At 66.7% G+C, this 57,671-nt stretch carries 49 protein-coding genes, 1 pseudogene and 2 riboswitches (1 of these 52 running past the window's edge); of the genes and pseudogenes, 37 read left to right on the top strand and 13 right to left on the bottom strand.

The features are described from left to right. The 3 genes from gcvP to gcvT form a co-directional block, all read right to left on the bottom strand. Window positions 1–1,816: the 5' portion of an aminomethyl-transferring glycine dehydrogenase gene (gcvP, locus tag AB3347_RS18735; protein WP_369093226.1), read on the bottom strand. The gene continues 1,076 nt to the left of window position 1, outside the view; only the first 1,816 of its 2,892 coding nucleotides appear in the window; its start codon is at window positions 1,814–1,816; the stop codon falls past the left edge of the window. A 129-nt stretch (window positions 1,817–1,945) separates the two neighbouring features. Then, window positions 1,946–2,326, bottom strand: a complete 381-nt coding sequence (gcvH, locus tag AB3347_RS18730) for a glycine cleavage system protein GcvH (protein ID WP_369093225.1) — start codon at window positions 2,324–2,326, stop codon at window positions 1,946–1,948. Between the two features lie 58 nt (window positions 2,327–2,384). Then, window positions 2,385–3,515, bottom strand: coding sequence for a glycine cleavage system aminomethyltransferase GcvT (gene gcvT, locus AB3347_RS18725; RefSeq protein ID WP_369093224.1), 1,131 nt, complete (start codon window positions 3,513–3,515; stop codon window positions 2,385–2,387). Window positions 3,516–3,562: 47 nt separating this feature from the next. Next, window positions 3,563–3,662: riboswitch (glycine riboswitch) on the bottom strand. 18 nt (window positions 3,663–3,680) lie between these two features. After that, a riboswitch (glycine riboswitch) is annotated at window positions 3,681–3,766 on the bottom strand. 166 nt (window positions 3,767–3,932) lie between these two features. On the opposite strand from gcvT, the gene AB3347_RS18720 reads away from it, so the two are divergent. Next, window positions 3,933–4,523, top strand: coding sequence for an ATP-dependent Clp protease proteolytic subunit (locus tag AB3347_RS18720; RefSeq protein ID WP_369093223.1), 591 nt, complete (start codon window positions 3,933–3,935; stop codon window positions 4,521–4,523). Window positions 4,524–4,602: 79 nt separating this feature from the next. Here AB3347_RS18720 and AB3347_RS18715 read toward each other — a convergent pair whose 3' ends face one another. Next, window positions 4,603–4,839 (bottom strand): hypothetical protein, encoded by a 237-nt coding sequence (locus AB3347_RS18715; protein ID WP_369093222.1) that lies wholly within the window; start codon window positions 4,837–4,839, stop codon window positions 4,603–4,605. 277 nt (window positions 4,840–5,116) lie between these two features. On the opposite strand from AB3347_RS18715, the gene AB3347_RS18710 reads away from it, so the two are divergent. The 7 genes from AB3347_RS18710 (at window position 5,117) to AB3347_RS18680 (ending at window position 16,554) form a co-directional block, all read left to right on the top strand. Then, the gene (locus AB3347_RS18710; RefSeq protein ID WP_369093221.1) at window positions 5,117–7,444 is read left to right on the top strand and encodes a DUF1631 family protein; all 2,328 of its coding nucleotides are present in this window, start codon (window positions 5,117–5,119) and stop codon (window positions 7,442–7,444) included. Between the two features lie 120 nt (window positions 7,445–7,564). Then, on the top strand, window positions 7,565–11,089 hold the full coding sequence (gene smc, locus AB3347_RS18705) for a chromosome segregation protein SMC (protein ID WP_369093220.1): 3,525 nt from the start codon (window positions 7,565–7,567) through the stop codon (window positions 11,087–11,089). Then, entirely contained in the window at window positions 11,086–12,273 is a 1,188-nt protein-coding gene (locus AB3347_RS18700; protein ID WP_369093219.1) for a cell division protein ZipA C-terminal FtsZ-binding domain-containing protein, read from the top strand. The genes smc and AB3347_RS18700 overlap by 4 nt, the downstream gene beginning before the upstream one ends. Window positions 12,274–12,282: 9 nt before the next feature. Then, window positions 12,283–14,637 (top strand): NAD-dependent DNA ligase LigA, encoded by a 2,355-nt coding sequence (gene ligA / locus AB3347_RS18695; protein WP_369093218.1) that lies wholly within the window; start codon window positions 12,283–12,285, stop codon window positions 14,635–14,637. Further along, entirely contained in the window at window positions 14,634–15,533 is a 900-nt protein-coding gene (galU, locus tag AB3347_RS18690; protein WP_369093217.1) for a UTP--glucose-1-phosphate uridylyltransferase GalU, read from the top strand. The genes ligA and galU overlap by 4 nt, the downstream gene beginning before the upstream one ends. Before the next feature lie 2 nt (window positions 15,534–15,535). Beyond that, complete coding sequence (gene def / locus AB3347_RS18685) at window positions 15,536–16,072, top strand: peptide deformylase (RefSeq protein WP_369093216.1); 537 nt, start codon at window positions 15,536–15,538, stop codon at window positions 16,070–16,072. Then, a complete protein-coding gene (locus AB3347_RS18680) occupies window positions 16,069–16,554 on the top strand; it encodes a hypothetical protein (RefSeq protein WP_369093342.1) in 486 nt (161 codons plus the stop codon). The genes def and AB3347_RS18680 overlap by 4 nt, the downstream gene beginning before the upstream one ends. A 32-nt stretch (window positions 16,555–16,586) precedes the next feature. Here AB3347_RS18680 and AB3347_RS18675 read toward each other — a convergent pair whose 3' ends face one another. Beyond that, entirely contained in the window at window positions 16,587–18,344 is a 1,758-nt protein-coding gene (locus tag AB3347_RS18675) for a DUF885 family protein (protein ID WP_369093215.1), read from the bottom strand. 225 nt (window positions 18,345–18,569) lie between these two features. Here AB3347_RS18675 and AB3347_RS18670 point away from each other — a divergent pair, with 225 nt between their 5' ends. The 3 genes from AB3347_RS18670 to AB3347_RS18660 are packed head-to-tail and all read left to right on the top strand — an operon-like array spanning window position 18,570 to window position 21,837. After that, entirely contained in the window at window positions 18,570–18,986 is a 417-nt protein-coding gene (locus tag AB3347_RS18670; protein ID WP_369093214.1) for a hypothetical protein, read from the top strand. Beyond that, a complete protein-coding gene (locus AB3347_RS18665) occupies window positions 18,987–20,456 on the top strand; it encodes an RAD55 family ATPase (protein WP_369093213.1) in 1,470 nt (489 codons plus the stop codon). Between the two features lie 55 nt (window positions 20,457–20,511). After that, window positions 20,512–21,837 (top strand): ATP-binding protein, encoded by a 1,326-nt coding sequence (locus tag AB3347_RS18660; RefSeq protein WP_369093212.1) that lies wholly within the window; start codon window positions 20,512–20,514, stop codon window positions 21,835–21,837. Between the two features lie 12 nt (window positions 21,838–21,849). Here AB3347_RS18660 and AB3347_RS18655 read toward each other — a convergent pair whose 3' ends face one another. Further along, window positions 21,850–23,061 (bottom strand): pyridoxal phosphate-dependent aminotransferase, encoded by a 1,212-nt coding sequence (locus AB3347_RS18655; protein ID WP_369093211.1) that lies wholly within the window; start codon window positions 23,059–23,061, stop codon window positions 21,850–21,852. A 71-nt stretch (window positions 23,062–23,132) separates the two neighbouring features. Continuing rightward, window positions 23,133–24,647, bottom strand: coding sequence for a peptide MFS transporter (locus AB3347_RS18650; protein ID WP_369093210.1), 1,515 nt, complete (start codon window positions 24,645–24,647; stop codon window positions 23,133–23,135). A gap of 175 nt (window positions 24,648–24,822) precedes the next feature. Between AB3347_RS18650 and AB3347_RS18645 the strand changes: the two genes are divergently transcribed. Together AB3347_RS18645 and AB3347_RS18640 are read left to right on the top strand one after the other, a co-directional pair. Further along, on the top strand, window positions 24,823–25,803 hold the full coding sequence (locus AB3347_RS18645; protein ID WP_369093209.1) for an amidohydrolase family protein: 981 nt from the start codon (window positions 24,823–24,825) through the stop codon (window positions 25,801–25,803). Window positions 25,804–25,912: 109 nt separating this feature from the next. Next, a complete protein-coding gene (locus AB3347_RS18640) occupies window positions 25,913–28,327 on the top strand; it encodes a TIM-barrel domain-containing protein (protein WP_369093208.1) in 2,415 nt (804 codons plus the stop codon). 129 nt (window positions 28,328–28,456) lie between these two features. Here the strand turns inward: AB3347_RS18640 and AB3347_RS18635 are convergent, their stop codons facing one another. Then, a complete protein-coding gene (locus tag AB3347_RS18635) occupies window positions 28,457–29,092 on the bottom strand; it encodes a LysE family translocator (RefSeq protein ID WP_369093207.1) in 636 nt (211 codons plus the stop codon). A gap of 71 nt (window positions 29,093–29,163) precedes the next feature. After that, window positions 29,164–29,961: an exodeoxyribonuclease III gene (xth, locus tag AB3347_RS18630; protein ID WP_369093206.1), complete on the bottom strand. Its 798-nt coding sequence runs from the start codon at window positions 29,959–29,961 to the stop codon at window positions 29,164–29,166. 207 nt (window positions 29,962–30,168) lie between these two features. Here xth and AB3347_RS18625 point away from each other — a divergent pair, with 207 nt between their 5' ends. From AB3347_RS18625 to AB3347_RS18610, 4 genes are read left to right on the top strand one after another with little or no spacing between them, the layout of a single operon-like run. Continuing rightward, the gene (locus tag AB3347_RS18625) at window positions 30,169–31,002 is read left to right on the top strand and encodes an ABC transporter substrate-binding protein (protein WP_369093205.1); all 834 of its coding nucleotides are present in this window, start codon (window positions 30,169–30,171) and stop codon (window positions 31,000–31,002) included. A 20-nt stretch (window positions 31,003–31,022) separates the two neighbouring features. Beyond that, a complete protein-coding gene (locus AB3347_RS18620; RefSeq protein ID WP_369093204.1) occupies window positions 31,023–31,718 on the top strand; it encodes an amino acid ABC transporter permease in 696 nt (231 codons plus the stop codon). A gap of 19 nt (window positions 31,719–31,737) precedes the next feature. Beyond that, window positions 31,738–32,430 (top strand): amino acid ABC transporter permease, encoded by a 693-nt coding sequence (locus AB3347_RS18615; protein ID WP_369093341.1) that lies wholly within the window; start codon window positions 31,738–31,740, stop codon window positions 32,428–32,430. A 17-nt stretch (window positions 32,431–32,447) separates the two neighbouring features. Further along, window positions 32,448–33,188 (top strand): amino acid ABC transporter ATP-binding protein, encoded by a 741-nt coding sequence (locus AB3347_RS18610; RefSeq protein WP_369093203.1) that lies wholly within the window; start codon window positions 32,448–32,450, stop codon window positions 33,186–33,188. A gap of 3 nt (window positions 33,189–33,191) precedes the next feature. Here AB3347_RS18610 and AB3347_RS18605 read toward each other — a convergent pair whose 3' ends face one another. Continuing rightward, entirely contained in the window at window positions 33,192–33,725 is a 534-nt protein-coding gene (locus AB3347_RS18605) for a DUF488 family protein (RefSeq protein ID WP_369093202.1), read from the bottom strand. 126 nt (window positions 33,726–33,851) lie between these two features. Between AB3347_RS18605 and AB3347_RS18600 the strand changes: the two are divergent. Together AB3347_RS18600 and AB3347_RS18595 are read left to right on the top strand one after the other, a co-directional pair. Then, a pseudogene (locus AB3347_RS18600) lies at window positions 33,852–33,974 on the top strand (GFA family protein); the annotation flags it as partial. Between the two features lie 47 nt (window positions 33,975–34,021). Further along, the gene (locus AB3347_RS18595) at window positions 34,022–34,636 is read left to right on the top strand and encodes a pyridoxamine 5'-phosphate oxidase family protein (protein ID WP_369093201.1); all 615 of its coding nucleotides are present in this window, start codon (window positions 34,022–34,024) and stop codon (window positions 34,634–34,636) included. Window positions 34,637–34,649: 13 nt separating this feature from the next. Here AB3347_RS18595 and AB3347_RS18590 read toward each other — a convergent pair whose 3' ends face one another. From AB3347_RS18590 to map, 3 genes are read right to left on the bottom strand one after another with little or no spacing between them, the layout of a single operon-like run. Continuing rightward, window positions 34,650–35,396 carry a pseudouridine synthase gene (locus AB3347_RS18590; RefSeq protein WP_369093200.1) on the bottom strand — a complete coding sequence of 249 codons (747 nt, stop codon included), beginning with the start codon at window positions 35,394–35,396 and terminating at the stop codon, window positions 34,650–34,652. A 38-nt stretch (window positions 35,397–35,434) separates the two neighbouring features. Then, window positions 35,435–38,017: a [protein-PII] uridylyltransferase gene (locus tag AB3347_RS18585; protein ID WP_369093199.1), complete on the bottom strand. Its 2,583-nt coding sequence runs from the start codon at window positions 38,015–38,017 to the stop codon at window positions 35,435–35,437. A 21-nt stretch (window positions 38,018–38,038) separates the two neighbouring features. Further along, window positions 38,039–38,875, bottom strand: coding sequence for a type I methionyl aminopeptidase (map, locus tag AB3347_RS18580; RefSeq protein ID WP_369093198.1), 837 nt, complete (start codon window positions 38,873–38,875; stop codon window positions 38,039–38,041). Window positions 38,876–39,132: 257 nt separating this feature from the next. On the opposite strand from map, the gene rpsB reads away from it, so the two are divergent. From rpsB to AB3347_RS18490, 18 genes are all read left to right on the top strand, one after another. Continuing rightward, window positions 39,133–39,882, top strand: a complete 750-nt coding sequence (gene rpsB, locus AB3347_RS18575) for a 30S ribosomal protein S2 (RefSeq protein WP_369093197.1) — start codon at window positions 39,133–39,135, stop codon at window positions 39,880–39,882. A 153-nt stretch (window positions 39,883–40,035) separates the two neighbouring features. Continuing rightward, window positions 40,036–40,941 (top strand): translation elongation factor Ts, encoded by a 906-nt coding sequence (tsf, locus tag AB3347_RS18570; protein ID WP_369093196.1) that lies wholly within the window; start codon window positions 40,036–40,038, stop codon window positions 40,939–40,941. Between the two features lie 182 nt (window positions 40,942–41,123). Beyond that, window positions 41,124–41,840, top strand: a complete 717-nt coding sequence (pyrH, locus tag AB3347_RS18565; RefSeq protein ID WP_369093195.1) for a UMP kinase — start codon at window positions 41,124–41,126, stop codon at window positions 41,838–41,840. A gap of 70 nt (window positions 41,841–41,910) precedes the next feature. Beyond that, on the top strand, window positions 41,911–42,471 hold the full coding sequence (gene frr / locus AB3347_RS18560) for a ribosome recycling factor (protein ID WP_369093194.1): 561 nt from the start codon (window positions 41,911–41,913) through the stop codon (window positions 42,469–42,471). A gap of 198 nt (window positions 42,472–42,669) precedes the next feature. Continuing rightward, window positions 42,670–43,434: a polyprenyl diphosphate synthase gene (gene uppS / locus AB3347_RS18555; RefSeq protein ID WP_369093193.1), complete on the top strand. Its 765-nt coding sequence runs from the start codon at window positions 42,670–42,672 to the stop codon at window positions 43,432–43,434. 62 nt (window positions 43,435–43,496) lie between these two features. Beyond that, window positions 43,497–44,327: a phosphatidate cytidylyltransferase gene (locus tag AB3347_RS18550; RefSeq protein ID WP_369093192.1), complete on the top strand. Its 831-nt coding sequence runs from the start codon at window positions 43,497–43,499 to the stop codon at window positions 44,325–44,327. A 22-nt stretch (window positions 44,328–44,349) separates the two neighbouring features. Then, window positions 44,350–45,534: a 1-deoxy-D-xylulose-5-phosphate reductoisomerase gene (gene ispC / locus AB3347_RS18545; protein WP_369093191.1), complete on the top strand. Its 1,185-nt coding sequence runs from the start codon at window positions 44,350–44,352 to the stop codon at window positions 45,532–45,534. A 1-nt stretch (window position 45,535) separates the two neighbouring features. Continuing rightward, entirely contained in the window at window positions 45,536–46,876 is a 1,341-nt protein-coding gene (rseP, locus tag AB3347_RS18540; protein WP_369093190.1) for an RIP metalloprotease RseP, read from the top strand. A gap of 191 nt (window positions 46,877–47,067) precedes the next feature. Next, window positions 47,068–49,404, top strand: a complete 2,337-nt coding sequence (bamA, locus tag AB3347_RS18535; RefSeq protein WP_369093189.1) for an outer membrane protein assembly factor BamA — start codon at window positions 47,068–47,070, stop codon at window positions 49,402–49,404. Window positions 49,405–49,456: 52 nt separating this feature from the next. Then, window positions 49,457–49,984, top strand: a complete 528-nt coding sequence (locus AB3347_RS18530; protein ID WP_369093188.1) for an OmpH family outer membrane protein — start codon at window positions 49,457–49,459, stop codon at window positions 49,982–49,984. Between the two features lie 74 nt (window positions 49,985–50,058). Next, a complete protein-coding gene (gene lpxD, locus AB3347_RS18525; RefSeq protein WP_369093187.1) occupies window positions 50,059–51,108 on the top strand; it encodes a UDP-3-O-(3-hydroxymyristoyl)glucosamine N-acyltransferase in 1,050 nt (349 codons plus the stop codon). Continuing rightward, the gene (gene fabZ, locus AB3347_RS18520) at window positions 51,105–51,602 is read left to right on the top strand and encodes a 3-hydroxyacyl-ACP dehydratase FabZ (RefSeq protein ID WP_369093186.1); all 498 of its coding nucleotides are present in this window, start codon (window positions 51,105–51,107) and stop codon (window positions 51,600–51,602) included. The genes lpxD and fabZ overlap by 4 nt, the downstream gene beginning before the upstream one ends. A gap of 1 nt (window position 51,603) precedes the next feature. Then, on the top strand, window positions 51,604–52,392 hold the full coding sequence (gene lpxA, locus AB3347_RS18515; protein ID WP_369093185.1) for an acyl-ACP--UDP-N-acetylglucosamine O-acyltransferase: 789 nt from the start codon (window positions 51,604–51,606) through the stop codon (window positions 52,390–52,392). A 43-nt stretch (window positions 52,393–52,435) separates the two neighbouring features. After that, on the top strand, window positions 52,436–53,581 hold the full coding sequence (gene lpxB, locus AB3347_RS18510) for a lipid-A-disaccharide synthase (protein WP_369093340.1): 1,146 nt from the start codon (window positions 52,436–52,438) through the stop codon (window positions 53,579–53,581). Further along, a complete protein-coding gene (gene rnhB, locus AB3347_RS18505) occupies window positions 53,578–54,222 on the top strand; it encodes a ribonuclease HII (protein ID WP_369093184.1) in 645 nt (214 codons plus the stop codon). The genes lpxB and rnhB overlap by 4 nt, the downstream gene beginning before the upstream one ends. A gap of 10 nt (window positions 54,223–54,232) precedes the next feature. Further along, entirely contained in the window at window positions 54,233–55,018 is a 786-nt protein-coding gene (locus AB3347_RS18500; RefSeq protein WP_369093183.1) for a TrmH family RNA methyltransferase, read from the top strand. 62 nt (window positions 55,019–55,080) lie between these two features. Then, on the top strand, window positions 55,081–56,289 hold the full coding sequence (locus AB3347_RS18495) for an EAL domain-containing protein (RefSeq protein WP_369093182.1): 1,209 nt from the start codon (window positions 55,081–55,083) through the stop codon (window positions 56,287–56,289). Window positions 56,290–57,067: 778 nt separating this feature from the next. Beyond that, on the top strand, window positions 57,068–57,514 hold the full coding sequence (locus AB3347_RS18490; protein ID WP_369093181.1) for a hypothetical protein: 447 nt from the start codon (window positions 57,068–57,070) through the stop codon (window positions 57,512–57,514). Window positions 57,515–57,671 lie beyond the last annotated feature (157 nt).

The raw sequence follows: 57,671 nt of genomic DNA, 5'->3' as shown, positions 1-57,671 counted from the left end.
AGGACGGGATCAGGCAGATGTTGCGGTGGCCTTCGCCGCGCGCCTGGTGGTACTTCTGGATCACCAGGAGGCCCGCGTATTCGCCCTGCGAACCGGCGTTCGGCTGCAGCGAGATCGCGGCGTAGCCGGTGGCGGCGCACAGCATGGCTTCCAGCTGGCCGATCATTTCGCGGTAGCCGACGGTCTGGTCATCAGGTGCGAACGGGTGGATGTTCGAGAATTCCGGCCAGGTGACCGGGATCATTTCCGAGGTCGCGTTCAGCTTCATGGTGCACGAACCGAGCGGGATCATGGTGCGGTCCAGCGCCAGGTCCTTGTCCGCCAGCGAGCGCAGGTAGCGCAGCATCTCGTGCTCGGCGTGGTAGCGGTGGAAGGTCGGGTGGGTCAGGTAGTCGGTGGTACGGGCCAGTGCGGCCGGGAAGGCGTCCTGGGCGTCGCTGTCCAGCGCATCGATGTCCACCGATTTTCCACCACCGAAGATGGCGAACAGGGCGGCCAGGTCGTCGCGCGTAGTGGTTTCGTCCAGCGAGATGCCGACGTGTCCGTCGTCGATGCGGCGCAGGTTGATGCCGGCCGCTTCGGCGGCGGCGTGCAGTGCCGCTGCATCGCCCTTGACGGTCAGGGTGTCGAAATAGGTGGCGTTCAGCACCTCGGCGCCGAGCTGCTTCAGGCCGGCGGCCAGGATTGCGGTCTGGCGATGCACGCGGGTGGCGATTTGCTTCAGGCCCTGCGGGCCGTGGTAGACCGCGTACATGCCGGCCATCACGGCCAGCAGCACCTGGGCGGTACAGATGTTCGAGGTCGCCTTCTCGCGGCGGATGTGCTGCTCGCGGGTTTGCAGCGCCAGGCGATAGGCCTGGTTGCCCTGGGCGTCGACCGTCACGCCGACCAGGCGGCCGGCCATGCTGCGCTTGTATTCGTCGCGGGTGGCCAGGTAGCCGGCGTGCGGGCCGCCGAAACCGAGCGGCACGCCGAAGCGCTGGCTGTTGCCGACCACGACGTCGGCGCCCCAGGTGCCCGGTGCTTCCAGCACGGTCAGGGCCAGCAGGTCGGCGGCCACGACCACCATCGCGCCGGCAGCGTGCAGGTGTTCGACGGCGGCGCGGTAGTCGCGCACTTCGCCGTTCACGCCCGGGTACTGCAGCAGCACGCCGAAGCAGCTCATTTCGTTACCCTTTGCCAGTTTCTCGATCTCCCCGGCGGCGATCACGCGCACTTCGACGCCGATCGGCTCGGCGCGCGTGCGCACCACTTCCAGGGTCTGCGGCAGCACGTCGTCGGCCACGTAGAAGACTTTCGAGCTTGATTTGCCGACGCGCTGCAGCAGGGTCATGGCTTCGGCGGCGGCGGTGCCTTCGTCCAGCATCGACGAGTTGGCGATGCCCATGCCGGTGAGGTCGGTGATCATCTGCTGGAAGTTCAGGATCGCTTCCAGGCGGCCCTGCGAGATCTCGGGCTGGTACGGGGTGTAGGCGGTGTACCAGGCCGGGTTCTCGAAGATGTTGCGCAGGATGACTTTCGGGGTGTGGGTGCCGTAGTAGCCCTGGCCGATCATCGACTTCATGACCTTGTTCTTCGAGGCCAGCGCACGCAGGGTTGCAAGCGCTTCTTCTTCGCTGCGCGGTTCGACGAACTGGCCCAGGTCCATCGTGTCCTGGCGGCGGATGTTCGCAGGCACGACCGCGTCGATCAGGGCGGCGCGCGAGGCGTAGCCCAGGGTCGACAGCATGGCTGCCTGTTCGGATTCGGACGGGCCGATGTGGCGCGGGATGAACGAATCGCGCGCTTCGAGTTGGGTGAGGCTGGTGCGGGTCATGGTCAAAGTCTGAAGAGATCGGGCGCAAGGCGCGTTGCTACGCTGGGGCCCCGGGGGTAAAGGAGATCGGTAGATCGGGATGAAACCGTCAAACAACAGGTGCGCCCGAAAGCGCACCCGTATTCAAGCTTAGTTGCCGGTGGACTTGCCGTAGGCGTCGGCGTCCATCAGCTTGTCGACCGCGCCGGCGTCGCTCGGAGCCAGCTTGAACAGCCAGGCGCCGTAGGCATCCTGGTTGATCGAGTCCGGGGCATCGGCGACCGACTGGTTCACGGCGGTGACGGTGCCCGACACCGGTGCGTAGATGTCGCTGGCGGCCTTGACCGACTCGACCACCGCGGCGTCGTCGCCGGCGGTGAATGCCTTGCCGACCTGCGGCAGCTCGACGAACACGATGTCGCCCAGCGCGTCCTGTGCGTACTCGGTGATGCCGACGGTCAGGCTGCCGTCAGCTTCGCGGCGCACCCACTCGTGGGACTCGGTGTATTTCAGGTCGGTTGGGATGTTCATATAAGGCTCCAATAGAGGGTGAGGCGGTAGTATAAAGCTTGTAATTGATTTTTCTTGCTCAGACAGCGAGAACCTTGCCGTTGCGGACGAACGGCAGCTTCACCACGCTGGCCGCCAGTTTCTTGTCGCGGATCTCGACGTGCACGGTGTCGCCCACGGCGACGTCCAGCGGCACGCGCGCCAGGGCGATCGCCTGCTGCATGCTCGGGCTGAAGGTGCCGCTGGTGATTTCGCCGGCGTTGCCGGAAGCGGCGACCACCTTCTGGTGGGCGCGCAGGATGCCGCCTTTTTCGCGCAGGATCAGGCCCACGAAGTTGGCCTGCTGGCCCTTGGCCTGCAGGGCAGCCTTGCCGATGAAGTCGCGCTCGGACGCCAGGTCGATGGTCCAGCCCAGGCCGGCGTCCAGCGGATTGATGTTGTCGTCCATGTCCTGGCCGTACAGGTTCATGCCGGCTTCCAGGCGCAGGGTGTCGCGCGCGCCCAGGCCGGCCGGCTTGATGCCGGCGGCGGCGAAGGCGTTCCACAGGGCTTCCACCTGCGAAGCCGGGACGCCGACCTCGAAGCCGTCTTCGCCGGTGTAGCCGGTGCGGGCCACCATGACTTCGCCGAACGGGGTATCCGGGACGATCACGACGTTGAAGGGCTTGAGCGCTTCGGAAGCGGCCTGGACGCCGGGCAGCACCTGCCAGACCTTGGCACGGGCATTCGGGCCCTGCACGGCGATCAGGGCGATCGGATCGCGGTTTTCCTCGCTCGGGTCGCGGCGCTGGGTGATGCTCACGCCGGCGCCGGTGGCCTCGTTCTGCTTGCTCATCCAGGCCACGTCCTTCTCGGCGGTGCCGGCGTTGACGACCAGGCGGAACCAGTCTTCGCTGAAATAGTAGACGATCAGGTCGTCGATCACGCCGCCTTCCGGATTGAGCATGCAGGAATACAGGGCCTTGCCCGGCACCTGCAGCTTGTCGACGTTGTTGGCCAGCAGGCCGCGCAGGAAGGCGCGCACGTTCGCGCCCTCCAGGTCCACCACGCACATGTGCGAGACGTCGAACATGCCGGCGTCGGTACGGACGGCGTTGTGCTCTTCGATCTGGGAACCGTAGTTGACCGGCATGTCCCAGCCGCCGAAGTCGACCATCTTGGCTCCGAGGGAGCGGTGTGCGGAATTGAGCGGGGTCGCTTTGAGCGTCATGGAATCCTCGGGCAGTGAATAGGGGTGCGTGCACCCTCGCGGGTGCCTGTATCCCCTCTGTCCTTGGTACCTGAGAGATAGCGGCATGCGCCGCCTGCCCCTTCGGTGGGCCCCGTGTGTGCGGGGCCGCTCTCCAGAGTGTGAGCCGCCGCGCCGTGCGCTGCCGCTCCCTGACCAGTCCGTTTGCCTGAGAGTTTGTGGGTAGTGCCCCTTCGGCGGCAGGTGTTTCTGCGCTCTCCCGGTCAAGACTGCGGAGGATATGCCAGCATTGGATTGGTGTCAACCAAATGGACGCTGTCGATGGAGAGAATGGCGCTTGCCAAAAAGAATTGCCGCGCACTATTGGCGGGCCGCCCGGCGGGGCCTTCGGACGTGTTTTGCTACACTTGTGCCACACACTTTGCAGTGGGAAAAACTATGAGCGAAGACAAAGCACAGCAGCAGGGACAGGAAACCCGGGAAACCCGGCAAACCAAGGAAGCCTGGTTCACGCTATCGGGCGACGTCAACAGCGACATGGTGCACCGCATGTTCGACGCGGTGTCGATGATGACCGAGGACGGCATCGAGACGGCCCACGTGCTGGTGCAGTCGAACGGCGGCTACGTCAGCGATGGCCTGTGCCTGTACAACTTCCTGGCGAATTCGCCGATCAAGTTCGTCATGTATAACGGCGGGGCGGTGGCCTCGATCGCGGTGATCCTCTACCTGTCCGGCAGCGAGCGCTACTGCAGTGAGACAGCGCGCTTCATGGTGCACAAGTCGCATGCGACGGCTTCGCCGGGCTCGCGCCCGGATGCGCTCAACATCATTGTCGAAGGCTTGCGCGCCGACGATGCGCGCACCGAGTCGATCCTGCGCAAGTGCATCGAACTGACGCCGGAGCAGTGGGCGATCCACCAGTATTCCGACCTGCACCTGAACTCGCGCGACGCCAAGACCGCCGGCCTGGTCAACGACATCCGCGATTTCCGCCCACCCAAGGGCGGCATGCTGCGCAATATCTGAGACACGAAAAAAAGCCCACCGCATGCGGTGGGCCGGCGACAAGCGCGATGCAAGAGGGCAGGCGGGGCCTGCCATCCGATCAGCGTTTCTTGTCGTTCTTGTGGCTTTGACGGCCGGCTTCGGCGTGCTGTTCCGGCGTGCCGCCGCGGGTGCCGCCGCTGGTGCCGCCGCTACCGCTGCCGCTGCCGCTGCCGGAACGCGAGCCCGAGCCCGCCCCCGACTGCTTGTTGCCGTCGTTCTTGTGGCTCTGGCGGCCAGCTTCCGCGTGCTGTTGCGGGGTGCCGCCGCGGGTCGATTTACCTTGATTCGAGGCCATGATCATTTCCTTTCATATGGAAAAATGCCCTGCTTGCCGAGCTGTGGAACCTTACCGCAGCATTTCCGGTCGAGCCATCATGCTGTCCGTATTGATGAATCGGTATCGGAACACGTCGTGATCCAGTGTAGGACAGCTACCGACGTTCTCAAGGAATTCTTTCTGACTGCGTGAGACGCGAAAGCGACTTTGAGGGCAGGATCAAGCTCGTATGCATTTTTTCTATTGCCTCGCGGAAATAATGTGGCACAATAGAAGCATCGACTCCGTCCCACACATGGCCGTGAACACTGCCCAGACACCCGCCGTCCGCAAGGCCGCCCGCGCGCAGCAGGCGACGCTGGACGAGCTCGTCTCCACGGCGGCGGCGGCTGCCACCGAGGGCCTGGTCGACATGGTCGGGCGCATGAGCGCCGTGCTGCTGGACATGACGGCCGCCGGTCCGGATCCGCAGCAGGCCGCGCGCCGTATCCGCTCCGGCAACCTGCTCCGGGACAATGCCTACGCCTTCGTGCACCTGGCCTCGACCGGCATCGAGCTGGCGCTGCGCAAGGAAGTCGCGCTGCTCGCGCCCGGGCTGCAGCCGGCCGCGCCGGCGCCGCTGACCCTGAGCCTGGTGCCGCTCGAGGAGATGGACAGCCAGCTTGCCTTTGCCGCAGTCAGCCGGCCCTTCGATATCCTGCACGCCGAACGCTTGGCCAGCCTGGGCGTGCGCCTGGGCCTGCTGCTCGGGCGCGAACTGGTGCGCGCCGGCCACAATCCATTCCGTCCCGAGGTCTTCCTGCGCGCGTTGCAGGAGGCCTGGTGCGAGTTCGAACCCGACCAGGCGTCGCATGCGCTGGTCGTGCCCTTGCTGCGTCCGGGCGTGATGTTCGAACTCGGACCCGTGCTCGACGCCCTGAACGACAAGCTCAAGCCGGCCCGGGCGCAGCAGCAGGACGAGCGCTTCGCCAAGACCGACGACAGTGCCGCCGCCAGGGCGGCACGGGCACGGCGCGACGCAGCCGTCGCCCAGCAGTTGCGCCAGCTGTTCGGCGCGGCCGAAGCGGCGGCAGGCGCCGACCTCGCGCAGCTGGGTATCCCCTTGATCCCCGACCTGCCGCAGGGCAGCGGCGGTTGGCGCCCGAGCGCGGCCCCCGGCTTCGCGCCCGGCTTCGCGGCCGACCAGGACGCGCTGCCCGCGGCAGCCCGGTCCGAAGCAGTATCGGGCGTGACGCGCCATGCCGGCGCCATGGCCGGAGCGCGGGGCGCGGGTCCCGCCGGCCTGGCCGCGGCGCGGCCGGCGCCTCCGGCGCCCCTGATCGACATGCTCGACAGGCTGGGCGGCCTGGCCGCCGCGGGGGGGGCCGGCCTTGACCTGCAGGCCGGGGGCGCGGCCGGCGCGCACGGCGTGTTCTACCTGCCGCGCCTGAAGCAGAGCCTGCCCCAGGGCAGCCTGTCGCGCGGCGACGAGACCACCCTCGACCTGCTGTCGCGTATCTTCGAGACCGTGCTGCTGGACGAATCGATCCCGCCGGAGACGCGCGAGCTGATCGCCTTCCTGCAGGTGCCGGTGCTGAAGGCCGCGCTCCAGGACCGCAGTTTCTTCTTCGAAGAGGCGCACCCGGCCCGGCGCATGCTCGACCTACTGTCGAACGCCGGCTGGGAGCAGGCCGCCAGCCCGGACGATCCGGTCTTCCGTGCCATGCGGCGCGGGGTCGACCGGCTGCGTGCGGAAGCGCAGCCGGAGAGCTTTGCCGCCGCGGTGGCCGAGCTCGAAGCGGGCATCGCCGCACGCGAACAGGCCGCGCAGGCCGCCATCGCCGGCCCGATCGCCCAGGCCACGCGCCAGGAGAAGCAGGCCGCGGCCAGCCGTTCCGCCAGGAAGGCGGTCGCGCTGCGCCTGGGCGGCGAGCAGGTCGTGGCGCTGGTCGCCACCTTCCTGGAGCAGCGCTGGACCCCGGTGCTCACGCTGGCCTACACCATCGAGGACAGCAAGCCGGGTGCGGTGGACAACGCCACCCGCGCCATGGACGACCTGGTCTGGAGCGTCAAGCCCAAGGTCACCCAGGAAGAGCGCAAGGCGCTCATCAAGCGCCTGCCGGCGCTGCTCACCACCCTCAACAAGTGGCTTGACGCCGTCAAGTGGCAGGACGCCGAGCGCCTTCAGTTCTTCGCCGAGCTGGCCGAATGCCACGCCACCATCGTGCGGGCGCCGATCGAGCTGTCGCCGGAACGCCAGCTGGAGCTGGCAGTGGAGGCCGCACAGCAGGACGCGCTGCGCCGCATCGCCCAGGAACAGGTCGCCGTCCCGGAGGAGGCGCCGGCGGATCCGGCGGCGGCGGCGCTGGCCGCCCTGGAGCGCGGCATGCGGGTCGAGTTCAGCGGTGCGGCCGGGGTGCGCAAGCTGCGCCTGGCCTGGGTCAGCCCCTTGCGTACGCTGTTCATCTTCTCCGGCGCCAACCGCCAGGAAGCTTTTTCGCTGCCGGCCGAGCGCCTGGCCGAGGCCTTCCGCACCGGCAGCATCAGGGTGCTTGCGCCCGAGGGCGTGGTCGGCCGGGTGCTGACCGAAGCGGTCGGTGCGGCCGCCATGAACGACCCCATGCACGCCGCCGGGGTCGCCTGAGGCCCGAAACGGCGCCGGCATGGCGGATTGTCGGGCCTGCAAGCCCGCTACTTGGCCGAAATGCAATCAACAGATGGTATGATTGGGCCTTTGACGACTCTTTAGCCCAGCCGACTCAACGTGCGCCTTTCATCCATCAAATTGTCGGGATTTAAGTCTTTCGTCGATCCCACCAATTTCCAGGTGCCCGGCCAGCTCGTTGGGGTGGTCGGCCCCAACGGTTGCGGCAAGTCGAACATCATCGACGCCGTGCGTTGGGTGCTGGGCGAATCCAAGGCCTCCGAGCTGCGCGGCGAGTCGATGCAGGACGTGATCTTCAACGGCTCCACCCACCGCAAGCCGTCCGGGCGCGCCTCGGTCGAACTGGTGTTCGACAACAGCATGGGCAAGGCGGCAGGGCAGTGGGGGCAATACGCCGAGATCGCGGTCAAGCGCACCCTCACGCGCGACGGCACTTCCACCTACTACATCAACGGCCAGCCGGTGCGCCGGCGCGACATCCAGGACATCTTCCTCGGTACCGGCCTGGGGCCGCGCGCCTACGCCATCATCGGACAAGGCATGATTTCGCGCATCATCGAATCGCGTCCGGAAGAGCTGCGCGTGTTCCTCGAGGAAGCTGCCGGCGTCTCCAAGTACAAGGAGCGCCGCCGCGAGACCGAGAACCGGCTGTCCGACACGCGCGAAAACCTGCTGCGGGTCGAGGACATCCTGCGCGAACTGAACGCCAACCTGGAAAAGCTCGAAGGCCAGGCCGCCGTGGCCAGGCGCTTCCACCAGCTGCAGGCCGACCAGGAAGAGAAGCAGAAGCTGCTCTGGCTGCTGCGCAAGAACGAAGCCAGGGCCGAGCAGCTGCGCTACTTCCGCGAAGTGGAAGAAGCGCAGACCGCGCTCGAGGCCCAGACCGCCAAGCTGCGCAACGTCGAGCTCGAACTCGAGAACATGCGCCAGGCGCACTTTTCCATCGGCGATCGCCTGCATACGGCGCAGGGCGCCCTGTACCAGACCAATTCCGAGATCGGCAGCCTGGAAGCGCAGATCAAGTTCGTGGTCGAGTCGCGCACCCGCCTGCAGAACCAGCTCGGCACGCTCGGCGCCCAGCGGGACCAGTGGCTGGCGCAGCGCCAGGAAGTCGAAGAACAGCTGCTTGAGGCCGAGTTCACGCTGGAAGAACTCGGCGCGCGCGCCGAGGGCGCCCAGATCGCGGTTGAAGCCCATGGGGAGCGCGTGCCCGAGTTGGAAGCCGCGTGGCGCCAGGCCCAGGAGCGCGCCAACGAATCGCGCGCCCGCATCATGCAGGTGCAGCAGCGCATCGAACTGGCCAGCGCCCACCAGCGCAACGCCGCCAACATCCTCACCAGTCTGGCCGCGCGCCGCGAGCGCCTGCAACAGGAGCGCAACGGCCTGAACCTGCCCGACAGCGCCACCCTCGACAACCTGCGCCTGCAACTCGAAGAAAAGCAGCTGGCGCTGGAAGAGCAGGGCATGCTGCTCGACGAAGCGACGGCGCGCCAGGACGCGGTCGAGCAGGAACGCAAGGATGCCCACGCCCAGGTGCAGCAGGAGTCCGGCGCCAACGCCCAGCTGGAAGCGCGCCTGGCCGCGCTGCGCCAGGTGCAGGACCGGGTCCAGACCCAGGGCAAGGTCCAGCCCTGGCTGGAAAAGCACGAGCTGGGCGGCCTGCCGCGCCTGTGGCAGAAGCTCGACATCGAAGCGGGCTGGGAGGCCGCGCTGGAAGCCGTGCTGCGCGAACGTGCCGGCGCGCTCGAGGTGTCGAACCTCGACTGGGCCAAGGCCTTCTTCGGCGATGCGCCGCCGGCCCGCCTGGCCCTGTATGCGCCGACGCCGGGTGCGCCCGCGGCCAGCGACCCGGCGGGCTTGACACCCTTCGCCAGCCTGCTGCGCCTGAACGACCCGGGCCTGCGCGGGGTGCTGAACGACTGGCTGCACCACGTCTACGTGGCCCAGGATGCCGCCGAGGCTTTCGCCAACCGCGCGCGCCTGCCGCAGGGCGGCAGCTTCGTCACCCGCCAGGGCCACCTGGTGTCGCAGTCGAGCGTGCGTTTCCACGCGCCGGACGCCGAGCAGGACGGCATGCTGGCGCGCCAGCACGACATCGAGAACATCGGTAAGCAGCTGCGCGCGCAGGCCCTGCTGCTGGACGAGGCCAGGAGCCGCGCCACCCGCGCCGACGCGGCGGTGAGCGACCTGACGCGGCGCCTGCAGGATGCGCGCCAGCGCTCGGGCACGCTGCAGCGCGAAGTGCATGCGCTGCAGATCGAGGTGCTCAAGCAGAGCGAGATCGAGGCGCGCTTCAACCAGCGCAGCGGCCAGATCGCCGCCGATCTGTCCGAGATCGCGGCCCAGGAAGCCGAGCAGCGCCAGGCTGCCGCCGAAGCGGAACAGGAATTCGAGCAGCTCGACATGGAATTGGCCGAGCTGCAGGGCAGCCACGAGGATGGCCAGACCGCCTTCATCGAGAAAGAGCAGGCCTTGAACGACGCGCGCCAGAAGCTGCGCGACCTCGAGCGCGGCGCCCAGGAGGCGCAATTCGCCGAACGCGCCCAGCGCGCCAGAATCGAGGAGCTGCGCCGCAGCATCGCCACCGCCACCCAACAGGCCGAGCAGGTCGCGGCCAGCCTGGGCGCCGGCAGGCTCGAACTCGAGGCGCTGGAGGCCGGCACCGCCCACGAGGGCCTGCAGGAGCTGCTCGAGCGCCGCAGCACGCAGGAGCGCGCGCTGGCCGACGCGCGTCACGAGCTCGACCAGATCACCCAGCAGCTGCGCCAGCTCGAAGAGATGCGCATGGGGAACGAGCGCAGCCTGCAGCCGCAGCGCGACCGCATCACCGAGATGCAGCTGAAGGAACAGGCCGCGCGCCTGAACCAGGAACAGTTCGCCGAAGCGCTGGCCAGTACCGGCGCGGTCGAATCCGAGCTGGAGCAAAAGCTGACGCCGGACATGAAGCCGCAATACCTGCAGGGCGAGGTCACGCGCCTGACCAATGCCATCGGCGCCCTCGGCGCGGTCAACCTGGCGGCGGTGGACGAGCTGGCCCAGGCCACCGAGCGCAAGCGCTACCTCGACGCGCAGAACAACGACCTGCAGGAGGCCATCGCAACGCTGGAAGATGCGATCCACCGGATCGACCGCGAGACCCGCGACCTGCTGCAGGACACCTTCGATCGCGTCAACACCCACTTCTCGGAACTGTTCCCGATCCTGTTCGGCGGCGGCCAGGCCAGGCTGGTGATGACCGGCGACGAGATCCTGGATTCCGGCGTGCAGGTGATGGCCCAGCCGCCGGGCAAGAAGAACGCCACCATCCACCTGCTGTCCGGCGGCGAGAAGGCGCTCACCGCCACGGCCCTGGTGTTCTCGATGTTCCGCCTGAACCCGGCGCCGTTCTGCCTGCTCGACGAGGTCGACGCGCCGCTGGACGACGCCAATACCGAGCGCTTCTGCCGCATGGTCAAGCGCATGTCGGACCATACCCAATTCCTCTTCATCTCGCACAACAAGATCGCGATGGAGATGGCCAACCAACTGATCGGTGTGACGATGCAGGAGCAGGGCGTATCGCGCATCGTGGCGGTGGACATGGAGTCCGCCGCGAACTTCGCAACTGAGGCACAAGCAGCATGACTGATTTCCAAATGAGCCTGATCGCAGCCGCCGGCGTATTCGTCGCCGGGGTCTTCTCGTACAACAAGTGGCAGGAGTACAAGGCCCGCAAGAGCGTCGAGCGCGCATTCGCATCGGACCATGACGACGTCCTGATGCGCAGCGACGAAAGCGCCGTCGAGCGCCAGGAGCCGGTGCTGGACATCGGTGCGGAATCCTCGCTTGCGCCGCTCGATGTGGAGCCGGGCGAATCGAAGCTGGACGCTGCCGCGCCGGCCCCGGACCTGGCGCCGGCCGCCCCGGCCCAGCCCGCGCCGCCAGGCGCGCCGCGCACCCCGACCACGGTGGCCGCGCTCGCGCCGGCCGCGCCGCTGCCGGGCGCGACGCCGGACACGCCGCCTTCCGAGCTGGCCGAAAGCCTGGTCGACCCGCTGATCGACTGCATCATTCCGCTGAACTTCGAAGGCGCCCTGCGCGGCGACAAGATCCTGCCCGCGCTGCAGAAGCTGCGCCGGGTCGGCAACAAGCCGATCCACTACGTGGGCTTCGCCGTCAGCGGCGACTGGGAACCGATCGTGCACGGCGGCGTGTACACCAAGCTGCAGGCCGGCGTGCAGATGGCCACCCGCACCACGGCCCTGAACGAGATCGAATATTCCGAACTGGTGACGCGCCTGCGCGCGGTGGCCGACGAGATCGGCGCCGAGCCGGAAGTGCCGGACATGATCGAGGTGATGAGCGAAGCGCGCACCCTGCACCGCTTCGTGGCGGGCCACGACGCCCAGCTGGGCGTGAACCTGGCCGCCAACGGCGCCCCGTGGGCGATCTCGACCCTGATCGGGGCGCTGGAAAACCAGGGATTCGACGTGCGCCCGGACGGCCGCTTCGCCATGCCCGATGGGGCAGGCGGCGTGCTGTTCACGCTGTCCACCAACGTCACCCTGGGCGCCGACACCACCAACCGCCTGACCCTGCTGCTGGACGTGCCTTGCGTGGCGCCGAGCCGCGACGGCTTCGGCGCCATGGTCAAGTGCGCGAAAGAGCTGACCGCGCGCCTGGACGCCACCATCGTCGACGACTTCGAGCAGCCGCTGCTCGATCCGGCGCTGGAAGAGATCAAGGGCCAGGTCGCCGAGTTCTACCAGGAGATGGAAGCCTCCGATATCCCGGCCGGTTCCACCCGCGCGCTGCGCCTGTTCGTCTGAGGCCTCGGCATGACGGTCCCACAGGATGCCCTGGCGCGCATGGCGTGGCTGGTCGAGGAACTCAACCGCCATATCTATAACTACCACGTGCTCGACGCCCCGACCATTCCGGACGCCGAGTACGACCGCCTGTTCAGGGAACTGCAGGAGCTGGAAAGCGCCCACCCGCAGGCCGTGAAGAACGACTCGCCGACCTCGCGCGTCGGCGCCGCGCCGATCCCCGAATTCAAGCAGGTGACGCACTCGGTGCCGATGCTGTCGCTGAACAACGGCTTCGCCGACGAAGACGTCGAGAACTTCGACCGCCGCGTGCGCGACGGGCTGGAAGCGAAGCAGGTGGCGTATTCGGCCGAACTGAAGTTCGACGGCCTGGCGATCAGCCTGCGCTACGAGAACGGCGTGTTCGTGCAGGCCGCCACCCGCGGCGACGGCTACACCGGCGAGGACGTGACCGCCAATATCCGCACCGTGCGGGTGATCCCGCTGCGCCTGCACGGCAGCGAGGTGCCGAGCGTGCTGGAAGTGCGTGGCGAAGTCCTGATGTTCAAGGACGACTTCGCGCGCCTGAACCAGCGCCAGCGCGAGGCCGGGCACAAGGAATTCGCGAATCCGCGCAACGCGGCCGCGGGCAGCCTGCGCCAGCTGGACGCGCGCATCACGGCCCAGCGCAAGCTGCGCTTCTTCGCCTACGGCATCGGCCGCCTGGAGGGCGCCGCACTGCCGGAGTCGCATTCGGCGGTGCTCGACTGGTTCGACCGCCTCGGCCTGCCGGTCTCGAAGGAGCGGGCAGTGGTGAGCGGCTGCGAAGGCCTGCTCGGCTACTACCGCGATATCGGGCAAAAGCGCGGCGCGCTTCCTTACGAGATCGACGGCGTGGTGTACAAGGTCGACCGCGTCGCCGACCAGGCCCAGCTGGGCTTCGTGTCGCGCGCGCCGCGCTTCGCGCTGGCCCACAAGTTCCCGGCCGAGGAAGCCCTGACGGTGGTATCGGCAATCGACGTGCAGGTCGGCCGTACCGGCGCCATCACGCCGGTGGCGCGCCTGGTACCGGTGTCGGTCGGCGGCGTCACGGTCACCAACGCGACCCTGCACAACGAGGACGAGGTGCTGCGCAAGGACGTGCGCGTCGGCGACACCGTGATCGTGCGCCGCGCGGGCGACGTGATCCCCGAGGTGCTGGCGGTGGTGCTGGAGCGCCGCCCCGATCCGGAACCGATGCGCTACAAGCTGCCGGACGCGTGCCCGGTGTGCGGCTCGCACGTGGTGCGCGAGGAAGGCGAGGCGATCGCGCGCTGCTCCGGCGGCCTGACCTGCGCGGCCCAGCGCAAGGAGGCGATCCGGCACTTTGCGGGCCGGCGCATGATGGACATCGAAGGCTTGGGCGACCGCTACATCGACAGCCTGGTCGAGTGCAACCTGATCCACGGCGTGGCCGACCTGTACAAGCTCACGCTCGACGACCTGCTCACCATGAAGCGCATGGCCGACGAGCGTGACGGCACCACCCCCGAAACCGTCAAGCAGGGCAAGGTCGCCACCAAGTGGGCCGAGAATCTGCTCCAGGCCATCGCGGACAGCAAGAACCCGCCGCTCGAGCGCCTGCTGTTCGCGCTCGGCATCCGCCACGTGGGCGAGTCGACCGCCAAGACCCTGGCCGACTGGCTCGGCCGCTTCGAACTGGTCCGTCATGCGCCGGAAGCGCTGCTGCGCGTGCTGCCGGACATCGGCGGCACCGTGGCCGAGGCCATCGCCGAATTCTTTGCCGAAGAGAAGAACCAGCGCGAGATCGATGCATTGCTGGCGGCCGGCGTCACGCCGCGGGGCGAACATGCGCCGAGGGCGCAGCTGCGCGAGAAGCTGGAAGAAACGAAGCTGCTGGCGGCGCTCGGCATTCCGAAGCTGACCGAGCCGCGCGCGCGCCAGTTGCTCGCCGCCGGCCAGACCCTGGCGTCGCTGGCGCACCTGAACGTGTTCGGCGTGTTCGGCCTGCCAGGCACCGTCGCCGCCGCACTGGAAGAGTGGATGGCCAGCGCGGCCAACCGCGAGCGCCTGGCCGCGCTGGCCTCCTTGCGCGCCGAACTGCTGGCCCAGCTGCCGGAAGAAGCGCCGGCCGCCGAAGGGATTTTCAGCGGCAAGACCTTCGTGCTGACCGGGACGCTGCCGACCATGAGCCGCGATGCCGCGGGCGCCCTGATCGAAGCCGCGGGCGGCAAGGTGTCCGGTTCGGTATCGAAGAAAACCTCGTACGTGGTCGCCGGGCTCGAGGCGGGCAGCAAGCTTGCCAAGGCCGAGGAACTCGGCGTCACCGTCCTCGACGAAGCCGGGCTGCTCGACCTGCTCGGGCAATCAAAGGAAACCGCATGACCCTGATCCGCAAAGCCGTATTCCCCGTCGCCGGCCTCGGCAGCCGCTTCCTGCCGGCCACCAAGGCCCAGCCGAAAGAGATGCTGCCGATCGTCGACAAGCCGCTGATCCAGTATGCCGTCGAGGAGGCGGTGGCGGCCGGCATCACCGAGATGGTCTTCATCACCGGCCGCAACAAGCGCGCCATCGAGGACCATTTCGACAAGGCCTACGAGCTCGAGGCCGAGCTGGAAGCGCATGGCAAGCAGGCCCTGCTCGACCTGGTGCGCAACGTCATCCCGAAGAACGTCAACTGCATCTACATCCGCCAGTCGGCGCCGCTGGGCCTGGGCCACGCGGTGCTGTGCGCCCGTCCCGTGATCGGCGACGAGCCCTTCGCGGTGCTGCTGGCGGACGACTTCATGGACACCGATGCCGGTACCAGGCCGGTGCTGGCGCAGATGACCGACCTGTATGCCTACGAGCGCTCGAGCATTCTGGCGGTGCAGGACGTCGCGCGCGAGAACACGCGCCAGTACGGCATCGTCAGCGCGTCGAGCTACCGCCCGAACCTGGAACTGGTCTCCGGAATCGTCGAGAAGCCGGCGCCGGAAGTGGCGCCGTCCACGCTGGCGGTGGTCGGCCGCTACGTGCTGTCGGGCTCGATCTTCGGCTACCTCGAGAACCTCGGCACCGGCGCCGGCGGCGAGATCCAGCTCACCGACGGCATCGCCGCCCTGATGCGCGACGAACGGGTGCTGGCCTACCGCTACAAGGGCCAGCGCTACGACTGCGGCTCCAAGCTCGGCTACCTGCAGGCCACCGCGGCGATCGGCCTGAAGCACCCCGAGACCGCGGAAGGCTTCCGCGCCAGCCTGGCCGCGCTGCTGGAAGCGGAACAGATGCGAGGGAATTGATCATGGCCGTCCGCGAGATCCTGCGCATGGGCGATCCGCGCCTGCTGCGCGTGGCCGAGAAGGTCGAAGACTTCGACACGCCCGCGCTGCACGCCCTGATTGCCGACATGTTCGAGACCATGCATGCCGCCCAGGGCGCCGGGCTGGCGGCGCCGCAGATCGGCGTCAACCTGCAGCTGGTGATCTTCGGCTTCGCCAGCAACCAGCGTTACCCGGACGCGCCGCCGGTGCCGCAGACGGTCCTGATCAATCCGGTGCTGACGCCCTTGTCGCAAGAGATGGAAGAGGGCTTCGAGGGCTGCCTGTCGGTGCCCGGCCTGCGCGGCAGCGTGCCGCGCTACACCCGGCTGCATTACGAGGGCGTCGACCAGTACGGCAAGCCGATTGTGCGCGACGCCGAGGGCTTCCATGCGCGCGTGGTCCAGCACGAGGTGGACCACCTGCACGGCATCCTGTACCCGATGCGGATCCGCGACTTTTCCCGCTTCGGCTTCACCGAAGTGATGTTCCCCGATCTCGATCCGAAGGCCGACGACTGATGCGTTCGATTCTTCTCGCGCTGCTGCTGGCGGCGCCGCTGGCGCAGGCGCAAACCGATGGCCTGTTCACGAAAATCGATGCGGCGCCGAAAAGCGAGTTCTGGCTCGACACCGGCTTCGCCACCGCCCACTTCGACAGCGACAAGGACCTGAACGGCGCCAACAAGGGCCTGGGCGCCGAGTACCGCTTCAACGGGACCACCGCGGCCACGGCCGGGCGCTTCTACAACAGCGACCGGCGCTGGTCGAACTACGCCGGGGTGATCTGGCAGCCGTATGCGCTCGGTCCCGTGCGCCTGGGACTGGCGCTGGCGGCGTTCGACGGCTATCCGAACATGCGCGACGGCGGCTGGTTCCCGGCGGCGATCCCGACCCTGACCTATGAATACCGGCGGGTGGGGCTGAATGTGGGGATCATCCCGACCTACAAGGATCGCCTGTATGGCGGGATTTCGTTCCAGCTCAAGTTCAAGCTGTTGTAGGGTGGGCGGATTTCCCGCCCACCCTACGAGCATTACGACTCTTTCGGGTACGGACTCTTCCCCCCATCCGCAATGAACGCATCGATGCGCTGCTGCAGCACCGGCAGCGGCACCGACCCCAGCTGCAGCACGGTATCGTGGAAGTTGCGGATATCGAACTTCGGCCCCAGGGCCTTCTCCGCCCGCGCCCGCGCTTCCTGGATCGCCATCTGGCCCAGGTAGTAGGACAGCGCCTGTCCCGGCCACGAGATGTAGCGGTCCACTTCGGTTTCCACCTCGTGCCTGGCCAGCGCGGTGTTCTCCATCAGGTAGGCTTGTGCCTGTTCGCGCGTCCAGCCCTTGGCGTGGATGCCGGTGTCGACCACCAGGCGCGAGGCGCGCCAGGCCTGGTAGCTCAGCATCCCGAAGTGCTCGTAGGGCGTCTCGTAGATGCCCATCTCCACGCCCAGGCGTTCGGCATACAGCGCCCAGCCTTCGCCGAAGGCCGAGATGTACGCGCGCCGGAAGGGCGGGACGTTTTTCTGTTCCTGGGCCACCGGCATCTGGAAGGCGTGGCCGGGCGCCGATTCGTGCAGGGTCAGCGCCGGCAGGCTGTACAGCGCACGCGCCGGCAGGTTGTAGGTGTTGACCCAATACGAGCCGGGGCCGCCGCGGCCGGCGGTGTAGAAGGGCGCCTGGTCGTCGGGCACCGGGATGATCGCGAAGCGGCGGCGCGGCAGGTAGCCGAAGTACTGGTCGGCCTTGGCGTCGAACTTCTTGGCGGTCCAGGCCGCATGCATCAGGAGTTCCTTGGGCGTCTTCGCGTAGAACTGCGGGTCGGTGCGCAGGAAAGCCAGGAAGGCCGGCAAGTCCCCCTTGAAGTCGACCTGCTTCATGACCTCGTGCATCTCGGCGCGGATCTTCGCCATCTCGGCCAGGCCGATGGCGTGGATCTGCTCGGCCGTCAGGTTCGTGGTGGTGAACTCGACGATCTTCGACTGGTAGTAGGCCTTCCCGCCGGGCATGTTCTCGGCGGCGAGCGTGGTGCGCGCCTTCGGCAGGTACTCGGTGCGGAAGAAGGCCAGCACCTTGGCGTAGGCCGGCTGCACCGCGTCGCGGATCAGGTTGGCGGCCTGCGCCTTCAGCGCCTCCTGCTCGGCGGCGGGAACCGAGGCCGGCATGGTGCGGAAGGGCTGGAAGAACACCGTTTCCTGGGGCGTCCTGGCCTCGGCGATCGGCGCCAGCGCGACGTCGCGGCCCTGCAGGGTCACCTGCGGAGGCGTGAAGCCGCGCGCCAGGCCGGCGCGCATGTTGGCGGTCTCCTGGGCGAAATAGTCGGGCAGGGCGGCCAGCTGCTTCAGGTAGTTGCGGTAGTCGTCCAGCGTGGCGAACGGACGGCGCGCCGTGAAGGTAACGCCGGTCCAGAAGGCGCTGTCGGCATTCACCGGCTGCTCGTATTCGCGGAAGCGCTGGGCGTCCAGCAGCGCGGCGATCTGGGCGCGGTAGACGGCGAAGTTCACGCGCTCGGCAGGCGACAGCTCGGCTGCCCTGATACCGTCGAGTTCCTTCAGGATGCCTTCCCAGTAGCGGCGGCGCGCCTCCTGCGCCGGGGCGTCGACCCGGGCCAGGACCGGGCTCACGCCACGCTCGTCCTCGGCACGCGCAAGGCGCTCCGCGACGCGCCATTGCCATTCTTTCGTGTAAATTGTCTTGAAGCGCGTATCCGCGCTCGTAGCGGCGCTCGCCTGCGTGATCGTGCACACCAGCACGATACACGCGGTCGACAGTACAGCACCCAGCTTCTTTTCCATGGTTCCCCGCGAATGAATGATGAGCAGCATTGCTCGGCGACACTATCTTAGCGGGGATGGGCTAAATTGACACCAATGAAAATGTTTCAGGATGAGCCAGGGTGCTTTCGCCGATTTGCCGGAACAAGCAGCTATAATGCGCGCTGCACCGGGAAAGCACTTGATGTTCTCCCGCTGCCAGACAGCGTCAGCCCAGCAGCTCGACATAACCACCAGCGGCATTCATTGTTCAACGACGAAGACATGACGAATAGTACGGATGCGCGGGATCCATCCGACGGGAGCAGGCATTTGCTGCAACCATGGCGGCGCATCGCACAGCATCTCTGCCCGCTGATCGGGGAGAGCGGCTTTTGCGCATTGTTCGGGCGCGCCGTCCACGTGATCGGCCCCGAGCACGCATGGCTCGCGCCCCAGCAGCCCTGCCGCGCGCCGGAACAGCTCTTTACCTCCCTGGAGGAACGCATGGCCCGCGTCGACGCCGAGCGCGCCGCCGCCGCCAACGAAGTCCTGCTTCGGACCTTCACCCAATTACTTTCCACACTCATCGGTGAAAGACTGACCCAGCGCCTGCTGGAGTCGGCCACCGCCGCCGTCGATCCGGCGCAAGGCCAGCAGAAGAATGCACAGGAGCAGAAATAAATGACCGACAAAGTAAGCTTGGGAAAATTGGCCACGGGGGTGCCGGGGCTCGATGTTCTCTTGGGCGGTGGGCTGAACGAGTTCTCGTTCAACCTGATCACCGGGGCGCCCGGCTGTGGCAAGACCACGCTGGCGCACCAGATCATGTTCGCGCTGGCTAACCCGGATCGCCGCGCCCTGTTCTTCACGGTGCTGGGCGAGCCGCCGTTGAAGATGCTGCGCTACCAGCAGCAGTATTCCTTCTTCGATACCGACAAGGTGAGCACCTCGATCCGCTACGTCAACCTGGCAACCGACCTGCGCGCCGGCGATTTCAGCGGCGTCCTCGAGCGCATCACGCAGGAAGTCGAGGATTTCGCGCCGAGCCTGGTGTTCGTCGATTCCTTCCGCTCCGTGATCCAGACCGGCAAGGGCGGCATCGAAGGCATGAGCGACCTGCAGTTCTTCGTGCAGGAACTCGGCACCCGCATGACCAGCTGGATGGCGACCACCTTCCTGATCGGCGAATACCAGCACAACGAGGTCGAGGCCAATCCGATCACGACCGTCGCCGACGGCATGATCGCCCTGAGCCAGATCCATGACCGCAATGCCGTGGTGCGCAAGATCCGTGTCGTCAAGATGCGCGGCCAGGCCCACATGGGGGGATCGCACACCTTCCGCATCACCGACGACGGCCTGCGCATCTACCCGCGCCTGTTGCCGCCGCTGGCGGAAGACCGCGAGCCCGGCGTTCCGGTGGACCGCGAGCCGCGCCGCATCCCCACCGGCACCCCGGGGCTGGACGACATGCTGCACGGCGGACTGCCCCAGGGACATTCGCTGCTGGCGATCGGGCCCACCGGCTGCGGCAAGACGATCATGGGATCGAAGTTCCTGCGCGCCGGCGTCGAGCTGGGCGACAAGGGCGTGATCATGTGCTTCGAGAAGGGCACGGCGCGCCTGCGCAACGCCGAAATGGCGGCCATGATCCAGGCCGGCCAGGTGAGCGTGGTCGAGAGCCGCCAGATCGACATGACCGCCGAGGAGTTCGAGGACGACCTCTTGACCGCGATCGACCGCAGCGGCGCGCGCCGCGTCGTGATCGACTCGCTGTCGGAGTTCAGTCTCTACCTGGCGCCCGAGTGCCGGCGCGACCTGCGCGAAGGCGTGTTCCGCATCCTGAGCAGCCTGGCCAAGCGCGGCGTGTCGACGCTGGTGACGGTCGGGCTGGACGACCGTTCGGTCGACATGAACTACGCCCGCGCCGACATGGCCTACCTGACCGACGCCATCGTCGCCATGCGCTACGCCGAAACCGACGGGCACGTGCGGCGCTTCATCTCGGTGGTCAAGGTGCGCGGCACCTCCCACAGCCACGACCTGCGCGAGTACCGGATCACCGACGAGGGTATCGAGATCGACACCATCCCCGCGCAGGTGAACGGGGTGTTTTACGGCCGGGTCGACGGCACGACCGCCGACGAATGAGGACAGCATGGGGACGTTTAATGAAGCAAATCCTGGCTCTGAACAACGTTCCCTGATGGCTGACGACACCAACCCACTGGGCAAGCTGCTGCGCGAGCAGGAACTGCAGCAACGCATCGCCTTCCTCGAAGCCGAGCTGTCGCAGGCGCGCGTGCTGGCGCGCGAGCATGCCCGGCTCGAGGCCCAGGTCGAGCAGCTGCGCGAAGCCAACGAGCACCTGGTGATGGCCACCGTCAGCGCCCAGTCGCTGCGCGACCTGGCCGAAGCCACCAACCGGCGCCAGACCGAATTCCTCGCCATGCTGGCGCACGAGCTGCGCAATCCTCTCGCGCCGCTCAGCATGTCCGCCAGCCTGCTCCAGAACCTGGGCGGCGGCTCGTCCAAGCTGGCGCACGTCGCCGGCGTGGTGCGGCGCCAGGTCGACCACATGGCGCACCTGCTCGACGACCTGCTCGACGCCGCGCGCATCAGCAGCGGCAAGATCACCCTCTCGGTGCGCCCGCTGGCGCTGGCCGGCGCGCTCGACCAGGCCATGGAGACGGTCGCGCCGCGCATGCGCGAACGCGGCCAGTCGCTCGTGGTCGAGCTGCCCGCGGAGCCCCTGGTGATCGAAGGCGACCCGGTGCGCCTGACCCAGGTGTTCGCCAACCTGCTCGGCAATGCCTCCAAGTACACCGGCGAGGGCGGGCGCATCGTGCTGCGCGCCTGGCGCGCCGACGACGAGGTGGTGGTGCAGGTGATCGACAACGGCGCCGGGATCGCGCCCGAGATTCTGCCCCAGGTGTTCGACCTGTTCATGCAGGGTCCGCGTTCGCTGGCCCGCTCGGAAGGCGGCCTGGGCATCGGCCTGAACGTGGTGCGCAACCTGGTCGGCATGCACGGCGGCTCGGTCACGGCCGACAGTGCCGGCGAAGGGCAGGGCAGCACCTTCACGGTGCGCCTGCCGTTCTCCGGCGCTGCGGCGCCCGTGTCCGAGATCCCGGCCGGCCCGAGCGCGGCCGGAGGCGCCTGCCGCATCCTGCTGGTCGAAGACAACGTCGATGCCTGCGACACCCTGCGCACCCTGCTCGAACTGGCCGGGCACGACGTGGCGGTGGCCTATGACGGACGGGCGGGACTGGCGGCGGCCCAGGCGCGCCGCCCCGACATCCTGATCTGCGACATCGGCCTGCCCGGCATGGACGGCCTCGAGATCGTGGCGCGGCTGCGCCAGGACCAGCCGGACGCCGCTCCCTTCGCCATCGCCCTGTCGGGCTACGGGCAGAGCGAGGACCGCGAGCGCGCCATGGAGGCGGGCTTCGACCGCTACCTCGTCAAGCCGGTGACGCCGGACCTGCTGCTCGAGCTGGTCGGCGAAGCGCGCGCGGTGCGCCAGGGCTGAGCCGCGCCGCGGTCAGCCGGGCAGCAGGCGCCCCAGGCGCGCCAGCGCTTCCTCGATCCGCTCCAGGCGCGTGGCGTACGAGAAGCGCACGTGCCGGCGCGGCGCGGCAAAACCGAAATCGTCCCCCGGCACGATGGCCACGTGGGCGTCGCGCAGCACCGACCAGGCAAAGGCGGTGCTGTCGGCGCTGTCGCGGTGCGGCAGGGCGGTGATGTCCGCATACACATAGAAGGCGCCGTCGGGCATCACCGGCACCTGGAAGCCGCGCGCGCGCAAGGCCGGCACCAGGTAGTCGCGGCGGCGCTGGAACTCGCGGCGGCGCTCCTCGTAGATGGCCAGCGCTTCCGGGGTGAAGCAGGCCAGCGCGGCCTGCTGGGCCACGGTGGGGGCGCAGATGAACAGGTTCTGCGCCAGCTTCTCGAAGGTCGGCACCAGGCTATCCGGCACCACCAGCCAGCCCAGGCGCCAGCCGGTCATGCTGAAATACTTCGAGAAGCTGTTGACGGTGATCACGTCGGGGTCGAGCGCCAGCGCACTGACCGGCTGGTGGTCGTAGGACAGGCCCTGGTAGATCTCGTCGATGATGGCAAAGCCGCCGCGTGCGCGCACGGCGCCCAGCATGTCGCGCAACTGCGCCGGCGTCATCGAGGTGCCGGTCGGGTTCGAGGGCGAGGCCACCAGCACGCCGCGGGTACGCTCGCTCCAGTTCCCGTCCACGTGGGCGGCGCTCAGCTGGTAGCGGTCCTCGCTCGATGCCGGCACCAGCACCGGCTTGCCGCCGAAGGCGGAGACGAAATGGCGGTTGCACGGGTAGCAGGGGTCCGGCATCAGGACTTCGTCGCCGTCGGCCACCAGCGCGGCGCAGGCCAGCAGCAGGCCGGCCGAGGCGCCGGCGGTGACCACGATGCGGCGCGGGTCGATGTCGAGCGCGTGCACGGCGGCGTAATGGCCGGCGATCGCCTCGCGCAGTTCGCGCAGGCCGAGCGAGTCGGTGTACTGGGTGCTGCCCGCCTTGATCGCGTCCATCGCGGCGTGGGCGACGATGTCGGGCGCGGTGAAGTCGGGCTCGCCGACGCTCATGCTGATCACGTCGATGCCGCTGCGTTTCATTTCGCCGGCGGCCTTTACCATTTCCATGACGCGGAAGGGTTCGATGGCGTGGACGCGCTGGGCGACCTGGAGGGCGCGTGCGGCCCGGGTTTCGGGAGAGGTGGAGAGGGTCATGCCGGGATCCGTGAAATCTGATCCGAGCATCTTACCGCACGGTGGACGGCTTTGCCGCCCACCGGCCATTCCTACTGGTGCGCGTGGTGCGTCGCGGTCAGGCGGCGCATCAGCGGCAGCGCGGCCAGCGCGATCAGGGTGCAGACGATCGCCGCCACCCCCAGCTTGTTGAACAGGCTGGTATACACCGGCAGCGTTTCCACCGCATTGTTCATCCCTTCCGGCACCGCGGCCAGGTTGGCCACCACCCCGCCCAGGTATTGCGAGATGCCGACCGCGACGAAATAGGCGCCCATCATGAAGCCGCCCATGCGCGCCGGCACGTAGCGGGCGATCATGGCCAGGCCGAGGCCGCTCACCAGCAGTTCGCCCAGCGAATACAGGCCGTAGCCGGCGATCATGATCCAGGACGAGGTCAGGCCGTTCACCGCGAAGGCGCCGGCCACGCCGTAGGTGAAGAAGCCGGCCGCCACCACCGCGAAGCCGAGCGCGAACTTGGCGGCGATCGAGATGTCCTTGCCGCTTGACCCGGCGCGGGTGTAGATCCAGGCCAGCACCGGGCTCAGGACCATGATCCAGATCGCGTTCAGGGCCTGGAACTGGGCCGGCGACCAGGTCCACAGGCGGGCGCCCAGCACGGTGAACTCGAGGTCGACGTTACGCAGCGCGAACAGCGACAGCGAGGTCGACATCTGCTGGTAGAAGATGAAGAAGAACACGGTCTGCAGGGTCAGCACCAGCGCCGCCGTCAGGCCGGCGCGCTCGCTCGGCTGGCTGGTGCGGATCAGGTGGGCGAAGATGCCGAGCACCACGATGCCGGCCACGTACACGAAGGCGCGCGCCAGGCCCTGGTTCTCGAGGATGACGGCCGATCCGGCCACCGCCACCAGGCCGCCGGCCAGCACCGCCAGCAGGCGCTTCACGCGCAGCGGCTCGGCGTCCGGCGGCGAGCCGACGTGGGCGATGGTCTTGCGCAGCACGCCGACCGTCAGCAGGCCGATGCCCAGGCCGACGCTGCACACGGCGAAGGCGACGTGCCAGCCGAGTTCACCGCCGTAGGTCGCGTTGACGTGGTCCTTGATCCAGGGCGTGGCCAGCATCGAGAAGGTCGAGCCGACGTTGACCGCCATGTAATAGATGGTGAAGGCGCTGTCGATCTTGGAATCGTCGCCCTCGTAGATCTTGCGCACCAGGTTGGCGGTGTTCGGCTTGAACAGGCCGTTGCCGACCACGATCACGCCGAGCGCCGAGAAGGTCATCCAGGTATTGGTGGTCGGCACCGCCATCAGGGCGTAGCCGAGGGTCAGGATCAGGGCGCCGAGGACCATGCAGCGGCGGGTGCCGAGCACCTTGTCGCCGATCCAGCCGCCAATGGCCGGGGCCACGTAGATCAGGGCCGCGGCGGCGCCCCATACCAGGTTGGCGCGGCTGTCTTCGAAACCGAGGCGCTGCACCATGAAATACACGATCAGGGCCTGCATGCCGTAGTAGCCGAAACGCTCCCACAGCTCGATCAGCGCCACCGTGAGGAAGGAGCGGGTCTGGCTCATGGGCTGCCCTACCTGCGGCGGAATGTCGTTCTTCATGTCTCTCCTGGTTGTATTGGTTGCCGCCTGGCCGGATCGCGGACGGTGCGCACCAGGCGATGCTACGCGAGCGGCATGCAAGATGCAATCTTGACAGGCGTTCGTGCCAATGCGATAACATGGCGGTTTGGCCGGCCGCAAACCGGCCTGCCGGACTACTGCGTGAGGTGTATGTATGAGGTGTCTTTCCGTTCTGTTGTGCGCCGCGCTGGCCGTGTCCGGCGCCCCGGCCGTGGCGGCGCCGGCCGCTCCCGGCGCCCTTGGCGCCCCGGCCGCGGCGGCGCCCCTGGCGGACCACCACCAATACGTCTACAGCCCGGCCGCGGCGGCCTTCATGTCCTCGGCCGGCGCGGAAAGGGTGCTGGTGCAGCCGGTATCGGCGCGCGACCTGATCCCCCAGCTCGACGCCGCCGGCATCGAACGCGCCGCGCTGCTCTCGGTGGCCTACGTGTATGGCCAGCCGCTGCGCTCCGCCGGCGCGGAGTACGCACGGGTGCGCGCCGAGAACGACTGGGCGGCGCGCCAGGCCGCGGAATTCCCCGGCCGCCTGGTGGCGCTGTGCAGCGTCGATCCGCTCAAGGATTACGCGCTGGCCGAACTGGCGCGCTGCGCCGCCAGCCCCGAGTTCGGGCGCGGCATCAAGCTGCAGCCGGCCGCTGGCGGCGTCCAGCTGGACGACCCGGAACAGGTCGAGCGCCTGCGCCGCGTGTTCCGTTCGGCCAATGCGCGCGGCATGGCGATCGTGCTGCAGTTGGGCGAGACCGGCACCCGCGAGGCGCGCCTCCTGATCGACCAGCTGCTGTCGCAGGCGCCCGACGTCCCGGTGCAGGTGGCGTATTCCGGCGAGCGCCAGGCCGCCGCGCAGCTGGCGGCGCTGGCGGTGCTGGCCGATGCCGCCGCCCGCCACGATCCGCGCATGCGCCAGGTGTGGGTCGACGTCACCGCCTTCGCGCGTCCCGGGCTGTCGGCAGCCGACGCGCGCCGGCTGGTGCGGCGCCTGCGCCAGGTCGGCATGGAACGGGTGCTCTACGGTTCCGACGCCGTTGTCGGCGCCGACATCCGTCCGCGCGAGGCCTGGGCGGCCTTCCGCCGCCTGCCGCTTACCGACGCCGAGACCGCGCGCGTGGCCAACAACGTCATGTCCTACCTGCGCTGAGCAGCCGCGGTGCGCCGGCGAAGAGAATATGTAACTTTATTACATAGAGACTTTTTCAGTTGACGGAATTCTGTCATGCTCTCGCTTGTCCCATTGACAACCGAGAGCCATGACGAAAACGACGATTGCGCGGCTGCTGCTGTGCCTGTTCACCGCTTCCCCCGCCTTCAGCCCGCTTGCCCTTGCCCAGAACGCCGAGCGCCAGCTGCAGGGCGTTACCCGCAACCAGAACACCCTGGAGCTGGCGACCAGCGACGGCCGCTACCTGATCAAGCCGTATTCGGCCCATGTCGTCGAGACCACCTTCATTCCGAAGGGCGAGCAGTTCGAGCCGGCCTCGCACGCGGTGGTGCTGGCGCCGGCGGACGTGGGCGCGACGCTCAAGAGCGACGCCAGGCGCATCGAATTCGCGACCCCGGGCATCACCGTGGTGGTGGACAGGCAGCCCTTCCGCATCAGCTACCTGTACAAGGGCAAGCCGCTGGTGGCCGAGAAGGGCGGCTACGCCCGGAGCGACAAGATGGAAAGCATCGAATTCGCCCTGGACGACGGCGAGGCGCTGTACGGCGCCGGCGCGCGCGCGGTCGGCATGAACCGCCGCGGCAAGCGCTTCCAGCTCTACAACAAGGCCGACTACGGCTACGGCAAGACCTCGCAGTTGTTGAACTACACGATTCCGGTTGCGCTGTCGTCGAAGAAGTACGCGATCCACTTCGACAACCCGCAGGTCGGCTACCTCGATTTCGACAGCCGCAAGGACGGCACCCTGCGCTACGAAGTGATCGGCGGGCGCAAGACCTACCAGGTGGTGGCCGGCGACAGCTGGGCCGACGTCATGGCCAACTATACCGGCCTGACCGGGCGCCAGCCGCTGCCGCCGCGCTGGGCCTTCGGCAACTTCGCCAGCCGCTTCGGCTACAAGACCGAAGCCCAGACCCGCGCCGTGGTCGACAAGTTCGCGCAGGAGAAGATTCCGCTCGACGCCGTCGTGCTCGACCTGTACTGGTTCGGCAAGGAGGTCAAGGGCACCATGGGCAACCTGGCCTGGGACCGCGACAGCTTCCCGCACGCCGAACAGATGATGGCCGACTTCCGCAAGCAGGGCGTGAAGACCATCGTCATCACCGAGCCCTTCGTCCTGACGACCTCGAAGCGCTGGCAGGAGGCGGTGCAGCGCAAGGTGCTGGCCACCGATGAGACGGGCAAGCCGGCGACCTACGATTTCTACTTCGGGAACACCGGCCTGGTCGACCTGTACACCGAGCAGGGCCGCGACTGGTTCTGGGACATCTACAAGGGCCTCAAGAACGGCGGCGTGGCCGGCTGGTGGGGCGACCTGGGCGAGCCGGAAGTGCATCCGTCCTGGGTGCGCCACGGTGGAAACAAAGAAGGTGTGAAAAGCGCCGACCAGGTCCACAACGTCTACGGCCACGACTGGGCGCGCCTGATCGCCGAGGGCTACCAGAAGGATTTCCCGAACGAGCGCCCCTTCATCCTGATGCGCGCCGGCTACTCGGGTTCGCAGCGCTTCGGCATGATCCCGTGGTCGGGCGACGTCAGCCGCGGCTGGGGCGGCCTGCAGTCGCAGATGGAGATCTCGCTGCAGATGGGCATGCAGGGCCTGGCCTACATGCACTCCGACCTGGGCGGTTTTGCCGGCGCCGTGCTGGACGACGAGCTGTACGTGCGCTGGCTGCAGTACGGCGTGTTCCAGCCGGTGTTCCGCCCGCATGCCCAGGACGACGTGGCGCCGGAGCCGGTGTTCCGCAACGAGCGCACCAAGGTGCTGGCGCGCGAGGCGGTGTGGCTGCGCTACGCCATGCTGCCGTATAACTACACGCTGGCCTTCGAGAACAGCCGGACCGGCATGCCGCTGATGCGCCCGGTGCTGTTCGAGGAAGACGAGGCCACCGGCATGTCCTCGACTTACCTGTGGGGCCGCGACTTCCTGGTGGCGCCGGTGGTGGAACCGGGCGCGACCCGCCAGGAAGTGCACTTCCCGGTCAAGGACAGCGTCTGGTTCGACTTCCACACCGGCGAGAAGCACCGCGGCGGCATCACCGAGGTGGTGAAACCGGTCGAGGCGAACATTCCGGTGTACGTGCGCGCCGGCGCCTTCGTGCCGATGGCCAAGGTGGTGCAGACCACGCGCGACTACAGCACCCGCAGCATCGACCTGCACTACTACCACGACGCCAGCGTCGCGCAGGGCGAGGGCAGCATGTACGACGACGACGGCGAGACCGTCGATGCCTACGCCAGGGGCAAGTACGAGATCGTGCGCTTCGCCAGCCGCCATGCGGACGGCAGGCTCGACGTCGAGCTGCAGACCGAGACCGGCAAGGCCCAGGCCCCGAGCGAACGCGGGTTTGCGCTCAAGGTGCACAACGTGGCAAGGAAGCCGCGTGCGGTGACGGTGGACGGGCGCGCGGTGGCGTTCAGCTGGAACGGCAAGCACCAGCTGCTGGAAGTGCCGGTGGCGGCGCGCAAGCAGCCGTCGGCGAAGGTCAGCATTACGCTGTAAGGACAAGCGGCCCGCAGACCGTCCGTCGTTCCCGCGCAGGCGGAAACCCGGGGTGGGCCGCCGAACCGCGGCAAACTCGGGTCCCGGCCTGCGCCGGGACGACCGGCGTCGTGCAGGACCGATGCGGTATCAGCGCGCCACGATCAGGCGCAAACCGAGGCCGACAAAAATGGCGCCGGCAATCCGGTCCAGCCACATCCCGGCGCGCGGCGTGCGGTTCAGCCACTGGCCGATCGCCCCCGAAAAATAGCCCAGCAGCCCGAACAGCAGCGCCGCCTGCAGGGTGAACGTCAGCCCCAGCCAGGCGATCTGCCAGTTCGCATCGCCGCGCGCGGCCACCACGAACTGCGGCAGGAAGGACAGGAAGAACAGCACCACCTTGGGATTGATGGCATTGGCCAGCAGTCCCTTGAAGAACAGCTGGCGCGCGCTTTCTTCGTGAGCCTTGTCGGGCGCCACCCCCGCGGCCCGGGCGCCGCCGCGGCTGCGCAGGGCCCCGATCCCCATCCAGATCAGGTACAGGCCGCCGGCGATCTTCAGCGCCGTGAAGGCCGTCGGCGAGGCCGCGATCAGGGCGCTCACGCCGATCACCGCCAGCAGCGTATGGTTCAGGCAGCCCAGCGCGCAGCCGAGGCCGAAGGCGATGCCGCGCGCCCGGCCCTTGGCGATGCCCACTCCCAGCACCATCATGTTGTCGGGGCCGGGCGAGAGCGTGATCAGGATCGCGGCGGTGAGGAAGCCAAGGAACTGTTCGGGTGTGAGCATGAGAAAAACTGGTCGGGGAAACGGACCAGTATCCTAGCGCAAAATTTGCACCCCGATAACTTACAGCTGCTTCAGGCTTTGGGCAGGACGACCGCTTCCATGTCCAGCTCGACCCAGGTCGGCGCGTGGTCGCTCGGTTTTTCCTTGGCGCGCTGGAACTTGTCGACGCCGGCGCCGCGCAGGGCAGGGGCCAGCGCGGGGCTGAGCAGCAGGTGGTCGATGCGGATGCCGGCGTCGCGCCCGAAGGCGTCGCGGAAGTAGTCCCAGAAGGTATAGATCACCTGGTCCGGGTACATGCTGCGCAGCGCATCCAGCCAGCCCTGCGCCATCAGGCGCTCGAAAGCGGCGCGCGACTCGGGGCGGAACAGGGCGTCGTCGACCCAGCGCTCCGGCTTGTAGACGTCGAGCTCGGTCGGGATCACGTTGAAGTCGCCGCACATCACGACCGGCACCTTGGCGTCGATCAGCTCGGCGCCACGCGCGATCAGGCGCTCGAACCAGGCCAGCTTGTAGTCGAATTTCGGTCCCGGGGCCGGGTTCCCGTTCGGCAGGTAGAGCCCGCACACGACCACGCCCCGGTAGACCGCCTCGATGTAGCGGCTCTGCTCGTCCGTCGGGTCGCCCGGCAGGCCGCGCTGCAGCTCCTGCGCCGGGCCGTCGCGGGTGAGGATGGCGACGCCGTTCCAGCTCTTCTGGCCGTGCCAGATCGCATGGTAGCCGGCGTCGCGGATGGCGGCCTCGGGGAATTTCTCCTGCGGCGCCTTCAGCTCCTGCAGGCAAACCACATCCGGCTTGCGTTCTTCGAGATAGTCGAGCAGGGCGCCAATGCGGGCGCCGATTCCATTGACGTTGTAGGTAACGATCAGCATCTTGTCTCCAGCATGTCCATGATCTGCTTGCTACTCTAGCATGCGCGAACGACAACACGGGCTGCTTGCAGAAATGAACTTATCGAATGAATATTACTTGGTGCTTATAGTCAGGAGCGCATTTTCTTATGGCTAATTGATCGTTCGGCCATGCAAGATCATGCTCTATACTGCCGTGATCGAATATTTTGCAGTCTGGAGAAGAACATGTTCACCCGCCGTCACATCCTCATCGGGGCGCTCGCCCTGGGCGCCAACTTCGCCGCCGCCACCGCCGCGCACGCCGACCAGCTCGCGGACATCAAGAAGAAGGGCGAGATGGTGTTCGGCGTGCTCGGCACCGACGAGCCGAACAGCTTCATCGACCCGAAAACCCGCCAGCTGGTGGGCTACGAGATCGACATCGCCACCGCGGTCGCGAAGAAGATCGGGGTCAAGCCCGTGTTCAAGCAGATGTCGGTGTCGAGCCGCATCCCCGAGCTGCAGCAAGGGCGGGTCGACGTGCTGGCCGCCACGCTCACCCACAACAAGGAACGCGAGTCGCAGGTGGACTTCGCGCTGACCCACTTCGTCACCGGCTCCAAGGTCATGGTGCGCGCCGCCGGCGGCATCAGCGCGCTGCCCCAGCTGGCCGGCAAGAAGGTGGTCACGGTGCGTGGCGGCACCCAGGAAACCAACATCCGCAAGGCGGTGCCGACCGCCGAAGTGGTGACCTTCGAGAACACCCAGCAGGCCTTCCAGGCCCTACGCCAGGGCAAGGGCGTCGCCTACGTCAACGACGAATCCTCGCTGCTGGCCGACTACGGCAAACTGGGCCCGGCCGCCAAGGGCTTCACCATCCTGCCGACCAGCATCGGCATCGAGTCGATCGCGCTCGGCCTGCGCAAGGGCGAGAAGAACCTGAAGGCCGTGGTCGACGAGACCCTGCGCGGCCTGGAAGCCAGCGGCGAAGCCGAAAAGCTGTTCAACAAGTGGTACGGCCCGGGCACCCGCGCCAACATCGCCAAGCGCAGCTTCAAAATCAGCACCGACAAGATCTGAGCCGTCCCCGAGTCCTCGCCTTGCAGTTCTTCGATCCCGGCATCCTGCAATCCGGCCAGTACCACGACTGGCTGGTGCAGGGCCTCATCCTGTCGCTCCAGCTGACGGCAAGCAGTTTCGTCATTGCCCTGCCGTTCGGCGCGGTCCTTGCGGTGATGCGCACCTCGGCCTTCGCGCCGGCGCGCGCCGTCGCTTCAACGATTATCGAAGCGATTCGCAACGTGCCGCTGCTGGCGCACCTGCTGTTCTGGTACTTTGCCTTTCCCGAGCTGCTGCCCGAGAACGCACGCGAATTCCTGTACGCGCACAATCCGGAAGCGGTGTGCGCCGTGATCGCGCTGGCGCTGTACAGCGGCGTGCACATGGCGGAAGACATCCGCAGCGGCATCCGCGCGGTGCCCGCCAGCCAGCTCGAGGCGGCGCGCTCGCTCGGCCTGGGCCGGGTTGCCGCCGTGCGCCTGGTGCTGCTGCCGCAGGCCTTGCGCGCATCGGTTCCGCCGCTGCTGTCGCAGACCGTCAACCTGTGGAAGGACACCAGCGTGGCCACCGTGATCGGCGCCGCCGAACTGATGTACCAGGCCGCGCGGGTGGAGACCAGCAGCTTCCGCAGCGTTGAAGCCTTCAGCTTCGCGACCCTGGCGTACCTGGCGGTGTCGCTCCTGATTTCCTTCGCCGCCTGGCTGTTCCAGCGGCGCTATCCGGTCCGTCCGGCATGAGGCGCCCATGCTGAATTCGATCATCGAGCTCATCGATACCTACTGGCTGTACTTCCTGGTCGGCCAGTATCCCGACGGTCCGCTGGGCGGCCTGGCGCTGACCGTGCTGCTGTCGGCCGGGGCGCTGCTGCTGGCCATGCCCTTCGGCCTGCTGCTGGGCGTGGCGCGCGTGAGCAGCCACCCCGCGATCCGCTGGCCGGTCGCCGGCCTGGTGCAGCTGGTGCGCGCGGTGCCGCTGCTGCTGGTGGTGTTCTGGGTCTACTTCTTCCTGCCGGCCGTCACCGGCGTCAAGACCGGGCAGGCCACCACCATGCTGATGGTGCTGGTACTGTTCGACGGCATCTACCTGGCCGAGATCGTCGCAAGCGGCATCCGCGCGCTGCCCAAAGGGCAGCTGGAAAGCGCCCGTGCGCTGGGTCTGTCCTATCCGCAGGCGCTGCGCCTGGTGGTGCTGCCGCAGACCTTGCGCAACGGCCTGCCCTCGATCGTCAGCCAGCTGGTCTCGACCATCAAGGCGACGTCGCTGGGCTACATCATCGGCCTGTCGGAAGTGTCCTTCATCGCCACCCAGGTCAACACCCTGGTGTTCACCCAGGCGGTGGAGGTGTACCTGATCCTGGCGCTGAGCTATTTCATCCTGTGTTTCGGCCTGTCCCGCCTGGCCTTCCTGCTCGAGCGCCGCCTGCAGGGGCGCGCCGTGCAGGCGTCGTAGAAAAGGAAGCATGAACGATGATCGTTCTCGATAACGTCAACAAGTGGTACGGCGCAGGCTCGTCCAGATACCATGCGCTGGTCGACATCAGCGAAGCCGTCAAGAAGAACGAGGTGGTGGTGGTGTGCGGCCCCTCCGGGTCCGGCAAGTCGACCCTGATCCGCACCCTCAACCGCCTGGAAGAGATCGACGCCGGCCGCATCAGCATCGACGGGCGCGACATCCATGCCCGGGGCACGGATGTGAACGCGCTGCGCGCCGGCATCGGCTTCGTGTTCCAGCATTTCAACCTGTTCCCGCACCTGACGGTGCTGGAGAACTGCACGCTGGCGCCGGTCAACCTGAAGCGCGCCACGCCGAAGGAAGCGCGCGAGTACGCCATGCAGCTGCTGGAGCAGGTGGGCCTGGCGCACAAGCGCGACGCCTATCCGAACGCGCTCTCGGGCGGCCAGCAGCAGCGCGTGGCGATCGCACGCAGCCTGGCGATGCGTCCGCCCGTGATGCTGTTCGACGAGCCTACCAGCGCCCTCGACCCGGAAATGGTGGGCGAGGTGCTGGGCGTGATGCGCTCGCTGGCGGGGCAGGGCATGACCATGGTCTGCGTGACCCACGAGATGGGTTTCGCGCGCGAGGTGGCCGACCGCATCGTGTTCATGAGCGAAGGGCGCATCCTGGAACGCGCCACGCCCGAGGAGTTCTTCACCAGGCCGCAGCATCCGCGCGCCCAGCAGTTCCTGGCCGACCGCCGGCGCGGCTAGGGTTCATTCTTCCGGCACCGCCTCCGGCGGGTAGAGAATCCGCAGGCCGTCGACCCGGGCGAAGGGCGTCATGGTGTGCGGCCTGGTCTTGCCCTTGTTGATGATGTGCTCGACCGGCACCCCGCGCACCGCCAGCGCATCGGCCACCAGCGAGCGGTGGCAGCGCCACGGCACCGCTTCCGCGCACATCAGCGCGCAGCGCGTGTCGTCCGCCATGCGCGCGACCAGGTCGACGTGCTCCCTGAACCCCTCGGTCTGCATGTGGTCGGCATAGCCGCGGAAGGAGGCATTGCGCCAGGCGCCGTTCGGGGTGTCTTTGCGCGCCTTGCGCAGCCCGCCCAGCGCCTGGATGTATTCGTAGCCGATGCCGGCCTGGGCCAGCGAGGCCGGCAGCTGGTCCTGCCCGAACTGCGGGTTGTGGCGCGACTTGGGGACGGTGCGGATGTCGAGCACGCGTTGTATCCCGTGCTCGCGCAGCAGGTCCAGGAATTCTTCGATCGGCCGGTTCGAGTGGCCGATGGTGTAGACCGTTTTCATCCGGACTCCTCCTCGACGGTTCCCGGCATTGTCGCGCAGCGGCGCGCGACGTGGCGCGCCGCTGCGTGCCGCATTGCGTTTGTGCTAGCGTATGGTCTTCGCGATAACAATCATCAGGAGGCCGGGATGGTCTACGAAGGAAGCTGCCACTGCGGGCAAGTGGCATTCGAAGCAGAAGGGGAGATTGACGGCGCGCTTGCCTGCAACTGCTCGATCTGCAGGCGCAAGGGCTCGCTGCTCTGGGTCATTCTGCCATCCCGGTGCAGCACTACGATGGCCGCGCGCACTAAGGCATCATGAGCGCGCATCTCATTACCGACCGCGCGGCGCTCGAGGCTCTGTTCGGCGAGGTGGCGCCGCCCTCGCTTGCCAAGGAAACCGGTCGCCTGCATCCGGTCTACGCGCGCTGGATTGCGCAGGCGCGCTTCGCGCTGCTGGCTACCTGCGGCGCCGACGGCCCGGACGTATCGCCGCGTGGCGACGCCGGCCCCTTGGTGCGGATCGTGGACGAGCATACGCTGCTCCTGCCCGAGCGGCGCGGCAACAACCGGATCGACAGCTTGCGCAATCTCATCGTCGACCCGCGCGTGGGGCTGCTGTTCATGATTCCGGGCGTGGGCGAAACGCTGCGCGTTCGCGGCCGCGCGCAGATCGATGCCGATCCCGATTTGCTGGCCTCATTCGCCGTCGAGGGCAAGCGGCCGCATTGCGTGCTGCGCATCGCGGTCGAGAAGGTGTTCTTCCAGTGCGCACGCGCCACCCTGCGCTCGCGCCTGTGGCGCCCGGAGGAACACGACAGGTCGGGCGTGCCCACGCCGGGTGCGATGCTGGCGGCGCTCACGCGAGGCGGCATGGATGGGGAAGCCTACGACCGCGCCTTGCCGCAGCGCCAGCGCGATTCGCTGTATTAGGAAAGCGGGCGACTCAGAACTGCTCGTCCGGCCGCAGGTAGCGCCACTGACCGGGCGGCAGGTCGCCCAGCTTGACCTTGCCGATGCGCACCCGCTTCAGGCCGATCACCTTCAGGCCCACCATGTCGCACATGCGGCGGATCTGGCGCTTGCGGCCTTCCTTCAGGGTGAAGCTGAGCTGGTCGTCGTTCTGCCAGCGCACCTTGGCCGGCAGCAGGGGCTTGCCGTCCATCCACAGGCCGTGGTTCAGTTTCCTCAGGTCCGCCTCCGGCAGGGCGCCGGGCTTGGTGTACTGCACCCGCACCAGGTATTCCTTTTCGATCGAGGTGCTCTCGCCGATCAGCTGCTTGGCGATGCGGCCGTCCTGGGTCAGCACCAGGAGGCCCACCGAGTCGATGTCGAGGCGGCCGGCCGGCACCAGGCTGCGCAGCTGGGTCGGGTGGAACTGCTCGGGCGAGGGGTCGTCGGGCCAGCGGTTCTCGGGCTTGACCAGGGTGACGGCCGGCTTGTAGCCGTCCTCGGCCTGGCCGCTGACGTAGCCCACCGGCTTGTTGATCAGGACCGTGACGCGCTTGGACTGCTCGGCGGCGGCCTGGCGCTCGACGGTGATTTTCTGGTGCGGCAGCACCTTGCTGCCCAGTTCGGAGACGACCTTGCCGTCCACGCGCACCCAGCCTTTGGCGATCCAGTCATCGGCTTCGCGGCGCGAGGACAGGCCGAGTTCGGACATACGTTTGGAGAGGCGGACAGGTTCGGTCATCGGGAAAACGAAAAAATAAAGTGGTTGAATCGTGCGGATCAGATCTTGAGGGCGTCCAGCAGGTCGGTCTCGAGCTGCACCTGGGTGCGCGGGTTGCTCAGCGCCGCGCCGTCGATCAGGAACACGTCTTCGACGCGCTCGCCCAGGGTCATGATCTTGGCGGTGTGCAGGTTGATGCGGTAGCGCGTCAGCACGCTGGCGATCGCGTACAGCAGGCCAGGGCGGTCGTTGGCGGCGATCGACAGCACGTGGAACTGGCCGCGCTCGTCGGGCCTGAGATCGACGCTCGGCGTGACCGGGAAGGTGCGCGACAGGCGCGACAGGCGGCCGCGCGTGGGCGGGCCCAAGGCTTCCTGCGAGGCCAGCTGCAGGCCGAGCTCGTGCTCGATCAGGTTGATGATGTCGCGGTAGCTGCCGACGAAATTCTCTTCGGTCACCAGGAAGGAGTCGAGCGCGTAGCCGTGGCGCGTGGTGTGGATCTTGGCGTCCAGGATGCTGAAGTTCTTGCGCTCGAAATAGCCGCAGATGCGCGCGAACAGGTCGGGCTGGTCCTTGAGGTAGACCGCCACCTGCAGGCCTTCGCCGATCGGCGCCAGGCGCGCCTTCACCACCGGCCTGGGGCTGTCGACCTTGTCGTGCAGGGCGCGCGTCTGCCAGGCGATGTCGGAGGCGTCGTGGCGCAGGAAGTAGGCGACGTCGAGCTGCTGCCACAGCGCCTCGTGGGCGGTGGCCGACAGGCCGTACAGGCGCAGCGTCGCCAGCGCCTCTTTCTGGCGCGCGCGCAGTTCGCGGTCGGCGCTGTGCGGCTCGCCGCCCAGCACGCGCAGGGTCACCTTGTACAGGTCTTCCAGCAGCTTGGCCTTCCAGGCGTTCCACACTTTCGGGCTGGTGCCGCGGATGTCGGCCACCGTGAGCAGGTAGAGCGCGGTCAGGTGGCGCTCGTCCTTGACCAGCGCGGCGAAATGCGCGATCACGTCCGGATCCGACAGGTCCTGCTTCTGCGCCACGGTCGACATGGTCAGGTGCTGCTGGACCAGGAAAACCACCAGCTCGGTGTCTTCTTCGGTCAGGCCGTGGCCGCGGCAGAAGTCGAGCGCGTCCTGCATGCCCAGCTCGGAATGGTCGCCGCCGCGCCCCTTGGCGATGTCGTGGAACAGGGCGGCCACGTACAGCAGCCAGCGGTCGCGGAAGTCGGCGATCAATTGGCTGCAGAAGGGGTATTCGTGGGCGTGCTCGGTCATGGTGAAGCGGCGCAGGTTGCGCACCACCATCATGATGTGCTGATCCACCGTGTAGACGTGGAACAGGTCGTGCTGCATCTGGCCGGTGATGCTGCGGAAGGCCGGCAGGTAGCGTCCCAGCACGCCCATGTCGTTCATGCGGCGCAGCGCATGCAGCAGGCCCACCGGGGCCTTCAGGATGCGCAGGAACAGGGCCTTGTTGGCGGGGTTCGCGCGGAACCCGTCGTCGATGACGTTCCGCGCATGCCACAGGGCGCGCATGGTGCGCGCGGTCATGCCCTTGATGTCGGGGCGCTCGGTCATGGCCACGAAGATCCCGAGCACGGTCGAGGGGAAGCGTTCGAAGGTGTCGCCGGCCGCGATGTCGATGAAGCCGTTGACTTCGTTGAAATGGCGGCCGAAGTCGCCGCCGATCGGCACCGGGCTGGCCGGGCGCGGGAACAGCTGGGCCTCGATGTTCTGCAACATGATGGTGTTCATTTGGGTGACGACCTTGGCCGCCCAGTAATAGCGCTGCATCAGGAATTCGCTGGCGCGGCGTCCGTCGGCGTTCTCCAGGCCGAAGGTCTTGGCGATCGCGGTCTGCACGTCGAACACCAGGCGGTCTTCGCGCCGTCTGGTGTGCAGGTGCAGGCGCACGCGGATGTCCTTGAAAGCGTATTCCTTTTCCATCAGCTGGCGCGCCTCCGCGCGCGTGATCAGCTTGGCGCGCGCCATCTGGCTCCACGATTCGGCCAGGCCGGCCGCCTTGGCCACCCACATGATCACCTGCAGGTCGCGCAGCGCGCCCGGGCTTTCCTTGACGTTCGGCTCGAGCGCGAAGGCGGTGTACTCGTACTTGGCGTGGCGCAGGCGCATTTCGGCGGTCTTGGCCTGGAAGAAGGCCTGGGGGTCGAGGGCTGCGCGGTAGCGGCGGCGCAGTTCGGCGAACAGGGCTTCGTCGCCCGTGACCAGCCGCGCTTCCAGCAGGCTGGTCTGCACCGTGATGTCGGCGCCGGATTCGACCAGGCACTCGTCGACGGTGCGGATGCTGTGGCCGATCTCCAGGCCCAGGTCCCAGAACAGCTGGACCAGCCCTTCCAGTTTCGCCTGGGTGAGGGCGTCGGCCGGCTGGCCGAGCAGGATCAGGAGGTCGACGTCGGAATACGGAAACAGCTCGCCGCGGCCGTAGCCGCCGACGCCCACCAGCGCGGTGTTGGCTGGCAGGCCGGCGGCCTGCCAGGCGCTCGTCAGCACGCCGTCGACGCAGGTGCGCAGGCCGCGCAGCAGCTTCTCCGGCTTGCCGTCCTGATGAAAGGCGTCGATCAGGGCCTGGCGCTCGGACTTGAGCCGTTGGCGCAATTCGCTGCGCGAGCCGTCGAGAAGCGCGGGCTGGCCCATGGTGCTATCGCTCTCCCGGCCTCAGGCGGGAACGGCCGCGCCCTGGTCCAGCAGGGGCAGCACGATGGCGGGCGGCGGTGGGCTGCCGGCCGACATGGTCAGCACCTCGACGCCGGTCTCGGTGACCAGCACGGTGTGTTCCCACTGCGCCGACAGGCTGCGATCCTTGGTCTTGATGGTCCAGCCGTCCGGCATTTCGCGGATCTCGCGGCGGCCGGCGTTGATCATCGGTTCGATGGTGAAGATCATGCCGGGAACCAGCTCTTCGCCGGTGCCGGGACGGCCGTAGTGCAGCACCTGCGGCTCTTCGTGGAACACGCGGCCCACGCCGTGGCCGCAGAACTCGCGCACCACGCTGTAGCCGTGCTTCTCGGCGTGCTGCTGGATCGCGTGGCCGATGTCGCCCAGGCGGTTGCCCGGCTTGACCTTGGCGATGCCCAGCCACATGCATTCGAAGGTGACCTCGGACAGGCGCCGGGCCAGGATCGAGGGTTCGCCGACCAGGAACATGCGGCTGTTGTCGCCGTGGAAGCCTTCCTTGGTGATCGGGGTGATGTCGATGTTCAGGGCGTCGCCGCTCTTGAGCACGCGGTCGCCCGGGATGCCGTGGCAGATCACGTCGTTGACCGAGGCGCAGATCGAGCCGGGGAAGGGCGGGTAGCCCGGCGGCGCGTAGTTCAGCGTGGCCGGCACGGTGCCCTGCACGTTGATCATGTAGTCCTTGGCCAGGCGGTCCAGTTCGCCGGTGGTGACGCCGGGCTTGACGAAGGGCGTGATGTAGTCGAGCACTTCCGAGCCGAGCCGGCAGGCGATGCGCATGCCTTCGATTTCTTCCAGGGTCTTGGGGGTGGAGGCCATGTTCTTTTCCTGCGAATGTAAGTTATTGCGCCATTATAAGGGTTTCGCCGGGTGGCCGGGGGCGCCGCCGGCCCGAGGAAACCCTTGAAAAGCGGACCGAATCCCGCTAGAATCTCGGGTTGCTCGTATTCGCATCGAGCAATGTTATAAAAAACATCTTTTTAATTGAAATCGCGAACGTGGCCGCCAAAGGGTGCCCGACAGTAATTCACTGAGAGGTGACTGGCTGCGTTCAAGACCCAACCCTGGAGAATACTATGTCCGTTACTATGCGCGAAATGCTGGAAGCCGGTATCCACTTCGGCCACCAGACCCGTTTCTGGAACCCGAAAATGGCGCCGTTCATCTTCGGTCATCGCAACAAGATCCACATCATCAACCTGGAAAAGACCATGGCGATGTACCAGGATGCGATGAAGACCATCAAGCAGATCTCGGCTAACCGCGGCACCATCCTGATGGTCGGCACCAAGCGCCAGGCCCGCGACATCATCGCCGCCGAAGCACAGCGCGCAGGCGTGCCGTACGTCGACCAGCGCTGGCTGGGCGGCATGCTGACCAACTTCAAGACCATCAAGACCTCGATCAAGCGCCTGAAGGACATGGAAGCCCAGATCGAATCGGGCGAAGTCGAGAAGCTGTCGAAGAAAGAAGCCCTGATGTTCTCGCGCGAGCTGGAAAAGCTGCAGAAGTCGATCGGCGGCATCAAGGACCTGGGCGGCGTGCCTGACGCGATCTTCGTCGTCGACGTCGGCTACCACAAGGGCGCCATCACCGAAGCCGGCAAGCTGGGCATCCCGGTCATCGGCGTGGTCGATACCAACCACTCGCCGGAAGGCGTCACCCACGTGATCCCGGGTAACGACGACTCGTCGAAGGCGATCACCCTGTACGCACGCGGCGTCGCCGATGCGATCCTGGAAGGCCGCGCCAACGCCACCAACGAAGTCGTTGAGATGGTCAAGGCCGCTGGCGACGACTTCGTCGAAGTTTCCGAGCAGGCATAATGCAGGGCAGGTGAGACCTGCCTGAGTATTGAGGGGGCGCCGAGCCATAGCACGAGCGCCCCTTTTTTTAAGCACGACGCTTAGCATTAAATTATCGTCCGGATGTCCGTGGGACATGCGGGCCTCTACATCAAATATTTGGGAGAATTCAACATGGCAGCTATTACCGCAGCGATGGTTGGTGAACTGCGCGCGAAGACCGACGCGCCGATGATGGAATGCAAGAAGGCACTGACCGAAGCCGAAGGCGACATGGGTCGTGCCGAAGAGATCCTGCGCGTCAAGCTGGGCGGCAAGGCATCGAAGGCAGCATCGCGCATCACCGCAGAAGGCGTGGTCGCCGCTTACATCTCCGGCAACGTCGGCGCGCTGGTCGAAGTCAACAGCGAAACCGACTTCGTCGCCAAGAACGACGACTTCCTGGCCATGTGCAACCTGGCAGCCAAGCTGATCGCCGAAAACAACCCGGCCGACGTCGCCGCCCTGGCAGCCCTTCCGCACGAAGGCAAGACCTTCGACGACGTGCGTACGGCACTGATCGGTAAAATCGGCGAGAATATGACCGTTCGCCGCTTCCAGCGCTTCGAAACCACCGCCAAGCTGGCTTCGTACCTGCACGGCGCCCGTATCGGCGTGATGGTCGAGTTCGAAGGCGACGACCAGGTCGGCAAGGACGTGGCCATGCACATCGCTGCAATGAAGCCGGTCTCGCTGTCGGCAGAGCAGGTGCCTGCTGAACTGATCGAGAAAGAGCGTTCGGTTGCCCAGCTGAAAGCCCAGGAAGACGCCGACAAGGCCGTCGCCGAAGGCAAGCAGCCGCAGTCGGCCGAGATCGTCGCCAAGCGTATCGACGGTTCGGTGCAGAAGTACCTGAAAGAAGTCTCGCTGCTGAACCAGGCATTCGTGAAGAACGACAAGCAGTCGATCGAACAATACCTGAAGGCCTCGAACGCCAGCGTGAAGGCATTCACGATGTACGTCGTCGGCGAAGGCATCGAGAAGAAGGTGGACGACTTCGCAGCAGAAGTCGCAGCCCAGATGGCTGCCAACAAGCAGTAATCAACAAAGCGGGCCGTAAGGCCCGTTTTTGTAGGGTGGTGCCGCGCGGGCCCTTGGCTGCGCGGCCACTGGTCCGCGCCACGAGCACGCGCCGCCACCCGCCAGCCATCTGTCGTTGCAGATGAGACCGCCAACCAGCGGTCGGACCCGAATTCGAAACACAACTTAGGAGCCGCTTCATCATGACAAAACCAGCCTACCACCGAGTCCTCCTCAAACTGTCTGGCGAAGCGCTGATGGGTGACGACCAGTTCGGCATCAACCGCGCCACCATCGACCGCATGGTCGCCGACGTGGCGGAAGTGGCGAAGCTGGGCGTGCAGGTGGCGGTCGTGATCGGCGGCGGCAACATCTTCCGTGGCGTGGCCCCGGGCGCCCAGGGCATGGACCGCGCCACCGCGGACTACATGGGCATGCTCGCCACCGTCATGAACGCCCTGGCCCTGGCCGATTCGATGCGCCACGTGGGCATCACCGCGCGCGTGATGTCGGCGATCAGCATCGAGCAGGTGGTCGAGCCCTATGTCCGCCCGAAGGCCCTGCAGTACCTGGAAGAGGGCAAGGTCGTGGTGTTCGCCGCCGGTACCGGCAATCCCTTCTTCACCACCGACACCGCCGCCGCGCTGCGCGGCGCCGAGATCTCGGCCGAGATCGTGCTGAAGGCCACCAAGGTCGACGGCGTCTACACCGCCGACCCCAAGAAGGATCCGAACGCGACCCGCTACAATTCGATTTCCTTCGACGAAGCGATCGCCAAGAACCTGCAGGTGATGGACGCCACCGCGTTCGCACTGTGCCGCGACCAGAAGCTGCCGATCAAGGTCTTCTCCATCGTCAAACCCGGCGCGATGAAAGCCGTGATCATGGGCGAAGACGAAGGTACACTGGTACACGTTTGAATTTAGTAAATCTCGAGATTCTCGTTGACGAGAGTCTCGCATCAACATCCAAAAGAAACAGGAGAGCAGCATGTCCTTAGCTGACGTCAAGAAGAATGCCCAGGAACGCATGGCCAAGTCCATCGAGACCCTGCGCGCCAACCTGGCCAAGGTCCGTACCGGCCGCGCCCACGCCGGCATCCTCGATTCCGTGATGGTCGAATACTACGGTTCGCCGGTGCCGCTGTCGCAGGTGGCCAACCTGACCCTGATCGACGCCCGCACCATCGGCGTGGCGCCGTTCGAAAAGAAAATGGCGGGCACCATCGAAAAGGCGATCCGCGACTCCGACCTGGGCCTGAACCCGTCGTCGCAGGGCGACACCATCCGCGTGCCGACCCCGCCGCTGACCGAAGAGCGCCGCAAGGAAATGGTCAAGCTGACCAAATCGGAAGGCGAGGACGCCAAGATTGCCGTGCGTAACATCCGCCGCGACGCCAACGAAGCAGTCAAGAAAATGGTCAAGGACAAGACCGCCTCGGAAGACGACGAGCGTCGTTCGGCCGACGAAATCCAGAAGCTGACCGACAAGTTCGTTGCCGAGATCGACAAGCTGCTGGCCGACAAAGAAAAAGACATCATGACCGTGTAAGAGCGCCTGGCGATTCCCCCGATGGCGGCCTTGCATCGGGGTGTTGTCAGACGCTCCAAGACCGGGGATCGCGGGTTGTCGAACCCGTGCCCAGGCGGACCGGCCCCGGCTAGCAGCCGCGGCCGGTCCGACTCCCTTTAAGACCGGCTGTCGTCCCATCGGCCTGACGATGCGGCAGCAGCCCTGCTGGAAGCAAAGATGTTCAAAAGTTCGACCACCGCAATTCCCGAAGCGCTTGCCGTGCCGCGCCACATCGCCATCATTATGGATGGCAATGGCCGCTGGGCCACCAAGCGTCTGCTGCCGCGTGTGGCCGGCCACGTCAAGGGCGTAGAGGCGGTGCGCGGCGTCGTCGAGCACTGCGTCGAGCGCGGCGTGGAATACCTGACCCTGTTCGCCTTTTCCTCCGAAAACTGGCGCCGTCCGGCCGAGGAAGTGTCGCTCCTCATGAAGCTGTTCGTCACCGCGCTCGAGCGCGAAGTGGCGAAGATGCACGCCAATAACATCCGCCTCAAGGTCGTGGGCGACCTCAGCCGCTTCGACCCGAAGCTGCAGGAAATGATCAGCGCGGCCGAGCGCCGCACCGCCAACAACACGCGCCTGACGGTCAGCGTCTGCGCCAACTACGGCGGCCGTTGGGACATCATGCAGGCCACCAGCAAGATGGTGGCGGCCAATCCCGGCGTCACCGAGTACACCGAAGAGATGCTGGCGCCGCACCTGGCCATGGCCTATGCGCCCGAGCCCGACCTGTTCATCCGCACCGGCGGCGAAGAGCGCATCTCGAACTTCCTGCTGTGGCAGCTGGCATATTCCGAGCTGTACTTCACCAGGACCTTCTGGCCCGATTTCTCCAAGGCTTCGCTGGACGAAGCGATCGCCTCCTTCCAGGAACGCGAGCGCCGCTTCGGCCAGACCGGCGACCAGGTGGCCAAGAAGGCAGGCAGCGCGTCCAAGGCCTGAGGCCGCGAACGGCAGGTGCCCACGACAAGACGCCAATCAAAAGACGAACTACAAGACCGAACATGCTGAAAACCCGGATCCTCACCGCGCTCGCACTGCTGGCAGTCCTGCTGCCGGTCCTGTACTTCAACAACTACAAGGCGTTCGCGGTCGTTGCATCGGCCTTCTTCGGGGCGGCCATCTGGGAATGCTTCCGCCTGTTCAACCCCGGCACCGCCAGGGCGCCGCTGATCGCGGCCTTCTGGACCGCGGCCTTCGTGTATGGCTTCTTCCTGGCGCCGAGCCCGAACCCCGTGTTCTGGTTCGCCATCAGCGTGCTGGTATGGGCGCTGCGTTTCGCGCCTTCGCTCAAGCTCGGCCTGCCGCCGCTGAACAGCAGCGCCAACACCTTCCTGAGCCTGGTCTACGCCATCGCCGTGGTCGGCTGCTTCGCCGCCATCGTCGAGATGTACCGCCTGTCTCCGCTCTACCTGCTGTCGGTGATGGCCATCGTCTGGGCCGCCGACATCTTCGCCTACTTTTCCGGCAAGGCCTTCGGCAAGCGCAAGCTGGCGCCGTCGATCTCGCCAGGCAAATCGTGGGAAGGCGCGATCGGCGGCTGCATCGCCGTGCTGGTGCTGGCCACCCTCAGCATCGTCCTCGGCGGCGACGCCATGGCCGGCACCTTTGCCGCGCGCGTGCAGGCCAGCCTCGGCTGGGCCGTGCTGTACGCGGTGCTCATCCTCATCGTCGCCGCCAGCGTGGTCGGCGACCTGTTCGAATCCCAGCTCAAGCGCCGCGCCGGCATGAAGGACAGCAGCAACCTGCTGCCTGGCCACGGCGGGGTGCTGGACCGCGTGGACGCGCTCGTCCCGGTCCTGCCACTGGCGGCCCTGATCGGCGCCTGGCTCTGAAGCCAAGCAAAGGAATACCACAATGCAGCGCATTACCATCCTGGGCGCCACCGGCTCGATCGGCGCCTCGACCCTCGACGTACTCGCCCGCCATCCGGACCGCTACCGCGTCCACGCGCTGACCGCGCACGGCCGGGTCGAGGAACTGGCCGACGCCTGCCGCCGCTTCACGCCGGCGCGCGCCGTGGTCGGCACCGCGGAGGCAGCGCAGCGCCTGGCGCAACTGCTGGACGGCCTGGACATCCAGGTCGACCATGGCGAGCAGGCCCTGTGCGAGGTGGCTTCCGGTGCGGAGACCGACACCGTGATGGCCGCCATCGTCGGCGCCGCCGGCCTGGCCCCGACCCTGGCTGCCGCGCGCGCCGGCAAGAAGGTTTTGCTGGCCAACAAGGAAGCCCTGGTCATGTCGGGCCAGCTGTTCATGGACGCGGTGCGCGAGCACAAGGCGACCCTGCTGCCGATCGACAGCGAGCACAATGCGATCTTCCAGTCGCTGCCGGGCGCCTACCAGCGCGATCCGCAGGCGGCCGGCGTCGCCAAGATCCTGCTGACCGCTTCCGGCGGCCCCTTCCTGAACCGCGCCGTCGAGACCCTCGGGGCGGTCACGCCCGAGGAAGCCTGCAAGCACCCGAACTGGGTCATGGGCCGCAAGATCTCGGTGGACTCGGCCACCATGATGAACAAGGGCCTGGAAGTGATCGAGGCCCACTGGCTGTTCGGCGCGCCGAGCGAGCTGATCGAGGTGGTGATCCATCCGCAAAGCGTGATCCACTCGATGGTCTCGTACACCGACGGCTCGGTGCTGGCCCAGCTGGGCAACCCGGACATGCGCACCCCGATCGCGCACGCGCTCGCCTACCCGGAGCGGATCGCCTCGGGCGTGCCCCAGCTCGACCTGACCGACATGGCCGCGCTGCAGTTCCACAAACCCGACTTCGCGCGCTTCCCCTGCCTCGCACTGGCTTTTGACGCATTGCGCGCGGGCGGCACCGCGCCGGCCCTGCTGAACGCCGCCAACGAAGTGGCGGTGCAGTCCTTCCTCGAGCGCGCGATCGGCTTCCGCGACATCGACCGCGTCATCGCCCAGGTCATGGACAGCGTGCCGCACGGCCCGGCGACCTCGATCGACGAGGTGCTGGCGCAGGATGCGCGCGCGCGCGCCGCCGCCCAGGCGCTGGTCGACGGCCTGGCGCGCCAGCGGGGTTGACATGAGCCTGCTCTATACCGTGCTGGCCTTCGCGCTGGCCCTGGGGCCGCTGATCGTGCTGCACGAACTCGGCCACTACCTGGTCGCGCGCGCCTGCGGCGTGAAGGTGCTGCGCTTCTCGATCGGCATGGGCCGCGTGGTGTGGTCGCGCCGTTTCGGGCCGGACCAGACCGAATGGGCGATCTCGGCGCTGCCGCTGGGCGGCTACGTCAAGATGCTGGACGCGCGCGACCCCGAGACCGCGCCGAAGGACGACTCCGAACTGCATCGCGAGTTCACGCAGCAGAGCGTGTGGCGCCGCATCGCCATCGTGGCGGCCGGCCCGGTCGCCAACTTCCTGGTGGCGATCGGCCTGATGGCCGCGCTGTTCATGCACGGCGTCGAGGAGCCCTCGGCGCGCCTGCGCGCGGCCCCGCAGGGCTCGGCGGCGCAGCTGGCCGGCGTGCGCGGCGGCGACACCGTGGTCGCCGTCAACGGCAACCCGGTCCAGTCCTGGTCCGAGCTGCGCTGGCAGATCGTGCACGCCACCGTCGACAAGGGCGAGGCGCGCCTGCAGCTGCGCGCCCAGGGCGGCGGCTCGTACGATGCGACCATCCCGGCGCAGGCGATCGCGAAACTCGACGTCGAAGGCGACGTCACCGGCGGCCTGGGCCTGGACCTGTGGCGCGCCCGCGCGCGCATCGAGAAGGTGCTGCCGGGCGGGGCAGGGGAGCGCGCCGGCATGCAGCCCGGCGACCTGATCCTGCGCGCGGACGGCAAGCCGGTCGAAGACGGCATGGCCTTTACCGAGACCATGCGCGCAGCGGCCGGCCGCACGGTGCAGCTCGAGGTCGAGCGCGCCGGCCGCGTGCTGGCGCTGGCCGTGACGCCGGAAAAGGATGCCGCCAGCGGCCGCGGCGTCGCCAAGGTGCTGCTGTCGCAGCCGGTGGAGATGATCACCGTCAGTTCCGGCCCGTTCGAGGCCCTGGCCAAGGGCGCCGAGCGCACCTGGGATACCAGCGTGATGACGATCAAGATGATCGGCAAGATGATCACCGGCGAAGCCTCGTGGAAGAACGTGACCGGTCCGATCACGATTGCCGACTACGCGGGACAGACCGCGCGCATCGGCCTGACCACCTATCTGCAGTTCATCGCATTTATTAGTATTAGCTTAGGCGTAATGAATTTGTTACCAATTCCGGTTCTGGATGGTGGCCATTTACTGTATTATTCGCTGGAAGTTTTGACCGGGCGCCCCCTGCCTGCGCGAGTCGGAGAGTTCGCACAGCGCTTCGGAGTCGGCCTGCTGTTCATGCTGATGGCGCTCGCCGTCTTCAATGACCTGGTGCGGTTGCTATAGCGGTGCCCTCCAGCGGCCCGCGCACCGGCAAAGAATGGCGCTCGAATAAGCGTAGCGAGCGGCGGCAATGGTGGTCGAGAAGCGCAGCTGTACGCTAGTACAGCGAGCATCGCAGACCGCCAGTGCAACGCGCAGTAGCTTATTCGAGATGCCGAGAATATGTATGTTGTCCAATGACTCTGATCCAGCCAATGAATCCACAACCTGATCGTTTTGCCTTGCCGTTCATCCGTCGCAGCATGATTGGCGCAGCCGTGCTGGCAGTCTGCGCCGCCAACGCCTACGCCGCCAATCCGTTCGTGGTCAAGGACATCCGGGTCGAAGGGATCCAGCGTACGGAAGCGGGCACCGTGTTCAGCTACCTGCCGGTGCGCGTGGGCGAGACCTTCGACGACGCCAAGGCCACCACCGCGATCAAGGCGCTGTTCGCCACCGGCTTCTTCAAGGACATCCGCCTGGAAGAAGAAAACGGCGTGCTGGTGGTGCTGGTCGAGGAACGCCCGGCGATCTCCTCGGTGGACTTCACCGGCACCAAGGAATTCGAGAAAGACATGCTGGTCAAGGCGCTGCGCGAAATCGGCGTGGGCGAGACCAAGATCTTCGACAAGGCGGCCGTGGACCGCGCCGAGCAGGAGCTCAAGCGCCAGTACCTGTCGCACGGCCTGTACGGCGTGAAGATCACCACCACCGTCACCCCGATCGAGCGCAATCGCGTGACGATCATGTTCAACGTCGACGAAGGCGACATCGCCAAGATCCGCCAGATCTCCTTCGTCGGCAACAAGGCCTTCAGCGACAAGCAGTTGCGCGAGGTCCTGCAGCTGTCCAAGTCGGGCTGGTTCACCTGGTATTCGAAGGCCGACCAGTATTCGAAGCAGAAGCTGACCGGCGACCTGGAAGCGATCAAGTCGCTGTACCTGAACAACGGCTACCTCGAAGCCAACGTCGAATCGACCCAGGTGTCGATCACCCCGGACAAGCGCGACATCTACCTGACCATCAACATCACCGAAGGCGAGAAGTACACCGTCTCGGCGGTGAAGCTCGAAGGCGAGATGTTCGGCCGCGAGGAAGAACTGCGTCGCCTGATCCTGCTCCAGCCGGGCAAGCCGTATTCGGGCGAGCTGCAGGAAGCCACCAACAAGCTGATCGCCGACCGCCTCGGCACCTTCGGCTACGCCTTCGCCAACGTCACCGCCAACCCGGAGATCAACCGCGAGAAGCGCGAAGCCGCCTTCACCTTCTTCATCGATCCGGGCAAGCGCGCCTACGTGCGCCACATGAACATCTCGGGCAACACCGTGACCCGCGACGAAGTCATCCGCCGCGAGTTCCGCCAGTTCGAAAGCTCGTGGTACGACGCCAACCGCGTCAAGCTCTCGCGCGACCGCGTCGACCGCCTCGGCTACTTCAAGGACGTGAAGGTCGAGACGCCGGAGTCGCCGGGCACCACCGACCAGGTCGACGTGAACATGGTGGTCGAAGAAAAACCGACCGGTAACTTCATGATCGGCGGCGCCTTCTCGCAGTCCGAGAAGTTCACCTTCACCGCCTCGATCTCGCAGGCCAACTTCGCCGGCAGCGGCAACACCGTCGCCCTCGAGCTGAACACCAGCAAGTACAACCGCACGATCGCGTTCTCGCAGACCAATCCGTACTTCACGGACGACGGCATCTCGCGCTCGTTCCAGCTCTACCTGCGCACCATGCGCCCGCCGGCGGTCAACCTCGGCCTGTACACGGTGCGCCAGACCGGCGGCACCATGACCTTCGGCGTCCCGTTCTCCGAATCCGACACCGTGTTCTTCGGCGCCGGCCTGGAACGCACCCAGATCGAGACCGACATCACCTCGCCGCAGCTGTACAAGACCTTCGTGGCGAACAACGGCGGACCGTCGAGCGGCATCGGCAAGGCCCAGACCAATGCGATCCCGCTGACCGCGGCATGGGGCCGCGACACCCGCGACAGCGCGGTGACGCCGACCCGCGGCCGCTACCAGCGCGCCAACCTCGAGATCGACGCACTGGGCGATTCGAAGTACTACCGCATGGTGTACGAGCACCAGTGGTGGCGTCCGCTGACGCGCTGGATGACCCTGGCGCTGCGCGGCGAATTCGACTACGGCAAGGGCATCGGCGGCAGCAACTACCCGGTGTTCAAGAACTTCTACGCCGGCGGCATCGGTTCGGTGCGCGGCTACGAAAGCTCGTCGCTGGGCGTGGTCGATCCGAACTACTACGACGCGGTGGGCGGCTCCAAGCGCATCATCGCCAACGCCGAACTGCAGTTCCCGTTCCCGGGCAGCGGCACCGACCGCAGCCTGCGCTGGTTCACCTTCGTCGACGGCGGCCAGGTCTACCAGGAGCAGGAAAAGATCCGCCTCGACCGGATGCGCTACTCGGCCGGTATCGGCCTGTCGTGGATTTCCCCGGTGGGTCCGCTCAAGTTGAGTTATGCTAAGCCTTTGAACGCCTTGCCGGGCGACAGGCTGGAACGCTTCCAGTTCCAGATGGGTACCGGTTTCTGACCGGCCGGAACGGCCCGGCCGCTGGCGGGCCACCTGGATTTTACGGAGAAAGATGTTGAAAACGCTGATAGCCTCGTTGCCAAGGACCCTGCTGCTGGCTGCGCTGTGCCTGGCGCCGCTGGCCCAGGTCCACGCCCAGGCCCAGATGGGCTCGGGCCGGATCGGTTTCGTCGCCACCGAGCGCCTGATGACCGAATCGAAGATGGCGAAGACGGCCGATGCCCGCATCCAGGCCGAGTTCTCGAAGCGCCAGAAGGTGGTCGAGGAAACCGTCATGAAGCTGAAGCAGTCGTCCGAGAAGTTCGACAACGAGGCCGCCGGCCTGAACGACGTCGAGCGGACCCGCCGCGCGCGCGAGCTGCTGAACATGGAGAAGGACGTGCAGCGCATGCAGCGCGAGTTCCAGGAAGACCTCATGCAGCGCAAGAACGAAGAGCGCGCCGCGATCGCGACCCGCGCCTACAAGATCATCGAGCAGGTGGCCGAGCAGGAAAAGCTCGATGCCGTGCTGGCCGAGGCCGCATGGTCGAGCCCGCGCATCGACATTACCGACAAGATTCTGAAGCTGCTGGACAAGTAAGACGCCGGCCGCATGCGCCACGTGCGCAATACATAAAGACGTAGCACATTTTGACTGACACCCGACACTCCAACATGCGCATTCGACTTCGTGACCTGGTCGAGCGCTTCGGCGGACAGCTGGTGGGCGACCCGGACATCACCGTCTCGGCCATCGCGCCGCTCGACAGCGCGGGCGCCTCGCATATCAGCTTCCTCAGCAACAGCAAGCTGCGCGCGCTGGCGGCCCAGAGCCAGGCCGCGGCGCTGATCCTCTCGCCCCTGGACGACCCGACGGTGGCCGCGACCTACGAAGGCGCGCGCATCGTCACCACCAACCCGTATGCCTACTTCGCGCGCGCCGCGCAGTACTTCGTTTCGCTCGGCGAGACGCCGAAGCCGCCCGGCATCGACCCGAGCGCGGTGGTCTCGCCCGAGGCGCGCATCGACCCCAGCGCCCACATCGGCCCGCACGTGATCGTGGAGGCCGGCGCCGTGGTCGGCGCCCATGCCGTGATCGACGCCGGCTGCTTCATCGGCCGCGAGGCCAGCATCGGCGAGGGCAGCCACCTGTTCGCCAACGTGAGCTTCCATGCGCGCTGCGTGATCGGCGCGCGCGGCACGATCCAGTCCGGCGCGGTGATCGGCGGCGACGGCTTCGGCTTCGCCGTCGAGGGCGGCAAGTACATCAAGATCCCGCAGACCGGGCGCGTGCTGATCGGCGACGACGTCGACATCGGCGCCAGCACCACCATCGACCGCGGCGCGCTGGCCGATACGGTGATCGAGGACGGCGTCAAGCTCGACAACCAGATCCAGATCGGCCACAACTGCCACATCGGCGCGCACACGGCCATGGCCGGCTGCGTCGGCGTGGCCGGCAGCGCCAGGATCGGCAAGCACTGCACCTTCGGCGGCGCCGCCATGGTGCTGGGCCACCTCGAGATCGCCGACAACGTCCACATCTCGTCCGGCAGCATGGTGTCGCGCTCGGTGCTCGAACCGGGCCAGTACACCGGCTTCTACCCGCTGGCCAAGAACGCCGAGTGGGAACGCAGCGCCGCCATCGTGCGCAACCTGGCATCGATGCGCGAGAAGATCCGTACGCTTGAAAAAACCATCAAAACACTGACAGAACAAAAATGAATACCGAAGTCCAAGCCACCAAGGAAGTGAAGACCCTCGACATCAACGGCATCAAGGAATACCTGCCGCACCGCTATCCGCTGCTGCTGGTCGACCGCGTGCTGGACGTCGAGCTGGGCAAGCGCATCACCGCCATCAAGAACGTCACCGTCAACGAAGAATTCTTCAACGGCCACTTCCCGCACAAGCCGGTGATGCCGGGCGTCCTGATGATCGAAGCGATGGCGCAGACCGCGGCGATCCTGTCCTTCATGACCATGAACGTCAAGCCGGACGAGAATTCGGTGGTGTACTTCGTCGGCATCGACAACGCGCGCTTCAAGCGTCCGGTCGAGCCGGGCGACCAGCTCAAGATGGAAGTCGAGATCCTGCGCGTGTCGCGCGGCATCTGGAAGTACAAGGCCGTCGCCAGCGTCGACGGCAAGGTCGCGGTCGAGGGTGAACTGATGTGCACCATTCGCGCGAACGACAACGCAGCACCGGCAGGGCAGTGAAATGAGCAAGATCCATCCTAGCGCGATCGTCGACCCCAGGGCGGAGCTGGACAGCTCGGTCGAGGTCGGGCCGTATTCGATCATCGGGCGCGACGTGCGCATCGGCGCGGGCACGGTGGTGGGCCCGCACGTGGTCATCGAAGGCCATACGACGGTCGGCAAGGACAACAGGTTCTTCCAGTTCTGCTCGATCGGCGCCGCGCCCCAGGACAAGAAGTGGAAGGGCGAGCCGACCCGTCTCGAGATCGGCGACGGCAACACCATCCGCGAATTCGTCACCATGAACCTGGGCACCGCCCAGGACGAAGGCATCACCCGCCTGGGCGACGACAACTGGATCTCGGCCTACGTCCACCTGGCGCACGACTGCCAGGTGGGCAGCCACACGATCTTCTCGAACAACGCCCAGCTGGCCGGGCACGTGCACGTGGGCGACCACGCGATCCTGTCGGGCTACTGCGGCGTGCACCAGTTCTGCAAGATCGGCGCCCATGCCTTCATCGGCATGTACACCAGCCTGACCCAGGACGTGCCGCCCTTCGTGCTGGTCTCCGGCAATCCGGCCGGCCAGCGCGGCATCAACATCGAGGGCCTGAAGCGGCGCGGCTTCTCGCGCGAGCAGATCGACGGCATCCGCGCCGCCTACAAGCTGCTGTACCGCTCCGGCCTGACGCTGGAAGAATCCAAGGCCGCGCTGCAGGAGCTGGAATCCCAGCACGCCGCCGCGGCGGCGGATATCGGCGCGATGCGCGAATTCCTGCTCACCGCCACCCGTGGCATCGTCCGCTGACAGCGCGCATCCGGGCATCGCGCTGCCCGGTGTGTCGCTGGCGATGGTCGCCGGCGAGGTGTCCGGCGACATGCTCGCCGCGCGCCTGATGGCGGGCCTGCGTCCGCAGCTGCCGAACGTACGCTTCCACGGCATCGGCGGCCCGCGCATGATCGAGCAGGGCCTGGTGTCCGACGTCCCGATCGAGACGCTCACCGTGCGCGGCCTGTTCGAGATCATCCCGCGCTACCGCGAGATCAAGGGCATCCAGAACCGCCTGCGCGACCGCCTGCTGGCCGAGCGGCCGGCCGCTTTCATCGGCGCCGACTACCCGGGCTTCAACCTCGGGCTGGAAGAGCAGCTGCGCGCCGAGGGCATCCCCACCGTGCACTTCGTCAGTCCGCAGATCTGGGCCTGGCGCGGCGGCCGCATCAAGAAGATCAAGCGCGCGGTCTCGCACATGCTGGTGATCTTTCCCTTCGAGGAAGCGATCTACCGCGCGGCCGGCGTGCCGGTGACCTATATCGGGCACCCGCTGGCCGAGATGATACCGCTGGCGCCGGATGTTGCGGCGGCGCGGGCTGCGCTGGGCATCGCGCCGGACGCGCGCGTGGTGACCATCATGCCGGGCAGCCGCATGGGCGAGCTGAAGTACCTGGCCGCGCCCTTCGTGGCGGCCGCGCAGCTGCTGGCCCGGCGCGACCCGAAGCTGGTGTTCATCGCGCCGATGGCCGGCGAGCGCCAGCGCGCCTACTACACCGAGATCGTGAACAAGGCCGGCCTGGCCGAGGTGCCGGTGCGCCTGGTGGAGGGCGAGGGCCGGTCGCACGCGGCGATCGCCGCCGCCGACGCGGTGCTGGTGGCCTCCGGCACGGCGACGCTCGAAGTGGCGCTGTTCAAGAAGCCGATGGTGATCGCCTACAAGGTCATGGAAGCGTCCTGGCAGATCATGCGGCACATGGGCTACCAGCCCTGGATCGGCCTGCCGAACATCCTGGCGCGCGAATTCGTCGTTCCGGAGTATCTTCAGCATGCGGCTACGCCGGCGGCCCTGGCCGACGCCGTGCAGCGCCAGCTGGACGACCCGGCCGGCAGGGAGGCGCTGGCGCGGCGCTTCCTGGACATGCATCATGGCCTGCTGCGCAACAGTGCCGAGGCGAGCGCGGACGCGGTGCTGCGCGTCATTGGACGTAGAAAGTCAACGAAGTGAGCAAAAAGAAGGTCAACCTGTATCCCGGCCTGCCGCCACGGCTGCGGCCGTTCACCGACGCCGACATCGTGTGCGGCGTGGACGAAGCCGGCCGCGGCCCGCTGGCCGGGCCGGTGTTCGCCGCCGCCGTGATCCTCGACCCGAAACGGCCGATCGAGGGCCTGCGCGATTCCAAGAAGCTGAGCGAGGCGCGCCGCGACGAGCTGGCGCCCTTGATCAAGGAACACGCGCTGGCCTGGGCCATTGCCGAGTGCTCCTGCGAAGAGATCGACACCCTGAACATCCTGCACGCGACCATGCTGGCGATGCGCCGTGCGGTGGAAGCGCTCTCGATGATCCCGACCATCGCCCTGATCGACGGCAACCGCTGTCCGCCGATGGAAATCCGCGCCCATGCCGTGGTCGAAGGCGACGACAAGGTCAACGCGATCTCGGCCGCGTCGATCCTGGCCAAGACCGCGCGCGACGCCGCGCTGGTGCAGCTGCACGCCCAGTATCCCCAGTACTGCTTCGACCAGCACAAGGGCTACTCGACCGCGCTGCACATCGAGCGCCTGCGCCTGCACGGCCCTTCGCCGGTACACCGCCGCTCGTTCGCCCCGGTGCGCGAGCTGCTGCAGCCCGACCTGTTTGCGGCATGAGGTCGGCCGCGTGAAACACATCTCCTCGCGCGACAACGCGTTCTACAAAGAGCTCAAGCAGCTCGCCACCAGTTCGCAGGCACGGCGCAAGGCCGGGCGCAGCCTGCTCGACGGCGTCCACCTGTGCCAGAGCTGGCTCGAACTGCGCGGCGCGCCCGAGCACTGCGTGGTGTCCGAAGGCGCCCTGGCGAATCCGGAAGTCGCGGCCATCGTCGCGCGCGCCGACGCGCTGCATGCGCCCGTGACCGCGCTGCCGGACGCGCTGTTCGGCGCCGTCAGCCAGGTCGAGCACGGCGTGCACGTGGTGTTCGTGATCGGCTCGCCGGAACCGGCGGCGGCCCCCGCCCTGGTGGAATCCAGCGTGCTGCTGGACGGCGTGCAGGATCCCGGCAACGTCGGTTCGATCCTTCGCAGCGCCGCCGCCAGCGGCATCAAGCAGGTCTACTGCAGCCCGGGCACCGCCTTCTGCTGGTCGCCCAAGGTGCTGCGCGCCGCGATGGGCGCCCACTTCGTGCTCGACATCTTCGAGAACATCGAACTTGCGCCGCTGGTGCGCGCGGCGAAGGTGCCGGTGCTGGCCACCAGCGGCTACGCGGCCGAGCGCCTCTACGATCTCGACCTGCGCCAGCCGGTCGCCTGGGTGCTGGGCCACGAAGGGCAGGGCGTCAGCGACGCGCTCCTGAACCTGGCCACGCACCGGGTCGCCGTCCCGCATGCCGGCAAGGTGGAGTCGCTCAACGTGGCCGCCTGCGCCGCGGTGTGCTTTTTCGAGCAGCTGCGGCAAACCCAGGCATAGACGCGGGCGCGGCCTCGGGTTAATCTGGCGCGAGTGTGTTGAGACGTAAGAATGGAGTAGAGATGGACATCGCGCATTTGCACTTCCTGGTGGCGGAAGCCGACGCGGCCCAGCGCAAGGCGCTGGTGGAACTGCTTGGCCAATTGGGCGCGAGCCGCGTCACCGACGTCCCGGACGGGCACCTGGCGCTGCAGCGGCTGGAGGCCGGCTTCACGCCCAGGGTGGACGTCGCGATCGTCGACCTGGCCCTGCCGGGCATGGATGGCCTGGAACTGCTGCGCCATGTCGGGGCGCTGTCCGCAGCGCCGGGCACCGGCCTGCGCCTGGTGGTCACCGGCGCCCAGCCGGCCGGCCTGCTGTTCTCGGTCGAGACCCTGGCCCAGGCCTACGGCGTCGACCTGCTCGGCACCATCGGCAAGCCGGTCACGGCCGCCAAGCTCAAGTCCCTGCTCGACAACTACACGCCGCTCGCGCAACAGCCCGAGCGCGTGGCCGGCCCGCGCTTCAGCTTCCAGGAAATCGGCATCGGCCTGCAGAAGCGCCAGTTCGAACCCTTCTTCCAGCCCAAGATCGAGCTGGCCACCGGCCAGGTGAAGGGCCTGGAGGCGTTCGCGCGCTGGCGCCATCCCGAGCACGGCGTGCTCGGCCCCGGCGCCTTCATCGATGCGCTCGAGCAGAACAACCGGGTCGACTTCCTCGACTGGAGCATGATCGAACTCTCAAGCGAGCGCTGCCGCTGGTTGCAGGACCAGGGCATCCCGGTCCCGATCTCGATCAACCTGGCCCCCGAGACGCTGGCGCATCCGTCCTTCGTGCGCCAGATCACGGCCTGCGTCCAGCGCCACCGGATCCTGCCGGAATACCTGACCTTCGAGATGCCCGAGTCCTCGGTGCTGAACACCGACCCCGCCTTCATCGAGCGCCTGGTGCGCCTGCGCATGATGGGTTTCGGCCTGGCGATCGACGACTACGGCACCGGCCGTTCCAACCTGCAGCTGTTAGCGCGCATCCCGTTCAGCGAACTGAAGATCGACCGCAGTTTCGTCGACGGCGCCTCCAAGCGCCGGCCGCTGGGCACGGTGCTGCGCTCCTACCTGGGCCTGGCGCGCAGCCTGGACCGCATGTCGGTCGCGGTCGGTGTGGAAACCCGCCAGGACTGGGACTTCCTGCAAAACCTCGGCTGCACCTATGCCCAGGGCTACCACATCGCCAACCCGATGGAAGCGGCCGCCTTCCCGGGCTGGCTGGAAGACTGGCGCCACTTCTTCTGATTGCTTCGGCATCCTCGAGCGTTATCGCGGCGGCTGACGGAATAAATCTGTCGATGAAGACGCCTGACAAAACCCGCTAATTACTCTGCAGGCAACAGCCGAGTACACTGAGCCGTGCCGACCGTCCGCTTTCGGCCCACAAGCAGACGTACGCAGACTTCGCGACCAAATAGTTATGCAAAAAATAAAAGTTTTTTGTTTTATGCTGTGCTTTACTTCGACGGTTTCGATCGCATGTCAACCGTCCGACCCTAAATTCTGGGAAGCGTCAGCGAACCGCGTGAAGTCAAATTTCGATGATGCGCAGTTCGTGGTGACCGCTGATGTCGTTAATGTTAAGAAAGTGTCTGTTGAGTCTCCCGCCGGTTCTGATTTCTGGACAGAAGTAGAACGAGCAAGGTTTCGTGTAGCACATGCTTTCAAGGGAAGCTTAAAGCCGGGGGATACGTTCCAGATCGACTCTGGCTTTTCGTCCTGTGCTCGTGGCGTCTTGGACAGCGAGTGGACTCCCCTACGGCCCCACAATTCGGAATACCCAAAACGTTGGCTCATCTATTTCACTCCATCGCCAGTATTGCCAGGGCCGGGACCACAACCGCCGCCGTTTGAAATCACAGCATCACCCCTTAGTAGACCGGCAAACTTGGCAACGTATGATATTGACATGCTCAAACGTTCTGCGGGTAAATGGAGAGACGGGATTAAGCACTGATTGCTGGACGAACAAGGGCCGAGTTCGGCCAAGAGCGGACATAGCGAAAGCATCTAAGGAGAACTAATGGCCGTTTGGCAGTACGACCTGTTCTTAGTCGGTGAGGGATCCACTCTTCCGCTTTTGAAGGATGATGGTTGGGAGCTTGCTCAACTTCCTGCAGCGTCAACGCTAAAGGCACAAGATGCCTTGACAGGCTCGATGGGCGATCCGTGGTTAATGATGGATGACTGGGTGGTCTTCGGGAACGAAGAGAGCACTCGCATTGACCTCATGTTCAACGAGGCAGACGAGGTGGAAATCCGCATTCGTCTTGGTGCGTCAGCGACAGAGGCCGACCTCGATGCTGTTTGCCACTTTACGCGTGAGTTACGTGGCAAGCTCTTTGATCCGGCAACGGGCGGACTGTTCCAAGCCGATCGCAGTTCATTGGCTTCTGCTTTGGCTTCGTCCCATGCAGTAGCGTTTTGCCAATCTCCGCTATCTTTTCTGCTACGGCGGTCAAGAGCCTAAACGGTTGCATGCCGAAGGTCTGCTATGGGTCCAGGCTGTGTAAAAACGTTGGACCGTGTAAACGAACCCGGCTGGGTAAACGTTGAGGAAGTATCTCATCACTGGGGTGCCAAATGAAGCGCTTTATCGAAGGCGAAGATCGTGGACAAGGCACGCT

This window comes from Massilia sp. X63 (genome assembly GCF_041023745.1).
In the GTDB taxonomy this organism is placed as follows: Bacteria; Pseudomonadota; Gammaproteobacteria; order Burkholderiales; family Burkholderiaceae_D; genus Telluria.
This window is presented reverse-complemented; position numbering and strand designations above follow the sequence as displayed.

Bases quoted from the DNA above. Each gene is read 5' to 3' on its own strand.
- gcvH (WP_369093225.1), bottom strand. From the start codon at position 2,326: ATGAACATCCCAACCGACCTGAAATACACCGAGTCCCACGAGTGGGTG.
- gcvT (WP_369093224.1), bottom strand. From the start codon at position 3,515: ATGACGCTCAAAGCGACCCCGCTCAATTCCGCACACCGCTCCCTCGGA.
- AB3347_RS18720 (WP_369093223.1), top strand. From the start codon at position 3,933: ATGAGCGAAGACAAAGCACAGCAGCAGGGACAGGAAACCCGGGAAACC.
- AB3347_RS18715 (WP_369093222.1), bottom strand. From the start codon at position 4,839: ATGGCCTCGAATCAAGGTAAATCGACCCGCGGCGGCACCCCGCAACAG.
- AB3347_RS18710 (WP_369093221.1), top strand. From the start codon at position 5,117: ATGGCCGTGAACACTGCCCAGACACCCGCCGTCCGCAAGGCCGCCCGC.
- AB3347_RS18700 (WP_369093219.1), top strand. From the start codon at position 11,086: ATGACTGATTTCCAAATGAGCCTGATCGCAGCCGCCGGCGTATTCGTC.
- ligA (WP_369093218.1), top strand. From the start codon at position 12,283: ATGACGGTCCCACAGGATGCCCTGGCGCGCATGGCGTGGCTGGTCGAG.
- galU (WP_369093217.1), top strand. From the start codon at position 14,634: ATGACCCTGATCCGCAAAGCCGTATTCCCCGTCGCCGGCCTCGGCAGC.
- def (WP_369093216.1), top strand. From the start codon at position 15,536: ATGGCCGTCCGCGAGATCCTGCGCATGGGCGATCCGCGCCTGCTGCGC.
- AB3347_RS18675 (WP_369093215.1), bottom strand. From the start codon at position 18,344: ATGGAAAAGAAGCTGGGTGCTGTACTGTCGACCGCGTGTATCGTGCTG.
- AB3347_RS18665 (WP_369093213.1), top strand. From the start codon at position 18,987: ATGACCGACAAAGTAAGCTTGGGAAAATTGGCCACGGGGGTGCCGGGG.
- AB3347_RS18660 (WP_369093212.1), top strand. From the start codon at position 20,512: ATGGCTGACGACACCAACCCACTGGGCAAGCTGCTGCGCGAGCAGGAA.
- AB3347_RS18655 (WP_369093211.1), bottom strand. From the start codon at position 23,061: ATGACCCTCTCCACCTCTCCCGAAACCCGGGCCGCACGCGCCCTCCAG.
- AB3347_RS18650 (WP_369093210.1), bottom strand. From the start codon at position 24,647: ATGAAGAACGACATTCCGCCGCAGGTAGGGCAGCCCATGAGCCAGACC.
- AB3347_RS18645 (WP_369093209.1), top strand. From the start codon at position 24,823: ATGAGGTGTCTTTCCGTTCTGTTGTGCGCCGCGCTGGCCGTGTCCGGC.
- AB3347_RS18640 (WP_369093208.1), top strand. From the start codon at position 25,913: ATGACGAAAACGACGATTGCGCGGCTGCTGCTGTGCCTGTTCACCGCT.
- AB3347_RS18635 (WP_369093207.1), bottom strand. From the start codon at position 29,092: ATGCTCACACCCGAACAGTTCCTTGGCTTCCTCACCGCCGCGATCCTG.
- xth (WP_369093206.1), bottom strand. From the start codon at position 29,961: ATGCTGATCGTTACCTACAACGTCAATGGAATCGGCGCCCGCATTGGC.
- AB3347_RS18625 (WP_369093205.1), top strand. From the start codon at position 30,169: ATGTTCACCCGCCGTCACATCCTCATCGGGGCGCTCGCCCTGGGCGCC.
- AB3347_RS18610 (WP_369093203.1), top strand. From the start codon at position 32,448: ATGATCGTTCTCGATAACGTCAACAAGTGGTACGGCGCAGGCTCGTCC.
- AB3347_RS18605 (WP_369093202.1), bottom strand. From the start codon at position 33,725: ATGAAAACGGTCTACACCATCGGCCACTCGAACCGGCCGATCGAAGAA.
- AB3347_RS18595 (WP_369093201.1), top strand. From the start codon at position 34,022: ATGAGCGCGCATCTCATTACCGACCGCGCGGCGCTCGAGGCTCTGTTC.
- AB3347_RS18590 (WP_369093200.1), bottom strand. From the start codon at position 35,396: ATGACCGAACCTGTCCGCCTCTCCAAACGTATGTCCGAACTCGGCCTG.
- AB3347_RS18585 (WP_369093199.1), bottom strand. From the start codon at position 38,017: ATGGGCCAGCCCGCGCTTCTCGACGGCTCGCGCAGCGAATTGCGCCAA.
- map (WP_369093198.1), bottom strand. From the start codon at position 38,875: ATGGCCTCCACCCCCAAGACCCTGGAAGAAATCGAAGGCATGCGCATC.
- rpsB (WP_369093197.1), top strand. From the start codon at position 39,133: ATGTCCGTTACTATGCGCGAAATGCTGGAAGCCGGTATCCACTTCGGC.
- tsf (WP_369093196.1), top strand. From the start codon at position 40,036: ATGGCAGCTATTACCGCAGCGATGGTTGGTGAACTGCGCGCGAAGACC.
- pyrH (WP_369093195.1), top strand. From the start codon at position 41,124: ATGACAAAACCAGCCTACCACCGAGTCCTCCTCAAACTGTCTGGCGAA.
- frr (WP_369093194.1), top strand. From the start codon at position 41,911: ATGTCCTTAGCTGACGTCAAGAAGAATGCCCAGGAACGCATGGCCAAG.
- uppS (WP_369093193.1), top strand. From the start codon at position 42,670: ATGTTCAAAAGTTCGACCACCGCAATTCCCGAAGCGCTTGCCGTGCCG.
- AB3347_RS18550 (WP_369093192.1), top strand. From the start codon at position 43,497: ATGCTGAAAACCCGGATCCTCACCGCGCTCGCACTGCTGGCAGTCCTG.
- ispC (WP_369093191.1), top strand. From the start codon at position 44,350: ATGCAGCGCATTACCATCCTGGGCGCCACCGGCTCGATCGGCGCCTCG.
- rseP (WP_369093190.1), top strand. From the start codon at position 45,536: ATGAGCCTGCTCTATACCGTGCTGGCCTTCGCGCTGGCCCTGGGGCCG.
- bamA (WP_369093189.1), top strand. From the start codon at position 47,068: ATGAATCCACAACCTGATCGTTTTGCCTTGCCGTTCATCCGTCGCAGC.
- AB3347_RS18530 (WP_369093188.1), top strand. From the start codon at position 49,457: ATGTTGAAAACGCTGATAGCCTCGTTGCCAAGGACCCTGCTGCTGGCT.
- lpxD (WP_369093187.1), top strand. From the start codon at position 50,059: ATGCGCATTCGACTTCGTGACCTGGTCGAGCGCTTCGGCGGACAGCTG.
- fabZ (WP_369093186.1), top strand. From the start codon at position 51,105: ATGAATACCGAAGTCCAAGCCACCAAGGAAGTGAAGACCCTCGACATC.
- lpxA (WP_369093185.1), top strand. From the start codon at position 51,604: ATGAGCAAGATCCATCCTAGCGCGATCGTCGACCCCAGGGCGGAGCTG.
- lpxB (WP_369093340.1), top strand. From the start codon at position 52,436: ATGGTCGCCGGCGAGGTGTCCGGCGACATGCTCGCCGCGCGCCTGATG.
- AB3347_RS18495 (WP_369093182.1), top strand. From the start codon at position 55,081: ATGGACATCGCGCATTTGCACTTCCTGGTGGCGGAAGCCGACGCGGCC.
- AB3347_RS18490 (WP_369093181.1), top strand. From the start codon at position 57,068: ATGGCCGTTTGGCAGTACGACCTGTTCTTAGTCGGTGAGGGATCCACT.